Here is a 57,671-nt window from a genome sequence, read left to right on the forward strand (position 1 = left end):
CGACTTATAGTCGAAAACTAACCTATGGATTTCCAATCCATAGTGGTTCAGTTTTAGTTTGTTTTGTCTGATTTATTCACTACTGAAGTGTTGAATTAGGGGCCGGTTTAGCAACCCATTTTAGTAGATGGCCTCTTCTACGCCGGGCCACTGGCTCTGATCCCATGAGAGCCGGAAAATACGCAGTTTGGACCGCCCTTCGTCGTTAGCATCGTATCCATGGAATACAAGATAATCTTCACCGTCGAAACTGACGACCGCATTATGTCCCACACCATGCCAGTTTTCATCCCCTTCCATCAGGATTGTCCCCCCACCAAAAAGGAGATCTTTTCCCTCTTTGTCATAATAGGGCCCATCGATCTTGTCTGACCTTCCATATATCATCTTGTAAGTGCTTTCCACTCCCTTACAACAATAATCTATGGATGCAAACAGGTAGTAGTGGTTGTCTTTCCTGAAAACGAAAGGGGCCTCTATGGCATTACCACCGGCATCCACAGGATTATCATCGATCGCAGGCGGATTTTCCCTTTGCCTCTCTTTTTTGCGTGAGGCAATGGTAACCGGCTCTTCACCCGGATAACAGGATTTGAGGTCATCGGTAAGCCTGACCATCTGCAGTCCATCCCAGAACGAACCGAAAAACAGGTAAGGAACTCCGTTTTCATCAAAAATAAGATTGGGATCGATTGCATTCCAATTATCGACATCGGGCGTAGAGCAGATAACGGCTCCGTGATCTACCCACTCAAAATCGGGATCATCGGGATGAAGCGTTTTGTTGGTCACCACGCCCATGCAGGATGTATTTTTCCCAAAGGCTGATACCGAATAGTAGAGATAATACAATCCGTTATGGTAGCTGATATCCGGTGCCCAGGTATGTCCCCGGTAAGTAGGTACAGCATCGACAGCCCACTGAGGTGCTTCTGCAAATACCGCTTTCTCCCGTTTCCATGTTTTCATGTCGGTCGATGACCAGACAGCGATACCCCTACCTGTAGTGAAGAGGTAGTAGGTATCGTCTTGTTTGGCCATTACCGGGTCATGTACTCCGATCCTTTCCGGTAATTGGTCTGCAGCTTTACCCTGCGGTAAAAAAACAAAGAGGAAAAATACAAATGGAAGAAAGAAGGTATTTCTCTCCATAGATTGGAAATTAATTATTTTTACTGCAGCGCTTTATTCAATAAATAGTAAACTTCATTGACTTTAAGTTCGAACTTGAAGTTGTTGATAGTTGTATCTTTATCGATAGTAACCAGCTCGATACCGGCTATTTCGGCATAATCTTCCAGCATTTCGGTGGTCACTGAAAAAGAGAAACTGGTGTGATGCGTTCCTCCGGCCAATATCCATGCACCGGCTCCGACCTCCAGGTTAGGCATTGGCTTCCATAATGCGCAGGCAACCGGCAATTTGGGTAAAGCTTGCGGTTTTACCACTTCCACCTCATTGACAATCATGCGGAATCGGTTACCCATATCCACGATAGTGGCAGCCACCCCTTTACCTTCATGTGCCTGGAATACCAGACGGGCACAGGTACGGGCATCACCTATCCCAAGGAAATGCACTTCAATGCGTGGTTTGGTTCCTGTAATATCGGGATTGATCTCGAGCATGTGTGATTGCAGGATGGTACTGTTCTCCCCATCGAAATTCAGGGTATAATCTTCGAGGAACGATTGTCCACCGGGTAAACCCTGGCCCATTACCCACATGGTACGTACAAGGGCAGCAGTTTTCCAGTCGCCTTCAGCCCCAAATCCATAACCTTCGGCCATCAGTCGTTGGGAAGCGAATCCCATCAACTGTTTCATGCCTTCCAACTCGTTAAAGCTGGTTGTAAAAGCCTTGGCACCCTTATCCTGAAGGAAACGGCGCAAGCCTATTTCCTGTGCCGCGGCATCGCGTACAAACTGATGTTTTTCGGCACCTTTCCTGCAATCTTCGGCAAAGTCGTATAGTTGTTCGTATTCGGAAACTAGAGCATCGATTTCGGCTTCCGTAACTGCTTCCACATACGGAACCAAGGTCGCGATAGGTGCATTGTCGACATGGTATCCCAGACGTATCTCCGCTTCCACCTTGTCTCCGTCCGTTACAGCCACATTGTTCATATTATCTCCAAAGCGGATGATCAACATCCCCTGAGCGTCAGCCCAACCGGCACAAACCCGCATCCATGACGCGATTTTCCGCAGTGTTTCTTCATCTTTCCAATAGCCGACCACGACTTTGCGGGGCATTCGCAAACGGCTTGTAATATGTCCAAATTCACGGTCGCCGTGTGCTGACTGGTTCAGGTTCATGAAATCCATGTCGATCTCATTCCAGGGTATCTCCTTGTTAAACTGGGTATGCAGATGCATTAACGGTTTCCTGAAGTTTTGTAAACCCCTGATCCACATCTTGGCAGGAGAAAAAGTGTGCATCCAGGTGATCACCCCGATACATGTTGGGTCCGTATTGGCTTCCTTGAACACTTTCTCCACTTCGGGTGATGAGTTGGCAGTCCCTTTATAAACCACCTTTGCGGGGAGTAGTCCCGCGTCATTCAGCCCTTTGACCATTTTTTCCGAATGGGCATTTACGGTTACCACCGCGTCGCCCCCGTACAGGAGTTGCGCTCCTGTGACAAACCATACTTCCTGATCTTTGAATTGCATAATATTGAACGTTTATGAGTTATGAATTAAAAATTAAAAGTTAAGAATTAAAAATTAAGAGTTATGAAATCTTGAATTTTGAATCTGAAATATTATTTCTGTCCGTAATATGCTCCGGGTCCGTGTTTCCTGAAGAAATGCTTTTGAATCAGCAATTCGTTCATGGTGAGGGTGGGGTTGACCTGATAGGCGATAAAGGCCATTTTTGCCACCTGTTCCATTACGACGGCATTATGAACTGCCTCGTGCGGATCCTTTCCCCAGGAGAAAGGCCCGTGATTTTTCACCAGTACGCCGGGGATATGGGCCGGGTTGAGTTCACTGAAACGCTCGATAATAACGGCACCGGTCTCTTTTTCATACTCGCCTTTCACCTCGGGCTCAGTCATATCGCGGGTACAGGGTATATCCCCGCTGAAGTAATCGGCATGGGTGGTACCTATGTTGGGGATGTCACATCCGGCCTGTGCCCACGCAGTGGCATAGGTTGAATGGGTATGCACAATTCCACCTATGGAAGGGAATGCTTTGTATAATTCCACATGGGTGGGTGTGTCGGATGAAGGTTTCAGTTTCCCTTCCACTATGTTGCCCTCCAAATCCACGACTACCATATCTTCGGCTTTCATGTCGTCGTACGACACCCCGGAGGGTTTGATAACCACCCATCCTTTTTCCCGGTCGATACCGCTTACATTTCCCCAGGTAAAGATCACCAGACCGTGTTTTACCAGATCCAGGTTAGCCTGGAATACCTGCTGCTTCAGTTCTTGTATGCTCATTGCTGTTTTTTAATTTACTTTACTTAAATTTTGTATGTAAATTTGAAATGTATATGACTGAATCAGAGACCTTTAGATGTTTTATGGGGTACCCATAACTCGCAATGAGCGTTAAAAGAGTAGCTGTTTGAGCGAAGCGAGTTCTACTCTTTTAGAGAATGCGAGTTGAAATGGGTCACAAAACATTGTCAGACGAATGATTTAGTCACAAGTTACATAATTTATTGAAGTTCGATCAATACCACCGATTTAGGCGGCAATACCACCGAAAGACCGCTATTGGAGAGCGAAGCGCCTTTGAAGTCACTCACCGTTACTTTAGACGGTTGCTCAAAAGAATTGTAATCGTTTATCTTTGCGGAGGTAAGCATTTTACCACTTACCTTCTTTGCCGATGCACCAACCAACTGTGTTGAGATACGTTGTTCATTGTTAGGATCGGCATTTACCAGCGTGATATGAATTTTACCCCCGGCATTTTTAGAAGCGGAAACGCTTACCGCGTCTATCTCTTTGTCTCCCTGACGGTATTTGTTCCCGGTAAAGGATATGGGCAGGCGCGTGGCATCCTGATGCACCTTAAAGAGATGGAACACCCAATAGGTAGGAGTAAGTATCATCTTTTCCTCGTCCGTAAGTATCACAGCCTGCAACACGTTCACAGTCTGTGCCAGATTCGCCATCTGTACCCGCTCACTGTGGTTGTTGAAAATGTTCAGGTTGATACCCGCTACGATGGCATCGCGCAAGGTGTTCTGCTGATAGAGAAAACCAGGGTTAGTACCGGGCTCCACATTATACCATGTGCCCCATTCATCAATAATCATTCCTACTCTCTTTTGCGGGTCGTAACGGTCCATGATGGCCGAATGTTTGGTGATCAGCTCGTCCATGAACAGTGTTTTTTCGATAGTAGTGAAATATTCCTCTTCATCGAAATTGGTTGCTGAACCTTTATCACCCCAATTCCTGGGCACAGTATAATAGTGCAGAGATAAACCCTGCATATGGCGGGCGGCGTTCTTCATCACAGTCTCCGTCCAGTTATAATCACCCCCGTTAGCACCGCAGGCAATCCGGTAAAGACGGTTGTCGCCGTAATTGCGGCAATAGGTGGCGTAATGGCGATACAGGTCGGAATAGTAGTCGGGAGTCATATTGCCACCACAGCCCCAGCTTTCGTTCCCGACACCCCAGAATTTCACTTTCCAGGGTTCTTCACGACCGTTCTTGCGCCGCAAATTAGCCATTGGGCTTTCACCGTCGAAAGTGATGTATTCGATCCATTTTGACATCTCCTCTACTGTGCCGCTGCCTACATTTCCGCTGATATAGGGTTCTGCGTCGAGTTGTTCGCACAGGTCGAGAAACTCGTGGGTACCGAAACTGTTATCTTCCACAACGCCTCCCCAGTGGGTGTTAATCATCTTGGGTCGCTCCTCGCGAGGTCCGATGCCATCCATCCAGTGGTACTCGTCGGCAAAACATCCTCCCGGCCAACGCAAGTTAGGGATGCTGATGTCTTTCAACGCCTGCACCACGTCGTCACGGATACCACGGGTGTTTGGAATAGAGGAATCTTCGCCTACCCAGTATCCCCCGTAGATACAGCGTCCCAGATGTTCGGAAAAGTGGCCGTAGATATGCCGGTTGATGGTGTTCTGTTCACGGTCGGCCTCGATGATCAATCGGTTCTGGGCCGAGATTGATATACTACCGATAAGCAGTAGTAGTGCCACTTGGAATGTTCTTTTTGATTTCATGAGTCTCTGCTTTTTTATTGTTTATGTTCATCTGATTTTATGTAAGATATAAGTCATAAAGGTCTCGTTTACAGAACACGGCAACAGTCATTTTTCAGATAACAGACAAATAAGCGTAAAGTTAATACTTATTATTTTATTACCTATATTGTCAATCTGATTAGTAATTATTATATCGCATAATTCTTAATCCTAAGTGAGATCGTATATAGATATCACAAAAATAAAAAGCCAGTGATCTCCTAAGGTGGACAAATGACCATTTAAAGAGGAAATTCAGCTTAAAACAGGAAATAACAGTTTTTTTACGGTTTATCTTCATCATTATCGATTAATCTACTTGGAGTTATGTTGAAATGTCTGGAAAAGCAACGGGTAAAATATTTCGGATCGTTGAATCCCACATCATAAGCTATATCTGAAATGTTTTTATTCTTTGTTTTCTTATTATGGAGGATCTGGCTGTAAGCTATATTGAGTCTGTAAACCCTTATGAATTCCCCTGATGATCTGCCACTTAGTGCATTCAGTTTGTTATTGAGAAGAGATTTACTCATTCCCATTGCTTTTACAAAATCTCCTGCCGAGAAATCCGGATTCTGATAATTATCCTTCATCACCTCTAATACGCGATCCATAAACTTTTTATCATGCGACTCCTCATCCATCTCTAAAATATCAGTACTCATCTTTTCGGAGAACAATTGCTGATAGCGTTGCCGTGCCTTCAGGATATTCCTGATACGGGTTATCAGCATCTCCTCATCGAATGGTTTTATAATATAGGAATCCACACCCACACGGTAGCTATCGAGCTGGGCTGTTTCAGATGATTTGGCTGTAAGCATCAGGAAGGGGATATGTGAGGTGGACATCTTCTCTTTCACCCTTTTCGACAGTTCTATGCCATCCATCTCCGGCATCATCAGATCGCTGATGATAAAATCGACATGATGGCTGTCGAGTATTGTAAGCGCTTCAACGCCATGGGTGGCTTTGAGTGTATTATAGCTGGAGGAAAGGATAGAACAGATGTAATTTCTCATATCGTGATTGTCTTCGACCACTAAAAACGTCAATCTCCCTTTCTGTTTGTTTTCCCGTTTTTCTGTCGATTGCCCTGTTTCGGAATCACTGCGTTTATCGACCATTTGATGGTCTGTCCCGCCCGATTGCGGGTTTGATCTGTATAGCGGGAGAAGGATCCGGAATGTACATCCCGCTTTTTTATTATTTTTAACCCATATAGATCCCCCTAAGAGTTGGATAAGCTGTTTGCACAGATATAACCCGATCCCTGTACTACTTTGCCCATATACCGGAAATATGGTGCGATGACGGGATTGATAAAAGCGCTTGAAAATTTTTCCCAGATCTTCTTCCGGGATACCTGCTCCTGAATCCTTTACAGCAATGTATAATTTTTCTTCGTCCGTTTTCCTGTCATGGACCGGCCTTACATAGACCGTTATGTTACCTCCATTGGGTGTATATTTGATGGCATTCGACAACAGGTTTATCAATATTTTATGCAGGGACTCACTGTCGAAAAAAAACAGCGGGTCGGACAGTGAAAACCGTCTCAACAGAGATATATCCCGATCTTGTACCTGTGGTTCAAAAGAGGAGAGTATTGACTCTACGGAATGCAGAAAATTATCTTTAGCAAATGTTATCTCAATCTTTTTCGATTCCACTTTTTGAAAATCCATTAACTGATTCACAAGATTCAACAGGTATCTGGAATTTCTTTCCACGTAATTCAATTGTTCAATCACATGCGGATCGGAACTCAATCGTATGGCACGTTGGACAGGCCCTATGATCAACGTGATCGGAGTCCGGAATTCATGGGAAATATTGGTGAAAAATTCCAGTTTGTCCACATGCATCCTATGTACCTTCCGTGACATCTTTATCAATTGATTTTTTTGTTGGGTGATCTTTTCATTTTGCTGACTCAGGATCAGGTTTTGTTGAGATAATTCTTTCTTCTGCTCCACCAGTGTTTCTTTTTGCATTTCCAGTTCTTTGGTACGTTCATCCACGATTTGCTCAAGTACTTTCTGTTGTTCTTCGTAAGATCTTATATGGCGGAAGTACCATAGGAGGAAAGCAGAAATAAACAAAATCAGGACAACCAGTGCAAACCATGTTGTTTTGTAAAAATAAGGTTTGATATAAATTTGCAATGCGGTGATCTCTCCCAGGTCGATTTGATTTTTCGGTACATACTTTACCTGGAAAGTATAATTTCCCGGAGGCAGATTCATGTATCTTGCGGAGTGCATATTTTGTGGCAATTCAATCCATTTCTCTTCATATCCGGCCAGCCGGTATACGTATACGAAATTGGGCCTGGTGGTAAAATTCAGGGCAGAAAAATCAATTGAAAAGGATTTATACTTCTCATGCAAAGTAATTTTATTTATGCAGGAAATATCTTTTTCAATGATCTTTCCCGGGTAGATCTTTTCATTTTCCAGATAAAAATCAGTTAAGGTCACCCTGTAATTTACCGGTTCAGGATTCATCAGTGCCGGGTTGAGTGCTATCAGTCCGCTTAAAGTCCCGAAATATAGTGTGCCGTTTTTGGCTTTATGATAAGCATTCCAGTAGAATTGATTATTTTCGATCCCGTCATTCCTGAAAAAATTGATGAAACTCTCCTCTTCCCTGTTAAAACAAGAGAGTCCATGGCTGGTACTGATCCATAAATTCCCGAAATCGTCTTCCAATATACCTTTAACACTATTGTTCGCCAATCCGTCTGCGATATTGTATGATTGAAACGAATAAGTCCCGTCATGGTTCTCTATCCTTTTATAAAAACCGAAACCGTCGCTTCCAAGCCAAAGCACATTGTCTGAATCGAGGCAGAAGCATGTAATTTTCTCTACCAGGAAAGATTGCGGATCATCTAATTTATATCTGTAATGGTGAAAACCGAATTGGTCGTGGTTTCCACTGTTCAAGTCAACAGCATATACACCTTCCTGACTTCCCACCCACAAAACCCCTTTATCATCCTTTGCCATCCCGATAATACCCTGGATATTGGCAAAAGTATCAATGGGAGCCGGAATAATCAGATTGTCATTATCCAGATCATAGAAATATAATCCCTGATTAGAGCCAATCCACATGACATTGTTGATATCATCATAAAAAAGACCGCCGATCAGGTCGATCAGGAGTTCGGGGTATTTACCGGAGTTGATATAGATGGATGAGGGTTTAAACGGATTATCTTTATCAATAACTGAAATACCATATCCCCAGGTACCTACCCATAGCCGGTTCTTATTGTCAATACTTAAAGCACTTACGGAATTATGGCTAAGACGGGTAGAAGAAGAATCCGTGAAATGAGAGAATGTTTCCTCTCCCTCCTTTTTCAGATTCAATCCCCCTTCAACAGTACCGACCCACAGGTTCTGTTTTTCGTCTTCTAATATCACATTGACCGGATTTTGTGAGATGCTTCCCCTTTCATTATTCCTATGGGAATAGCTTTTTATGTCCAATGTGTTAGAATTGATCTTATTGACACCTCCTGTCTCGGTGCCGCACCATACGCTGCTCCCGTCATAATAGATCCGACTGATAAAATTACTGTTGAGTCCGTTTATGCTGCCGGAACTTTCGGAGAACACCTGCTCAAAACCGTCTGTCATAGGGCTATAGATGTTTATTCCCTTTAATGTTCCGATTATTACCTGATTAGTTTCGGTTAATGCCAGATCAGAAATATAATTATGCGATAAGGAGGTGGGATCCGAAGGATTATTCTCATACACCTTTACAGCGTCTTCATTCCTGTAGTATCTGTACAAACCGTGTACGGTTCCGATCCAGACTTCATTCTTGTCAGGAAGAAATTTCGTCAGGATACTATTGCTTCTGAATTTCAGGTTTTTTGATATGGGAACCGCTCTCAAATTATGATTATTATGGGTGTATAGTTTATATATGTTATCGTTATATCCCGCCCAGATATTACCGTCTCCGTCCACATCGTTCATCGCTATATAGCGTACCGATTGCAGATTTTCAGGAAGCCTGAATATATCAGCTATCCCTCCCTTTTGATTGAGATGTATTTTATAGATATATCCTGATAACAGCCAGATATTTCCTTTATTGTCTTTTATGATATTCTTTACCGGATTTTTCAAAAATGCTGTCATTTCAGGATCAATCTCTTCGAACAAATTCACCAACTCTGAATTCTCAAGATCCAGAATATCCAATCCGCCGTCAGATGCGATCCACAACCTGTTGAAATTATCTTCGTATACCCTGTGTACAGAATTCCCCTTCAGTGTAACCGGAGAAGTTTCCATCTGGTAATTCGTAAAAGAAAAACCATCATAGCGTGACAATCCGCCGCCGGTAGAGAACCAGATAAAACCTCTGTTATCTTTGTAGATATCATCTATATAATTATGCAATAGCCCATCTTCCATAGTGAGATAAGAGATATTACAATTGTCTCCGGACAATTGTAAATGCTGTGCATGGAAGGAGAGAGGGAGCAACAGGCATACAGATAATAACTGGCGCTTCATGGATCGGGGATACTTCTTTAATTTTTCAATATCATTCCACTCCCGGATTGTATTTCCAATGTGATTTCACCGTCCTTCCTGATATTTACCTGTTTTAATTGTGGAGAACGGTCTTCTCTGTCAGAGTATATATCCACTTTCGTGTCAGAGAACATCGGAAGTTTCACCTTCAGTTTCTTTGTTTCTTTTTCGGCATTGATGGCTGCCACATACCACTGCTCGGCGTAACGACGGGCCAGTATTACATACTTCCCGGGATAACCGTCGATAAACACTGTCTCATCCCAGAGGGTGGGCACCTCTTTCATAAAATCGATAACGAACGGGGGATATTCGACCAGGTTGTTGGGGGTAATGCCGAAATTCTGCACGGGCGTTTGAAAGAGTATGGCTGTGGCCAACTGGAAAGTTTCTGTGGTCCTTCGTTCGGTTCCTCCGTCGTTATTACGGTTGTGACGCTTGTTCAGTAAAACCGGCCCGAAATCCATGGACGCCACACTGTTCCGGATAAACGGATGCAAGGTTGCGTTATAGGCTTCGGTATCATTGGCATGTTGGGTGAAGATCAGATTTTCGGAAGCTAGCACTGCTTCACTTCCTGCGAAGTTTGGATACATCCGTTCCCATCCCCGCGGTAATGTACACCCGTGGAAGATCACCGCCAGACCGTAATCGTTGGCATCCGACAGGATATCTTCGTATAACTTCATGGTTTCCTGCTTGTCGCCGCCAAAGAAATCCACCTTTATCCCTTTCACACCGATACTTTTTAGCCAGGCCATCTCTTTCTTGCGGGCTACGGAAGTGTTCATCCTGTTTTTCGGTCCTTGTGGAGCATCGCTCCAGAATCCGTTAGAGTTATACCACAGGCAAATACCTACATTTTTAGAAGCAGCATACTGCGCCAGTTCTTCTATCTTTTCACGACCTATGCGGGTATCCCACCAGTTATCTATCAGTACCAGTTCATACCCCAATTCAGAAGAGAGATCGATGAATGTCTTCTGGTCTTCGTAGTTGATACTTCCGTCCTGCCAAAGCAACCAACTCCATGTAGAACGTCCAAACCCGTATTCTTTTGAAGGCTCATACAATGGTTCCACTACGTCGAACGCAATAGTGGTTTCAACGATCGGTTTCAAATTGTCACCCACCGTAATTGTACGCCAGGGTGTTTCACCCGGCAATGAAATCGCCGGTTTGGCACTGCCGATACCGTTATTTTCCCCCTCTTCGGGAAAGGCGATGGTGTAAAGCCCCTCTTTTGTTCCTTCACTCAGTTTTGATCCGCAGTACAGACTGCCGACACCGGTTTCTGAGATTAACGCCCAACCGTTATCCCCCACATGGAACAATCCCGGAAAAGTATATCCTACACCATATTTGGAAGGCGTGCCGACCGGTTCATCGGGTATATACTCCTCTTCGTAACTCGGTTTGGTGCGCATCCAACCGGTCATGGGTGTTGCCTGAGGTGTGAGAAATGTAGTGGTCTGTTGCGGAAATTTGAATCCTGTCAATTCTTTTTCAATGATGCAGCGGGCTGTCTCACCGTTCTGTGCTAATGCGTATTTGAACGCGATATCGTTGTTGCTGACCCGAAAAGTAACGGTAATCTTTTCTTCCTGCGGTGTCTGATAGGTACAGACCACCTCGTTTGCCAGATATTCCACACGGCTTTTCTTAATCTTAGGCTCACTGTATGTTTTATTAACAACCTGTTCTCTTTTTTCTACAAATGCCAGATCCTTACTAAAATCACTTACATTGGTGATCATTCCTAATGGAGAATCTTCCAGAATAACTTTCCCTTTATAGTTTACGTTGTAATTCAAAGTTCCTTCTTTCAGAAAAACCGAAACCTGCAGATTCTTATCCGGACTCACTATAATGAAATCATTGGCAGAGATGTACTGAAACAGGCAAGTCGTTAATAATACAGTCAATAATTCCTTCATGATGATAAATTACTATTATTTTCTCTCGCTTAATGAAATAGATTTATTGTGACAAAGTTAATAATAAGTGTAATAATGTACACTTATTATTATATGTTTAAAAACATAAAATCAAAAATATTCATTTTTGCCTCATACTAAGATTATTATATCAGGATGATCTTTTCATGATAATCGTATGCAACGGTATTACATATATTCAGATACAGGAGATTGGTGAAATATATTGTACCTTTGCGCAAAACATAAAAAAGAGATATTTTTAATGGCGCCGTTTTATATAGAACAAGAGAAGTTTTTACTATCAGTCGATTGTATAATACTTGGCTTTAAAAAAGGGAAATTGTATTTATTGATCTCGAAACGAAAATTCGAGCCGTTGAAAAACCAGGATACCCTGATGGGAGGATTCCTGCGTTCTGACGAAAATCTCGAGGATACTGTTTCGCGCGTACTATATGAATATACCGGCATTAAGGATGTTTATATGGAACAGGTGGGCACATATGGAAGTATCCATCGTGACGAAGGTGAGCGTGTGATTTCTGTCGCTTATTATGCCCTTATAAACCTTGAATTATTCGATGAGGAACTGTGTAAAAAACATAACGCCCGCTGGGAGGAGCTGGATAAAGTAGGTAAATTGATCTTCGACCATAATCAAATGCTGAGCGATACTATTGAAATACTGAGAAGAAAAGCAGCTACAAAGCCATTAGGTTTTAACCTGCTTCCCGAAAAATTCACCTTGCCGCAATTGCAATCTTTGTATGAAGCCATTTATCAGACTAAACTGGATAAACGCAATTTTCGTAAAAGGATTCTGGATATGGATATACTTGAGAAACAGCAGGACAAGGATAAATCAAACTCGAAACGGGGAGCATTCTATTATAAATTCAACAAGGAGAAATACGACCAGTTACTCCAGAAAGGATACTATTTCTCTTTGTGAAATAAGCATGAGAATTGTTCATACTCCGGAAACAGTTTTAATCATAAAAATTTATTTGAGTCTAAGTTCCTGAATGATTACCGGACCCAGCAAACCTGAGGGAACGACATCCCAATGGTCGAACAGGGTGGGTTTATATGTTATGCTTACAAAATTGATCTCGTGGAAAATACGCCAATCCACGTCCCGGCGGTCATAATCGGCGATTCGGTTTGCCGGAAGATTCGTCACCCCGATCTCTATGGTGTTTTCCCCGTCATGCAAGAACGAACCGATCATTGCCTCGAACGGTACGGCAAATAATGTACCTGCGTCTTTCCCGTTCACTCTTAGCCGGGCACTTTCCCGCACATCACCCAGAGAAATACGATATTCATGTCCGGGTTCTTTGGTGAAATTGAATGTCAAACGATAGTTTCCTGTACCCATATTCTTTTTCAGGAGGTCATTATTAATATTCGTCCATGAAATGAGCGTATCGAGATGAAACTGTTCGGTCACTGGCGGTTCACTCTCTTCGAAACTTAACTCCCAGCCATTGTTGAGCTCAATCTGTTTTCCCGTGGGTTGATAGTATGGCCATTCCCCGGTGGCGGTGTTCTTCCCGGAAAATGTTTTCAGGATAATGGATTCCCCGGGTTTGAGCTGCATGTACATCTGTGTTCTGCCATTATTTTGTCGTATGGTGGCCTGTCCCTTTCTCCCGGTCATCGGATCAAAGAATATAGCGCTTCCTGCCTTTACTCCCAGTGTTATCCATTCGTCGACGGTGTTATTGTTTAACATGGAGAAAAAGTAGATATGTCCGTTTTCATGCGAGCGCCGGATCAGTTGTCCGCCTTGTTCCGATACAAAAGTTTCTTCGTTTTCTTTCCATTTTGCAACCATTTCCCGGTAATCGGTTCCGGTAATAACGGTTCCTTTACCCAATGGACGGACAGACATGTTCTCGAAGGCCCTAACCTGTGGAAATTGGGACAGCGAGGTATTGAACCGCTCTCTCCTTTCCTTCAGCTGCGACAGTCCCGGGACATCGGAAGGATAATGTTCTGCGAAGATCACGGTTGCCCCTTGTTCTGTCAGTTTTTTTATCTGTTCCATTGTTTCAGCAGGGATATATTTTACAGCCGGCAATATCAGGGCTTTGTATGTTGTTCCTCCTTCTGTCTTCAGCAATCCGTTTTCAACGGAGGTTGTCCCGATGAAATGGTCGGAGATATAATCAAGATCGTAACCACATTCCATGATCTCTTCCACTGCATCGCAAAAATCAGGCAGTCTCTCCCGCATACCGTGAATGGCGAATGTGGTGAAATAGTGATCGCGTTGCGCTTCCCAGATATCATAGATAGGGAGATACAGCAGAAAATCGTTATCAGGCTTTCCGATTTGGAGGAATGATTGTATCCGTGCTATATAATTGAAAAAAGCGGGAGCATCTTTCCAGATGGTATTGGTGGGCGACATATCCACCGATGCATAGAATTTCCAACCCGGCCATGCGGCATCCTTAGGGGAATAGGTGGAGCCGTGGAAATAGACACGGTTTACCCCTGAGGTAAACATCTGATCGATCTCCGGTTTACATTGGGAGAGGGAAGTCCTGAAATGTTCGGTCAGCCAGGTGAATGTTTCGGAAGAGGTATAGGGCTTTCCTGCCACATGGGCTGCAGACGAAGCATATTTGAGGATAGTCGGGTCACTATCGTTCTCTTTACGGATGGAATCTTTCCTCAAATAGGGGATATCGAAATTGGTGATACCGAACGATTCGCATTCGGGTATATCTACAGATGCATAAAGATCCAGCAGGTTTGCCGGTGATCCGTGTGCCTGATTCCTTGTTTTTACTCCATGTGCGTGGGCCCATTCCGTCCATGTCAGCGTGAAATTCTCTTTCAGCAATTCTCCGATGGTTTCCCTGTAATCAGTAATGACTCGTGCGGAGATATCCGTCGCTCCGTTCGCCAGAAGTTCAGGGAAATAATCCTGCAGTTCGTATCCTCTCCTTTTTTCAAATTCGTCCAACAGTTCCGGTGTCCAGTCTGCGCCGTACACTTCATACGAATCGTTGAAGAAGGTATTGGGGAAAGGGGTATTGTTTTCGGCAAAAGCAGTATCGAATTTTCCGAGATAACGCATAACCGCCCTTTTATCGAAGTGGTTGATGACATAACCCTCTCCTCCCGGAGCAGCTCTCTTTACCTGTTGCCGTGTCTTTCCTAAAAACAGGGCAATCAGTTTATAATCTTTTCCCTGCGGAGCAAGCCAGTCAAGCTTCCCTTCCGCCGATACTTTATCCGTGATATCCACTTTCTCCCCATCCGGCGAGTATGCAATAAGTTTATCTAACCGGGCAAACGCTTTTTGCCTTTTGTCCCGCACCATGACCGGTTCATTGAGTGGTTGCCCTCCTTTGAGCCGGTATTCTTCAAATATAGCCATAGTTGCGGCATCTTCCAGGCTCACCTCGGGACCACCAAAAGGCCATCCTGTACCGTTATTCATATCTACACCCATTCCCAAACGGGTAGCTTCGGAGATAGTAAAATCGAGTATACTCATCCATTCAGGTGAGAGGTAGTCCAGATAATAGGCTTCACGGCCTTTTATACCGTAGATAGGGGTAATTTCCACACCTCCGATACCGGCTTTACTTAACGCTTCCAGATTGTATGCAAGGGTTACAGAGTCCACATCGTTTCCCATCCACCACCAACGTGTCCAGGGTTTACACTCGTTGGTTATCTCAGGCCAATCAGTGTCATATGCGGATCCTACAGAGGAAGAGCACCCCATCAATAAAAGCGGGAGTAATATCCCTATGACTACTGCTTTTTGTATCATTATCCTAACAATTTTGGAATGCCTGATCTCAAAGTTTTCTATTCCCCTCAGAGCTCTTCAGATTCATTGCGTATTATTAAACCATATCCAGCACACCGTTTGAATAATGCCATTCGGTGAGCGGACTTTTGAAACGTACATCTTTCCCCTTGGGTATCTCCACTGTACTATGATATACGGTACCGTCATCCACTCCCACAAATTGGGTTACGGGTTGCGCCAGGATATTGTCGGCTACAGCCCTTATTGCTTCTTCATCCGCTTTTGTCTGTGCATATGACGGTAGTACGATTGTAGAGGACAAGGCAAAGCATAAGGCTATATAAGAAATTGTCTTCATACGATTATTTTATTTTGAGAACCTGTTTTTCAGCTTGACAAGTACACTCTCTGACACTCTGAACGCCGTTCCATGCCTTATTCCGTCAGGAAAGGAGATAGAAACGGATACATCTTCCCAATGCTGCATATCTTTTGAACGTACAGCTCCATATTTTCCTTGCGTATATTTATCGAAGTAGACATACACATAATCCCCTACCAGAAGAGGTGCAGGCCCTTCCGCCCAATAATCACCGGTAATGGGTTCAGATACTTCAGTGGGAAAACCATACGGTTTTGTATGAGAAGTCACCCGGATGTTTTTTTCGGCAGGAGCCGAATTCTCATTTTTTACAAACAGATAGTACAGATCATCCTTTTCCAATATGGCTCCGTCTATCACACTAAAGCCAGGTTCAAAAAAGAGTCTGGTTTCACTGAATGTTTTGAAATCTTTGGTAGTTATATAGTACTGCCGGTGGTTAAGGCCTTTCTCACTTTCGGAGGTTGGTAGTTCGGGAAAGGCTCCGGGGATGGTGGATGCCCAGAAGATATAGAATGTTTTTTCTTTCCTATCGTAAAAAAGCTCAGGTGCCCAACTGTTCCTTGTCCCTTCAAATTTTCCCATCACCGGGATATTTTGTTGTTCAGACCAATGTATAAGATCCTGGGATGAGGCATAACCAATTCCCTGATCCCACCATCCAGTGGTCCACACCATGTGGAAAGTCCCCGATTCATCCTGGACGATACTTGGATCACGCATCAGTTTATCTTTTCCTATTTCGGGTTTCAGTAAAACAGAGTCGTCAAATAAAGCTTCCCATTTAAGCCCATCCTCACTGTAAGCCAAATGCAATCCGTCTCCATTCCCTTTAAAATAAGAGAACAAATAGACCTCTCTTTCGTTTTTCGAAATTTGATTGTTGTTACAAGCGCATAGGCACAATGTTACAAGCACTAATCCGATTAAATTTTTCATATTTACAATTGAAAGGTTTATAGTATTCAGTGAAGACAATAGATTTCGGTTTATGGCTGTCACAAACCATTTTGCGTATGCTAGCTCCTGTTCTCCATCCTCTAAAACAAAGATACATAAAAATATTCGGTAAAAATAGCCGATTTTTATTCATTCTGCAATACTAATAGTATCCTTGCCGTGTTTTGATGTTAAAAAAGCAACTCCTCGAAGAGTGATTAAAAGAGAAAGAATTTCAATTTTCAAACAAAGTAAGGTTGTATTTTGTTCTCTAGTTCGAACAAATGGTAGCAGTAAGATAAATCCCAGCAAAATGTATAGATTGACAGGAATTCTCTTTTTCCTTTTGGCAGTATGCAATGTATCTGCACAAAAAGGCACGATTACCGGACGGGTATATCATGGTACTACCAATGAACCTATTGAGTATGCGACAATACTGATACAGGGGAATGACCGTGGGACAGTATCCGATAGTACGGGAGTCTTCTCCCTTCAGGAGGTAAATCCCGGATTCTTCAGGCTTATCGTGAGCTCAGTCGGTTTCAAAAGTGTAGTTTCCCCTGAAATTCAGGTACAGGGAAACCAAACGGCGTTCATCGATATAGCGCTGGCTGAAGACGAAATTGCATTAAAAGAAGTGGTCGTACGCCCCAATTTTGAGACGCGCCGTATTGAAAGTCCAGTCTCCTCTTTTTTTGTGAATGTGCAGCAGATAGAAAAAAGTGCCGGGGTTAACCGTGATGTGTCTAAGGTATTACAAACACTGCCCGGAGTCGGAGCCATGGATCCTAACAGGAACGATCTTATTGTACGCGGCGGGGGACCTTCCGAGAATGTCTTTTATCTCGACGGAATTGAAATCCCGGTAATCAACCACTTTGCCACACAAGGATCATCAGGGGGAGCTATCGGAGTGATAAATCCCGATTTTGTACGTGAAATAGATTTTTATACCGGGGCCTTTCCTGCTAACCGTACCAACGCTTTGAGCTCAGTGATGGAGATACGACAAAAAGAGGGTAGCAAGGATCGTATTCATACAAAGCTATCGGTTGGTGCTTCTGATGCAGCATTGACAATCGATGGTCCTGCCGGGGACAATGCCACCTTCATCGTGTCGGCACGGCAGTCTTACCTGCAATTACTATTCAAGGCACTTAAATTGCCATTCTTGCCTACCTATAATGATTTTCAGGTAAAATATAAATATGACATCAACAGGAAAAACGAAATTACGTTTATCGGAATCGGAGCGATTGATCATATGACATTGAACAAAGAGCTTCAAACAACCGGCACCGAAAGCCAAAAGTATATTCTCAACTACCTGCCAATCTATGAACAATGGAATTACACGGTAGGTGCGGTCTATAAACGTTTTAGTGATAACCATCTCGACACATGGGTACTCAGCAGGAATATGCTTCGCAATAAGAATTACAAGTTTGAAGACAACAATGAATCAAAACAAAAGACATCAGACTACCTCTCGGACGAAGCTGAAAATAAACTTCGTTTTGAACGTGATTTCCGATCCCTGCCGGTACAACTTAAAGTAGGAGGAGGATTACGCTACTCTCGCTATGTAAATGACACTTACAGACGTTTATACAGAAACGGTAGCGTAACTGATCTTCGGTATAACACAGAACTAAACCTTTTTGGTTATCAAGTGTTTGCGCAGGTGTCTGACGAGTATATGGACAACCGCCTGAAACTCTCCTTTGGACTTAATGCGGTAGGAAATAATTTCAATGAGAATATGCGGAATCCGTTGAATCAACTTTCTCCGAGATTGTCTGCCTCCTATTCCTTGTCGGTACGCTGGAGTATCAATGCAAATCTCGGACGCTATACTGCCCAACCGGCCTATACGACAATGGGATTCAAAGATGGAGAAGGTAAATTTGTAAACCGCAATGAAAATTTAAAATATATAGTCTCCGATCAACTGGTGGTGGGTTTCGAACATCGTCCGCATGAAAATATGCGATTGACAATGGAAGGATTCTATAAGCATTATGACAAATACCCGCTCTCGCTTGTAGACGGTTTGAGCATCGCCAGCAAAGGCACCGATTACGGACAGGTAGGCGACGAGGAGATTATTTCCGCGGGCAAGGGAAGAGCTTACGGTATAGAGATCATGTATAAAATCACAGAATGGGAAAATCTCAATCTTACCTCTACCTATACATGGTTCAGGAGTGAATTTACCGATAATAACCTGGTTTATCGTCCCTCTTCATGGGATACCAGGCACCTGCTCAATCTTATCGCGGGATATTGTATCGCAAATAATTGGAACATTGCGGCCAGATGGAGATATGCGGGAGGAGCCCCCTATTCCCCTATTGATGAATCGCTCTCATCGGATAGGGAAGCGTGGGAGGTGACAAACCAGGCTTATATTGACTACTCCCGCTTCAATACGCTAAGGCTGAGCGATTCGCATCAACTCGATGTCCGGGTTGACAAGGAGTTCTATTTTAATAGATGGCTGCTCAACCTCTATGTTGACATTCAGAATGTTTACAACTTCAAAAGTCAGAGACCTCCGATATATACAAATAGGAATCAAAACGGAGACATAATTTCCGATCCGGGAGGGGACTTTTCCAAACAGGGACTGAGAGTGCTCGAGAACAGTAGCGGTACAATTCTTCCAACAATCGGACTGATTATTAAGATGTGATCAGGGAGAGATAATAGTTATCATGTTTATTTCATCCTGAGACAACGACCTGTTATAAATCCGGATGTTCTGTATAACGCCTTTAAATCCGCCGGAGACCACTTCTGAAAGGGATAATTCCTTTATTTCGGCATGTTGATCAATAAGCCCGTCGATATAAGTTCTTAAGACACCATCTTCGTAGGTGATGGCCAATTGAAATGATTCCGGTTTCACAGGAGCGTACCAATGTCCTCCTGTTCCCCTGTTTTGCATTTTCCATGCGTCGGAATTAGCCAATATATTGCTGCTGATTATTTCACTATTTCCCATTTTTATATAGGGTTTTGACTGTTTACCCTCTTTAAGGCCATATGCGAAAGCATCGGTTTTTAAAATCTCGCCGTAATATGCATCATGATCGACAGCAACCGTAGCAATAATGGTAAACTTATCCGATTTAGGTATGTCGATAACTTTTAAATCGCCCGGAGAAACAATGCTTTCCGGATGTTGATACAGAAGACCTTTATCAGGATTGATTTCACCTGAAGGAATATCCATATTGGTACGTATGGCGGTGGGATAACCTGGCCGCGCGGAACTTACAATCCAGTCATAATAATCGCCATACATCCACACCATTTGCGGATTCTTTCCTTCATTGGTTATGACAAAGGGACGGATATTGTTTTTGGGAGAATCGTATGTCAACTGCTCCGTGAATGCCAGCGTCCCTTCGGATGTAACGGTGAACTTCTTGAGTTCATATACAAGCCCGTACTTCCCTTTCACCGGTACTGAGCCGTAGATAATTGACGGATCGGCTTTATCGATAGCCATACCGCCGCTGTAACATTTCTCTAAATCGGGAGTCTGGTGAAAATGGCCTCCCGCATGCGACAGAAATGTTTTACGCCACTCTGTGCCTGTCCACCTTACATGGTAATATTCATGAGAATTCTTATCCTCACTTATCCTCACCACGGCGATCACCGGTTTCTCTTCATCCGTTACTGAAATTTCCCACAACCAGTTGCGGTAAGGAGAGTCTTCAGCAACCGCATCGGGATAGCTTTTTCTGTAATCTGCAGTAGCTTCCACATTGTGTAAAATTCCACTTCCTACCTCCGCTAATTTTTGGCCTTTGATATCTTTCAGTTCATAGGTGTTGATATCGATATAATTGAAGTAGATATAATTGACGCTTTGATTGTCAGGATGGGTTGTAGTGTAGGCCAGATATATTTTGTCTTTTCCATTCGACATGTATTTTGCATAAGGCCTTACTCCTCTTCCGCCTTCCTGTGATTGCAGGATCTGATAAGGGCCCCAGTCAAAGCGAACTTTATCCTCCTTGTCGGGCATAGTGAGTCTGGCAATGGTGGGATGCCATCCTATTCCACGCCAGCAGAGATAGATATGGTCAGGATCATCGGATAGGATGAAAGGAGAGGGGTAGGTGGTGTTATCAGCTGTTTCCAAGCGTATTTCCTTGCCCAATGTAGAGATATCACCCGGTTTCCGGGAGACGCGATAGTAAAAACAAGACTCATCGGTATGACGTGAGTAGAAAATCATGACCCGTTCGTCGGGCAGCACAATGAATGTGGGATTATTATGATCATCGGGTTGGAACCACGAGCGGATCAAAACCTCACTGGTTTTGTTGGTAAGATGATCGATTTGCGTAGCCTTGATATTGCCATGTACATCAATATAACCGATATAGGTGCTTCTAATCGTACCACTTTGGTTTTCATAATAAACAGCACGTGGATCGGCAAACCAGCACCAGGCCCCTTTTTCGGTTATGGTATTCACGGGAATACCCGGTGATTGACCGTTATTTTCATCCACCCGTGTACTATTACGGGTAAAGGCATTCGTCGATACTATCAAATATACGATCCCCCAAATAATTATCCTGTTCATACGATCAATTTTAAACAAAAGAGCCAAGAATCAAGGCACAAGATACAGAATAATTTTATCATGTGCTTATATGCCATACCCTTTTTCGGTAAGAAGATACCGGCTATTCAGCGTTCAACGTAATTCCCGCCGGTTCCAGCCAGGGTGAGGTAAAGTCTATCTTTATTTCGCCCTGCTCACCGGTTGCCTGCACATAAGCCAGTATACGTCCGTGGAACACGCGATGCCTGTTATCGGTATAATCGCTCATATCGGAATTATTGCTCGCCTCCAGACCGAGGAGTTTGGCAGGACCGCTTATCCGGCAGGTAACCTCGTCGTCCGACAGCATCACCGGAACGCCATCCTCATCCACTACCTGTACCACGATATGGGACAATCCTTTCTCTTTTTTTATCTGTTTGCCAGTCTGGACGATCCGTAAGGCATGGGGACGCTTCGATGATTGTATGCTATAACCGGAAACAGGGTTGTTATCCTTATCCATACCTACTACTTCCAATTTTCCGGCTTTGTAGGGAATATCCCAGAATATAATACCGGTATTGTCGTCATACTCTTTTGTCTCGCCGACCTCTGTCCCGTTCAGCAACAATTTGGCTTTGGCAGCATTGGTATAGCATACCACCCGGATCAATTGCCCTTCACTGTAGTTCCAGACAGACCATGCATCCATCGACGGAGCCCTCTCCCTCCCATGATTTCCACCTGGTGTGGGATAAGTTCCCAGATAGGCCATCGGTTTGTCAGACCATAACGACTGACGGAAATATCCTCTCGGCTTGATGAATCCTCCAAAGTCGAGAAGACCTGAATAGAATCCTCTTGAAGGCCATCTGCCCGACTCCCCGAGATAATCGATCCCGGTCCAGAGGAACTGGCCGAAAATATGCTCCCTGTCGCGTGTAGCTTTCCATGCAGCCATATCGTGCCGGTTTTCACTTCCGTAAATCACCCGGTCGGGATACTTTTGATGGTCGCTGTCATATTTGTCTTCGGTATAGTTATATCCTGCTATATCTAATGCTGCCGGGTATTCAGTCTCGTTCGACATGGCCACTCCGGCTAATCCCGCGGTCACGGGACGTGCCCGGTCATATTCTTTTACCACTTTCGCCAGACGCTTTGCAATATCACCCAACTCCATTGCATCGGGTGCATCGGGATTATATCCGCCATAAGAGGCCTGTGTAAATCCTGCTTTCTCTCCTCCGAGAACCGGATGCGAATAGGGATCATTGGGATAGTCTACCTCGTTGCCGATGCTCCATGCAAAAACAGAGATATGATTCCGGTCGCGCCGCACCAGATCGGCCAGATCTATCTCCCCCCATTCCTTGAATATGTCATAAGAACCCTGAAAGCCGGGAGTGCCCACATTCCAGCCTTCTATCCATTTGCGTTTAGGAAATACCCACTCGTCATACATCTCATTAAGTACCAATATCCCCATTTCATCACAGAGTTCGTACAGATCGGTGGCCTGCGGATTGTGGCTCGTACGGATCGCATTCACGCCTATCTCCTTCAGGGTCTGTAAACGTCTTTTCCACACCTCACGGGGAACGGCTGCACCCAGTACGCCTGCATCGTGGTGTATGCATACCCCTTTCACTTTCATCCACTCCCCGTTCAAAGCGAATCCTTTATTGGGATCGAAGGTGTAGGTACGGAATCCTGTGCGGGTTGTGGTCTGGTCAGTTTCAATCCCTCCTTTCAGCACGGTAGTCTTCAACTCATACAAATCAGGATCGGATAATGACCAGAGCGCAGGTTTGTTTACTTTTAATGAAGTGGTCAGTTTATTTCCATTACCAGGCTTTGCTATGAGCTTCTTCGAGTCTTTTGTCACTAGCTTTCCTTCTGCAGAGTATAATTCATTCACGACTGTCAAAGAGGCATTGCTCTCTTCTTCATTATTTATTTCGACCTCCACATTCAGTTGATAGCCGTTTTTTGTTTCTTCAGGATAGGCGTATACACCCCACTGGGCAATATGTACAGGGTTAGCATATACCATCCATACATCGCGGTAAATCCCCGAACCGGTGTACCATCGCGAGTCGGCATACTGGCTGTGATCTACACGTACGGCAATCACATTCTCTTGTCCGTATTGAATATAGGGTGTCGCATCATACATGAACGAGATATACCCGTTAGGGCGCTTGCCAAGCGATTGTCCGTTCAGAAATACTTCGCTGCGGTTATAAACTCCTTCGAAATAGAGATATACTTTCTGCCCCTGTTTGTCGGCTGGAATATCGATTGTTTTACGGTACCATCCAATGCCTCCCGGAAGGTATCCCGTGCAACTGGCAAGCGTAGGACTTAACTGGCCTTTTACGCTCCAGTCATGGGGTAATGATATCTGTTGCCACCTTGTGTCGTCCAGCGTGACCGATTGTCCGTCCTGCATATCGTTCAGGACAAATTTCCAGTTGCCATTGATCTTTTCAGGCGACCCGAAAGATACCTGTGCCCGGAGAGACGGGGCAATGCACATAACCAGTAAAATAACGATTGACAGAGTTTTTTTTCGCATGCGATTATTTTTTGAAATTGTATATTTTTTATCGATAAATGTTCCCATAGACTTATCATGCTCAAAGGTATATCCTTTTATTGAGTCTTTTGATACACGCGTACATAATCTATCTCATAATTCAGGGGGAATGCCGGATCATCGGGTGTCCCGCCGTGTTGTCCGCCTATAGCCAGGTTTAATAACAGATAATGGGGCTGTTTGAACGGATTTCTGAACTCTCCCAATGAACCATTGACGGTTTCCGACAGAAGTGTTTCGTTCAGCAACTCATCATCCAGATAGAGCCGAATGGCTTCTTCGTCCCAATCCATTCTCCAGATATGAAATTTATCCGCCCAATGCGGATCTCTGTCGGTAAAATGCGTGAACGGGATTGCCGAGGTGTTCCATTTGGCATTCCATCGTTCTTCAGTACCCCAGGCTACGTTTGCAAGGATATGCGGAACACCATCTATGCGGTAATACTCCATGATATCAATCTCACCGTTGGATGGCCATTCCATCTCTGTTCCCAGCGTCCAGATGGCTGGCCAGGACCCACTTGCAGTGGGTATCTTCGCCCGTATTTCGAAACGGCCGTACTGAAACTCTTTCCTTCCTTCTGTTTTTATTGAGGAGGAAGTATATTCGATATATTCCCTGCTCCGGCGCCAGTCATTACTGCCTCGTTCATATAGCGGGTTCTCTCTTTTTTCCCTGCGTGCCGAGATCACCAAAAGGCCATCACGGCATTCTGCATTTTCTTCCTGATACCACTGCAACTCATGGTTACGGGCAAAGCCTTCCTCAAAAGACCACACTTCCCTGTCGGGAGCGCCCGGGTTATCAAATTCATCATTCCACACAAGTTTATAACCTTCTACCTCTTTGGGAACAGAAGTATCTGCATTTATCTTATCAAAGATGCCCAGATCCCATTTATCAAACCATTTCAGCACCGGTAATCCGTTCTCGAAAAGAATAGGGAGCCATATATACCTGCCGTCGATAGGGTTCTGAGGTCTCCAGCGGTCTGCCATAAATATAAAGGCATTCTCTTTTCCCTGTACGGGAAGAATGAAGGTGCTTTGTGAATGGAATGTAAGCTGCGCATCTTCTCCCTTGCAGGGATTTGGATGTAATGTCCATTGCCCCATAATATGGTCGGCTGTCAGCAAACGGGCAGCATTAGGATCCCACCCTGTACAACCGGAAGTGATCATGAAATAGCATCCGTCTTTCTTGAAGATAGCCGGCGCTTCGTTGTGCCCTCCCGGTTCTACGCGGATATATTTTCCGGTATAATCCAGATAATCGTCGGTTAATTCTGCTATGTGTAATGTAAGGTTGTCTTCAGACGAATAGATATGGTAGGCTTTGTTATCGTCGTCCACAAACAGGGTCATATCGCGGGACATTTGTCCGCCCTCGAAATCACGGCGAACGAACAGGCCGCCTTTTATGGCTGCCATCCATTCGGGTGTCCACCACTCTTTAAAATCGGTTGATTTCACCGGTGAGTTCCGTTCCGTTTCCATCATATTCATCGGCCATTTCCCTGCATTTACCCGACCGTTTTTCACCAGCTTGTAAGGACCCGTCACATGATCGCTGACCGCTACTGCTGCATGAGCAGCATCATAGCCTTTGCCCTTGAGTTCAAGATGGAAATACATCACGAATTTTCCGGTTTTGGCATTATAGATCACTTTAGGGCGCTCGATGGTACTGCCTCTTACTATCGGGCTTTCCGGATCTTCACTCACTGGCAGGGCTATTCCCTCATTTTTCCATGTATACAAATCGGATGACGAGTAACAGGTTATCCCCACCAATGCAGCGTTGGACCGTTCGCCTTTATGTTCGCCGAACCAGTAGTATTTACCTTCGTGATAGAGAATACCCCCTCCGTGGGCATTGATGATGTCTCCATCGGTATCGAACCATTTCTCTCCCGGGATAATCCATCTCTCCGGTACCTTATTTTCCAGTTGTGAGAATTTGTTCTGCTGTCCGCAACTATAAATAAAAATGCAGGATAGGATAAATAGATGGGCAAGATATTTTTTCATTCAATTATTTCATTTAAATATTTAACAATATCAGTCGAAAAACCATATTGGTTTCTCGACTGATAATACTATGGTTTGAGTTAATCAGATTCCGGATCATAAATATCGATCTGTACATCGTATAACATGAATTCTGCTAAGTTAAAGTAATTTCTATCACCGTATGTTTTTGTTACTAAGAAACGGACATATATAAACGAAGTAGAATTCCTGATCACAGGAGAATTATAGATTGCCTGCGAAGCAGATGGTAAACCCGATGTGAATTCGGCTATCTCAGTCCAGTCAGTGCCGTCGTTGCTTATCAATACTTTCAGATGTTCGGGGCCAACCTGTGCTCCGTTTCTGTTCTGATACGAGAACGAAAAATTGGTAAGCGGCTCATATAAGTCAATTTGTATATACTGTGGAAGTGGTATCTGTGGGGAAGACCATCGTGTATGGAAAAACGTATTTGGATTTCCATCGTTAAGATTGCTGATGGGACCCTCACTTGGTTCCTGATTATCGGTACTGAACTGGTTGTTGTCCAATTTCAACTTACTGGAAGTTATAGTTTCAATTGTTGGAGCTATACCGGATTTTGCACTTAACGATGTAATATCACCTCCCTCATTATTGCTGTTAAAAGTCTGGAAAGTGAATTGATAATTTCCAAATTTAGCCCTTGTATTATCGATAATAAGTTCATTGGTGTACACAGACGCAACTTTCGTTTTTTCTGTTTGTGTCAAATGATCAAAATAGGTTATCTTCAGAAAATAGAAGTTCGAATCGGCCGGAATATCCCAGTTTAATTTAATCTGTCCCGGCAATTCGTCTGATGTTATATTTGAAACAGATGACGGCTTTCCCGTTATCTTCTGGTCGGAGTCGACAAAAGAGTTGTAATCTCCACTACAGCCTGTTATGGAAGATAGACATAGTATTGCTCCTAAACAATAACTGATATATGATTTTATCTTCATATTAATTTGAATTTTGAAATGTTTGTTTTATACACTAATGTATTACCAACCTTCGTTTTGGTACAGATTAGAATTAATTCTACGTTCACTATCCGGAATCGGGAAGAAATACATTTTATCATCCCAACTCCTTTGTTTAGTTACACGGTTGTAATCGTATGTTCCGTTGGGATTTCTTGTTATTTCCATACGTGTGATAGACCTTAAGGCTTCACCATCTTTCCAACGTCTTACATCCCAAAAACGATGCCCCTCGAAGGCTAATTCTACCATTCGTTCGTTTTTATATTTTTTCAGGAAAGCTTCATTCGCCATTCCTGTAGCAAAAGGAGGCATTCCAACACCAGGTCGGTTTCTTACTACATTTACCGCATCTACGGCTGATAGGGTAAAAGTATCATCTGTAGCATCCGGAGATCCGAGATAATTGAATAATGCTTCTGCATAGTTCAGATAAAATTCTCCTAACCGGAAAATAATCCAGGAGTGCCTTTTCGAATTCGTATTTCCGACGCGGAGATCAACCGACGGATCAAGATATTTACGGAGATAGTATCCTGTAGTAGTAGCTCCGGCCAAAGGAGAAGCATTTCTGCCTCCTACAAATGTTTCAATAGGATTTTCATTGTAAATAGGCCATTTCTCGTCTCCATTTTTAACAATGGTCATAGCAAAACGGGGATCTCGTCCGGTATATGGGTCACTGTCGCTATATCCACTGCCGGGTTCGTTCCATAACAATCCGGTTTCTTTCATTTCATAAGCGTCTACAAGGGTTTGCGTAGGACAATTTCCGGAACCACCGCCTTCAACACCTATTGGATAGTTATATGCTTCCAAATAATTCAAATCTCCGATTCGCCTCATAAAAATACCTTCTCCTGCCACATAGCTTTCTGTGCCCCATAGATCCGTATAAGCCCCGAGTGAAATACCATGTACTGCACAGCTATCAATAACCGCTTTACTGGCTAAAGCCGCATCTCTCCATAAACTATTATCATTATTCGTATTAAACAGTGGGCTTGCCCTATAAAGTAAAGCTTTTGCTTTTAAGGCAACCACGGCAATGCGCCCTACACGACCGGTTTCATTGTTGGCCCTGTCAGCCAGATTGGTATATCTGACAGGCAAATGATTTACAATAGCATCACATTCATCAATAATAAAATCAAATATCTGCCCGGCGGGAGTACGTGTAACACTGTTTGCTTCGGCTGATGTCAAAACAGTTGTCACTAAAGGAACATCTCCATATTGCCTTACCAGATTGAAATAAAAATATGCCCGTAAAAAACGAACTTCATATTGATAGCGCTGAAAGCGGACAAACTGTTCCTCATAGTCCTGATCATATTTGTTGCCATCGAATGTTTGTCCCTCTGATGCTTCCAGATAGAAATTTGCCGCACGTATGCCGGCATAGCTGTCATACCAAACACCTGCTTTGGGGTTAATGGGGCTCCATGACCCATTATAAAAATCGTGGATGGATGAGTTTGACCATGCATAATCCGCTTCATCGGATGCGGATGCCAACATTGCGCCACCATAGTTTCCGTAATCATAATCCAGTCTTCCATAAATATCCGTCACAAAATTGGCCGTTCTGGAAAAACTGGAAAACACTTCTTCCTTGCTATTAGTTGTCGTTTCCGTGTAGTTCATCTCGTCCTCACAGGAAAAGAACAAAAATAAAGCGGTTGCAATTATATAATATATAAATTTCGATTTCATGTTCTTATCTTATTAATATGTTATCATTAAAAACCTATGGCAAGCCCAACATGTACTGATCTTGTCAGGGGGAAAGCAATTCCGGTAGATTCGGGATCAGCAATTTTTATTTTATCAAAAGTCAATAAATCTACACCTCTGACATAAAGACGGGCATTGTTTATGTTTATTCCTGATATAACTTGTTCGGGGAATTTATAATAAACCTCGCAGTTGCGTAGTTTCAGATAAGAGGCATCAGCCAACCAGACCGTATTATTCCGGTAATTGTTTTCGTTAGCCAATGTTGTCAATCTCGGATATTTTGCTGTGCCTGCTGTTTCCGGTGTCCACCTGTTTTCATAATAATGAGTGGAAATAGTGGTATTATCTATCAGAGGTTTGTAAACACTGGGTGTCATCAGCATCGTACTGTAATTACCTACGCCCTGGAAACTGGCACTGATTCCTATTCCTTTCCATTCTGCACCTAAATCAAAAGAAAAATACATTTCGGGGATAGCACTGTTATAGCCGATGGGTACAATATCGTAATCATTGATAACACCGTCTCCATTTTGATCCTTGTACTTGATGTCTCCGGGACGTACGGTAGAGAATTCCTGTGCGGGGCTATTGAGAATATCATTCTCATCGATAAAGAAACCTATGGCTTCCAAACCGAACAACTGACCTACCGGTTTACCTGTACTTCTCAGGTATTCATAAGGTTTTTCCTCTTCCAACTGTTCTATGATCTTACTTTTCGCCAATGTGAATTTTCCACCCAGATTATAAGAGAAATCCCTTACTTTCTTATTGATGGATGCACCTAATTCAAAGCCATGACTGTTCACTACCCCTTCATTGGCAAAGGATGGATAATTACCCAATACGGCTGAAACCGTGTAATATCCCGAAACAAATATATTATCTCTTCTCTCGAAAAATATATCTCCCGAAAGGTTGATATCTTTAAAGATGGATGCATCTATCCCGAAATTATATTTTAGCGCCCTTTCGTTTTTAATATTTTCCGTAGGAAGATAATACTCCCGTGTTCCATCATACCAGGCAGCATTGTTCCCTAACGGATAACCATTCCCTCCACCGAAGTTTTGAGACCAGTAATCGTTTGCAGGTATGAAGTCAGCATTGATTAATCCGGCTGATGCCCTTAATTTCAGAAAATCAATGAAATCGATATTTTGCATAAATTCTTCGCGCGAAACTACCCATGCTGCGGAAAGGGTTGGAGAGAAAGCATATTTATGATTGGGAGCCAATCTGTTGGAGCCGGAATAGACCAATGCCATATCCGTAATATACTTCTCTTTATAGATATAATTGATATATCCTGCGAAGTTTTGCCGAAAATTGGTGTTATAACGATCCTTCTGTACCTTCTTTTCAGTTGAATATATGAAGGAAGTGAAAAGGTCGTGTTCACCAAATGATTTTTTATAATCTATGTTCCCGACAAAATTAAAATGCCGGGTCTGGTAATCAAGCGAACTGCTATAATTTAATTTTCCAATATTTCCTCCCTGAACACGAGACGTATCCACAGGTATCCCGGAAGATAAATCAACGGCATCGCTTGCCCATTGGTAATCTTTGATAGAACCTTCCCAATAAGCGGCGAAATTATCATATCCTACCCTGACAGAGGCGCTTAATCCTTCCGTCAATACTGATAAATCCTGCGTAAGTTTGGCGTCTGCATATAAAGCTCTGTTGTGTCCTTTTGAAAAACCTCTCGATTGAATTAACGCTACGGGGTTCATGTTGGTACCCCATATAGAATTTCCACCCCAAAAACCATCGTGGGTCTGTACCGGATATGCAGCAGAAGGTACCGTATATAATTTTGTCATCAGATTATCAGAACCTAATCCCGGCCGGTTAAATTCACTTAATACCCCTTGCAGATTAACCTGCATTTTTGTCGTATTGGTCAGATCCATATCCAGATTGGTTCTGAGATTTAGTTTTGAAAACTTCATCTGGGTAGAGTAATCACTTACAGCATTATTTTCATTGATAAATCCGCTATTAGACTGTAGAGTGGCTACGGTGAAATATCGCATAAACGTACCTCCACCTCTGAAGCTTATATTATACATATTCGAGGCGCCATTATTGCGGAAGACCTCATCCAACCAATTCACATCTGCATAGAGATACGGATATGTGCCATCCCTGAAAGCATTCAACTCGTTTTGATTATAGCGGTCAGGTAGTCCGTCGTTAGCCAATGCTTCATTCAATGCACTGGCATACGTATAGGCATTCGCAAACTCAGGTAGGCGAGATTGTGATGTAAAAGCGTGATCATAGCTCACTTTTACCTCTCTGCTATCTATCTTCCCCCTTTTTGTTTTTACGGAAAGAATTCCATTTACACCTTTGTATCCATATAGAGCAACGGCAGCGGCATCGCGAAGCACAGAAACAGACTCGACTTCCTCGAGTGTCAGTGTGTTAATGGGTCTTTCAAATCCATCAACCAACACCAGAATGTTATTGTCCGATAAAGTCTGCAACCCACGGATACTGAACCAGGCAGGTGTACCCCAGATAACATCAGAATTCTGTAATGAGGTTAATCCCAACACATTACCAAACAATGAATTGGCCAGATTCATCGCTGAACGTTTATCGATATCTTCAATATCGGTACGTGAAACGGCGGCAGTAGAAAGTGCCAGTTCCCGTTCAAATCCAAATCCGATGTCAACCAAACTTGCACTAAGATCCATCGTTACGGTTAATTCCTGTGAAAAATCGGTTACTGTTACTTCTTTTCTGTATCCTTCTGAAGCTTCAATCAATAACTGATCACCTTCTATTGTTTTTACCTCGAAATTCCCATTGTAATCGGTAGATGCAATAAGCTGATTATTAATTGCATTATAGATCGCAACGCCGGAAACAGGATTTCCCTTACTATCAACAACCCTGCCTTTGAGTGTTGAAGTATCTTGTCCTACGGCGACAAATGAAACTGCTATTGAAACCAAAAGCATTAATATTTTATTTCTCATCTTTACTTCGTTTTGTAATTTATAAGCTGGTTACCATCCGGGATTTTGTGTTAATCCGTAATCTTTATTCACCTCCAAGGTGGGGAAAGCAGACAAATACCATTTGGAATTGAAATTTGTCCACCAGGATCGCCTTGAATTTTCAAGTTGAAATTTCTCATATCTAAATTCTGTGGGGCGGGGACCTCTTTCATTGGCGGGTTTGTCCGACCATGACACCTCTACCACATTCCCGTTTTCGTCCAAACGATAAATTCTTAATCCATGCAATACTTTTGTGAAATCCTGTGCTCTCTTATGCCTTATAAGATCAAAAAACCTGACATCCTCAAACCCAAGTTCACACGCACGCTCATTCAAAATGGCTTCAAGTAGCAAGGATTGATTACTGTAATCAATGCCGGGATTCGATTCTCTCAAACCATTCAACCCAACTCTACCACGCACTTTGTCAATTTCATTGATAGCCTCATCTGTCCGACCGGCCATCATCAATGCTTCTGCATAAATCAGATGGATTTCAGCAATCCTCAGGTAGGGCCATAATGTAGGACGATTCCGTGCTGAAGAAAAATCCAAGATAAACTTATATAATCCAAAACCTGTTGCAAACTGTCCCTGCTCAGTTTTCGGACCTTGTTGCGCCTCGCGTCCACCGATCCAAAGTTCAACCTGACGCCCCTGGTAGGACGCATTATTGACCAATATTGTTTCAAACAAACGGGGATCCCTGTCGGAAAAAATCACATCAACATGATCCGGGTTATTCCAGTCAAAAGGAGTTCCATCGGATAACGGAAACATATCAACGTATTCCAATGTAGGAGTGAATGCACCGTTCATCACCGACTGGGGGAAGTAATAATTCCACTGGTAATCATCCCCATAGGTATATCGCACTCTTGTCGATATCAATAGCTCCGGATTATCACCTCCACTTCCTCTTGTATAATAAGCTTTTCTGAAAGCCTCTCTATAGGCTGAGGGGGTAGCCGCTGAAGGTTGAACCAAACCATAACGTCCCTGGGCATTCACTTCTCTGAAAAAATCTTCACAAGCTTCCAGCGTTTGTTCCCATAACTCCGGTTGGTATCCTCCGTACCATACACTATGGTTGGTAACGGCATCCTGAGGTGATTCCCTGGAATAAGGCTCTGAATCGTTAAACAGGGGGCTAGCGGCAAACAGCAATATTTTGCATTTTAGCCCCATCGCGGCCGCTTTCGTGAAACGCCCGTCCCAGTTAGATATTTCACCCTCATCAAGTGCCCAGGGAAGTACATTAGAAGCGTCATCCAGAAGGGTAGTCATGAACTCTACCGTTTGTTCAACAGTTGCCCTGGGGGTTTGATAGTACGATTCATCAAGAGAGAAATCGTATGCTTTATCAATGATCGGCAATCCGCCGAAATGCCGGAACATATCGAAATAACGGGAAGCCACAATAACTTTTGCCTCCGCCTTTAATCTCTCCTTTTCAGATTGTTGCATATCAGGCACCCGGTCTACATTTTCAATAAACAACCAGGCTTTTCTTATGGCTTCCCATGTATTTTCCTTGGAGAAACCAAACTTGGTATCATTACTAGTGTCCTCCCTGTTCGCGTTATAAGTTCCGTTATAATAGGACCTGTTGACTCCATCCCAACTTAAATGGCTATGCCATGAATCGGACAAAGTTTCAAACATACCCATATTCATCTTATTATCCACGTCATTCCAGTAAACCGGTAGAGCGTAGTATAACTTGCCATAGGTATCCCACAAAAAATAACGTGCATTTTCAGCCTTGGCAAAAACAGAGTCAAGGGTTACATCCACTCCGGGAGCTTTCTCTAAGAAACTATCTCCGAATTTCAAATCATCAACGCAGGATGAACAGAATATGGCCATTCCTATAGTCAAGGATATAAGTGTTGATTGAATATTTATTTTCATCTGTTTGTTTTATTTAAAGCAATTAATCTCATCCTTAATTTAGAATCCTAATTTTAATCCTACTGTGAATACTCTGGTTAATGGATAATTAGGTCTGTCACTGGTTCTCGATTCAGGGTCCGTAATCTTAAGGACATCGAAGGTTAATAAATTATACCCATTGGCATAGACCCGTAAAGAGTTTAACCTCATTTTTGTCATAAAGGGCGCATTGAAATTGTAACCAACCTCAAGGCTCTTTAACCGGAGGTATCTGGCATCCACGAGATACAAATCGGAATCAACAATATTGTTTGCCTTGCTGGTTATACTTGCCCTGGGAAGTTTCGCTGTAGAGGCGGTTTCCTCAGTCCATCTGTCTTGATATTGATATAACAGCAATCCTTTGTTATTTGTATCTCCCAACGGTTCTCTCAATGTCTCCTGCAACATGCGGGAAGTATTCCACGCACCTGTCCATTGCATACTCAAATCAAAACCTTTCCATTCAAATCCCATATTGGCCCCCACTACATATTCGGGGACATTGGTATAACCCATGGCTATCTTATCGTCGTCATTGATCACACCATCTTCATTTATGTCTACATACACTGCATCCCCGTTCTTTAACACTACGGAATGATCAGCAATATCCCTTCCAAATTGGGCTTTATACCGTTCATTGGCGGTTTCGTCATAGAAACCCCAGAATTTCCTGCCAAAAGGCTGATTAATAGGCTTTCCTGTTCTCCACAGATAATCTTCATTGGGTCTGACTTCCATTTGCTCTACAATTTTGTTTCTGGCAAATGATAAATTGGGACTGATCCAATACCTGAAATCGTTTCCGATCTTATCATCCCATCTGAGTGTAATTTCATAACCACGACTGTTGACTATCCCGTTATTTAGTACCGGGAGTGTCATGCCTATATAACTGGGAAGTGAAGATGGAACTACAAGGATATCTCTACGGTGTTCTTTGAATATGTCGAATGTTGTCATTAAACGGTCATTCAAAAAGTAAAGGTCTACTCCCAGATTTTGCTTATATGCTTTCTCCCATGTTACATCGGGATTAGATTTTGCTCCTTCATAAGCACCCCCTCTGTTACCACTCACATTTGTTCCGAAATTGTATCCCGATCCGTTAAGGTAAAACGGATCAGCAATATACATGAATCTTCGGTCCTGTGTGTTATCATTTCCTACTACTCCATAAGAAGCCCTTAATTTAAGATAGGAGACATAATTTTTTATTTCCTCCATAAATGGTTCTTCTGTCATCACCCATCCTATAGACCCTGCGGGAAAGAAGCCATATCGCTTTCCGGGAGCAAAATTCTCAGAACCATTATATCCCATATTGAATTCGATCATGTATTTGGAGAGGTAATCATAAGTAAGGCGCCCTACCATTCCCACATATCCTTTGGGAAGATCGGTAAATGTCCCCGGGTAATAGTATTTCGATTGGTTATATAACAGTAATGCACCAAGGTTATGAGCGGAATTTATAGTGGTATTATAGTTTAAACTTGTTTCGAAATACCAGTTACGTCCCTTGTCAAATGATTCTCCATAACCTAAAGTTCCGTCTTCTCCGTATTTACGGTAACCCATTGATCCATCATCATTTTTTACGGCCACATAATAAGCCTTCGACGAACTTCTCGATTTTGTTTGGGCGTAACTACTATTATAAGATCCTTTCACATTGAAAGACAGTCCTTTTGTTATGAAATCCAATTTTTGCTTTAACTGAACGTCTACGTTCAATGTATTGCCTACCTTGTTGTTATATCCTCTACCATAATATGGATTTAATCCATCCGCTCCGGGATTTGGGATAACATCAGGATTGGTCTTGATCCATCTTCCATCTACGATACCGGCTCCGGAAAAGGGTGTAGCCCAATATAAATGACGAAACAACTGATTTTGATCCTCGGCTGAGATAGGAGTATTTTTATCCTCCACACGACCTCCTATATTTAATGACAATTCTGTTGATTTTGACAAGTTAAAATCAAGGTTTGCCCTATAATTGTATCGTTTAAAATCAAAATTGAAATCATAGCCGGCGTCAAATGTCTTGAATAATCCACCCTGGGTATACATCCCTGCTGAAACAAAATAGCGAAAAAATTTATTCCCCCCTGATATATTCATATTGTGTTGCGATTGCTGGGCATAGTCTTTAAGAATATAATCAAGCCAGTCCATATTGGGATACAATAAGGGATCCGACTGTGTTTGAAATGCAGTGAGCATCTCGGGAGAAAATTTCACATTATTCGGATTTACCCCGTCTCTGATTTGAGCTTCATTATAGAAACTTGCATATTGATAGCTGTCCGCAAACTCAAGCAATCGGGTCGGAACAGTAATACCGGTAGAAGTCGTTACCGAAATATTTGCCTTCCCTTCTCTTCCTCTTTTCGTTGTTACCAAAATTACCCCATTGGCGCCACGAACCCCAAAAACCGCTGTAGCAGAAGCATCTTTAAGGATAGTGATGCTTTCAATCTCATTCGGGTCTATCTGTGTAAAATCTCTCTCAACACCATCGACCTGTACCAAAGGAGTAGAACTATTTAAAGTGGTAATACCCCGGACATAAATTTCCGCGGCATCAGCACCCGGTTCTCCGGAATATTGAACGGTACTGACCCCTGTCAATTTTCCGGCTAACGCATTACCAATAGATCCTGTAGGCGTCTTGATCAGATCATTCCCACTGACGGATGTAATAGCACCGGTTACTGTTACTTTCTTTTGCGCACCGTATGCAACCACCACTACCTCATCCAATGTTTGAGTGTCTTCTTCCAGAATGATTGTCAATGGCCGAGCAGTTACCACTACCTCCTGTGTTGTATAGCCAATATAGCTAATCTGAAGAGTGGCACCTTCCGATACATTTAAGGTGAAATTTCCATCGATATCGGTAACCGTACCATTGGTGGTGCCTTTCTCCAGTATACTCGCACCGATGATAGACTCACCGTTCACATCAGACACATTTCCGGTGACACGGTTCTGGGCATACGTCATAATACAGCATAGATTGATGACGATACCTACAATAAATACTTTCAATTTGTGCATAATTTATAAATGTTTTTTAGAACATAGAGTATTAAATATATAATTAGAGAATTAAAATGTTAATTTCTATAAACCCCTCTCTCGTATATACCGCTAAAAAATGTTTTATAATAGATTTTTTATTGTTTTTTCCCGGCAAAAAACATTCTCTTATTCTATATTTGAATAATTATATGGCAAAAGTATTGACATTTATTAATAATGACAGATGGTAAATCAATCATTCTAAAGGGATAAAATAATCATTCCGACAATGACAAATTTATCCACCATAACACGATAATCTACTATAGAATAACAACATGCATCATTCCCTATAGTGTTTTTAAAAATTTAACCGGAACCATACTCTTGAATATATATGAGAAAATTTTCTAAATTTGTATAGGATATACAATGATTCTCCTTATTAGTTATGTTAAAAAAAACAATTGTTTTATACTGTCTATTATTTATTCATTTTAATGCACAGGCGCAATCACAGGCTTTAAAACATTTCGGTGTAGAATATGGATTATCTAATAACTATATTGTCGATATAACACAAGATGGCCAGGGGTTCATCTGGATAGCGACAGAATCGGGATTAAACCGTTTCGACGGAAAAAATTTTACAGTATATACGAAAAATAATTCCGATATCGTAAGTAATGAACTGAATACATTGCTATATGATGAGGAGCAAAATAGTATCTGGATCGGTTCTCAAAGAGATGGGATCAGCATTTTCGACTGCAGTTCCCAAACATTTACAGATTATACGATACAAGAAGGACTGATAACCAATGATGTAACACATCTTTCTCATGCAGCAGATGGAGGAATATGGATAACTCATTATCATTTGGGTATAGAATATTATGATAAAAATACCAAGCAATTAACCCGTTTTATAAGCCCGGAGATAGAAGGATTGAAACTCCTAAACTGGTGTTCTTTCGACGATGGCAGAGGTAATCTGTATGTGGGACATGCCTTTGACGGGTTAAGTATTATCGATATAAAGAATAAAACGGCACGCAATATCCGCCACGAACCGGGAAATCCCAAAAGTCTTCCCGGAAATACTGTCCGTGCTATTTATATGGATCATTTGGGAAATATCTGGGTAGGTACAAATAACGGACTTGCTTTGTTTAATCCCCAGACTGAAGAATTTATCACGTTCAGGCATGATTCCTCCAATCCAAACTCCCTGGGAGAGAACTATATTTATGATATCAGGGAAATGAAAGATGGCTCTTTGTGGATCAGTACCGATATGGCCGGCATCAGTATTCTCGACCTGAGCAGCATTACCTTGCTTGACCCTAAAATGGTCATGTTCAGAAATATATCCATCACAAAAAACCATTACGGTTTATCTTCGTCCAACGTCAGAGTGTTATTTCAGGATTCTTTCGATAATATCTGGATTGGGCACTACAGCCGTGGAATAGATTTTATCGGTAACAGACCTCCTGTTTTTCAAACTCTCCTACATTCTATGGATAAATACAGAGACACGAATGAGAAGCAGATATGGGATATATGTATAGATAAAAACCGGCAATTATGGGTCGGCACCGAAAATGAAATTATCCTCCTTCAGGATAATGAAATAAGAAGAACCATCAATATTCACCCCTATCTGTCAAACGCAAGTTCAAATGTATATATCAACAAGATAAGAAGTGACAGCTATGGAATTCTCTGGTTCGGAACAACTATGGGAGATATATTCAGGTTCAATCCGGAGAATTATCAGATAAAAACTACTTCTTTCGGCAAAAGGGGAGAGTATGCACATGAATTTTACGAGGATAGCGATGGGAAAATGTGGATCGGAGCAGAAAACGGATTATATTCTTACCGGAATGGAAATATTGAGAAAGAAATCCACATCGATGACCAACTGGAGGATAAGACAATATATAGTATTCTACGTGACAGAGAGGGGAAATTATGGATCGGGACATTCGGAAAAGGAATATTTATCTTCGACGATAACAATAATTTAGTGGATAACATAGTCAGAGATAAAGGATTTATCTCCAATGCCATCAACCACCTTTATATGGATTCCGAAGGTGGGGTGTGGGTTGCTACACGGAATGGATTGGCTTATTTTAAGAATACGGAAGATACCGACCAATATGAGGTATATGATGAGAAACAGGGACTTGAGAACTCATATATCCGTGCCGTTCAACAGGATAATCAGGGAAATATCTGGATTAGTACCAATGCCGGTATTTCGCTATGGAACGGAGAAAAGTTTAATAATTACAACCATCAGGACGGTACTCCTATCGGGGACTTTACCAATGGTGCTGCAAGTCTCAGGGAAGACGGTATCCTTTTCTTTGGTTCACTCAATGGTGTCTGCTATTTTAATCCTGAAGAATTAACGAAAGAAAAACGAAAAGTTGTTCCTGTGCAAATTATAGAATGTCTGGCATTGAATAAACAGATAGAAAATTACAGCAGGGAAATTCTGGTTCCTACAACACAGCATAGAATAGAGTTGGCATATGATAAAAACTCTTTCAGGATCTCATTTTCAAGTCCTGACTATTCACAAAACCAGCAAGTCGAGTATGCCTATATGATGGAAGGACTTGACAATACCTGGTATAATACGCAGGATGAAAACCAGGTTGCATTCCGGAACATAGCCCCGGGAGAGTATACGTTTAAAGTAAAAAGCCGTCTGAAAAATCAGGAATGGGATGAAGTAAATATTGCCTCGCTGGACTTTATCATCCATCCTCCCTTATGGCTTACCTGGTATGCCAAGCTTTTATATGTAATAATAGCCTGTATAATCATCTTCTTCTCACTCCGTTCCTATAAAAAAAGTGTCGACCTGAAAACATCCTTTGAACTGGAAAAGAAAAACAGCCAGAACAAACAGGAACTAAACGACGAACGACTGCGTTTTTATACGAATATTACCCATGAACTCCGGACTCCGTTGACACTTATTCTCGGACCACTGGAGGATCTGGTGCAGGATTCCGGATTAGCACCAGTACATAGCAAGAAAATAGGTATTATTCACGCCAGCGCCATCCGCCTTTTAAATCTGATCAACCAGATTCTCGAATTCAGGAAAACCGAGACGCAGAACAGGAAACTATCCGTGTCGAAGGGGAATCTGGCAAATCTGGTTGCAGAAACAGGATTACGCTATAAGGAATTATCCCGGAATGATAAGGTTATAATCCATGTTGATATAGGCGAGAAAAATACAATCCTCTATTTTGATGCTGACGTTATCACTACCATATTGAATAACCTCTTGTCAAATGCAATAAAATATACAGCAGAAGGTGAAATTCGCCTTTCTCTGCGTTCGGTCAAGGAGAAAGACAATCACTATACCGAAATAGTGGTTTCCGATACTGGTTATGGAATAGAGGCCGACGCTTTATCACATATATTCGAACGTTATTACCAGGCAAAAGGTAGACATCAATCGTCCGGTACGGGAATAGGACTTGCCCTCGTTAAATCATTGGCCGATCTTCACGAAGGGACTTTGCATGTGGAAAGTACTGTCGGTAAAGGAACCCTGTTCAGGTTACGTTTATTAACCGGAAACACTTACCCTTCGGCTATACATACGGAAGAAAAATCGGCTACTGATACTATTGAAGAAGAACAGGACATCCAAAAGGAAGACAATACTGACAGCCGTCCTGTAATTTTGATAGTTGAAGATGATGACGATATCCGGGGATATATTGTTTCTTCTCTGGAAAATGATTATCATGTGCTATCCGCAACAAACGGAAAAGAGGGATTGGAACTGGCGAGAAAACATATACCCAACATTATTGTCAGTGATATTATGATGCCTGAAATGGATGGTATGGAACTCTGCCATACAATAAAAGAAGATATGCGTACCAGCCATATTTCGGTTATTTTACTTACCGCCAGAGATTCTCTCTCTGATCAGGAAAAAGGGTATGACAGTGGAGCCGATTCCTATCTGACAAAACCGTTTAGCGCCAGGCTATTGCGGAGCCGTATAGACAATTTACTGGAATCGCGCCGGAAACTGGCAGAGCAGATAAGCACATTCGCCAAAGGAACAGTAAGACATGAAAATAATTTAGCGGAAGAACCTTTGAAAATCAGCAAACTGGATGAAGAGTTCTTACATAAACTCACTGAGATTGTAGAGAATAATATTGAAATGGAAGACCTCGATATAGCCTTTATTAAAGAAAAGATGAACATGAGCTATTCTACTTTCTACAGAAAAGTCAAAGGACTCACTGGAATATCTCCCAATGAGTTTATCCGGAAGATCAGGCTCAAAAATAGTCTCCGGCTCCTACTGGCCGGTTCATATCAGGTATCGGAAGTGGCATATATGTCCGGATTCAATGATGTGGTCTATTTCCGGAAATGTTTTAAGGACGAATACGGTATGGCTCCTTCAGAATATGCAAAATCAATGAAACGAGCATTATAACCATTATCACACAAATGAATGATTAAAAGCGAGTTCCATATGATACCTTTGAAAATAGAAGTTTTAATCATATGAAATAAATCTGTTTTGATTGATTTATCTCTCTTTTTTGATTAATTTCTCTTTTCATTCTAAGAGCCAATATATCTATTTTTGTTAAAATTATAAAGCACATAAAAATAATCGTATGAGAAAGACATCTTCCTTTTTATTCATTTCAATTCTGGGTTGCATGAACTTATTCGCGCAAAACGTTCCCGATTGGGAAAATCCGGAAGTTTTCGCAGTCAATAAAGAAAACACCCGGACTACATCGTTGCCTTATCCCTCCGAAGAGTTGGCCGTAGGAGATAACTACGATTCATCACCCTACTATCAGTCTCTGAACGGTAAATGGAAATTCCATTGGGTTCCAAGGGTATCGGAAGTTCCCGCCGGCTTTTATGAAGAGAACTACGATATAAGCGGTTGGGGTGAAATGCCTGTACCGGGAAACTGGGAATTTAACGGATACGGAATACCCATGTACGTGAATACCGGTTTTGGATTCAGGGCAAAACCGCCGCATATCGACAGGGAAGACTCTCCTACCGGAGCATATCGCCATGAATTCAGTATTCCCGACAGTTGGGACGGCAGACGTATTTTTATCCATTTCGAAGGCGGAACAAACTCTATGTATGTATGGGTAAACGGACAAAAGGTGGGATATACCCAAAACTCCAAAAGTCCGGCTGAATTCGATATCACAGATTACGTGAGAAAAGGTAAAAACACATTGGCTTGCCAGGTACATAAATTCAGCGACGGTTCATACCTCGAAGACCAGGATATGTGGAGGCTTGGGGGAATAAACCGCAACGTTTACCTTTACAGCACGGCGCAAACCCGTATTTTTGACTTCTTTGCCCATCCCGACCTGGATAAAAATTATAAAAGCGGCATTTTCAGTGTGGATATTACATTGAAGAACTATACCGATAACCTCCAAAATAACTCGGTAGAAATTTCGTTATTAGACAAATCGGGCAAAAAAATATTTTCCCGTAATCAAAAATCGGGTATTCCTGCGAATGGAACCGCTGATATTACTGTTTCAGGGAATGTCTCCAATCCGTTGAAATGGACGGCTGAAACCCCAAACCTCTATACAATGCTTATCACATTGAAAGACGGTAACGGTAGGATTGTCGAATCCACATCGCACAAAATAGGATTCCGTAAAATTGAAATAACAGACGGACAACTGTTTGTAAACGGAAAGAAAGTTTTCTTCAAAGGGGTGAATCTCCACGAATTCAATACCCATACTGGTCAGGTGGTAACACGTAAGGAAATGATGCGTAACCTGCAACTGATGAAGGAACTCAATATAAACGCCGTCCGTACATCGCATTATCCGCAACAACCCTTGTGGTATAAATTGTGTGATGAATATGGCATCTACCTTGTCGATGAAGCCAATCTGGAATCGCACGGACTCGGTTACGGTCCCGACAATGTTTCGAACTTCCCCGAATGGCATGGACAACATATGGACCGCATTATCCGGCTTGTGGAACGTGACAAAAATCATGCGTCGGTCATCTTCTGGTCATTGGGTAATGAAGCCAGCAACGGAAAAGCCTTTTTCGATATGTACGACTGGGTCAAAGCACGTGACAACAGCCGTCCCGTGCAATATGAACAAGCCTATCAGAGGGACAGGAACACAGATGTTATCTGCCACATGTACCCATCATGGGAAAACATGAAACGCGATGCAGCCAAAGACCTCGGAAAACCTTATATCATGTGCGAATATGCCCATGCCATGGGTAACAGTATGGGGAATTTTCAGGAATACTGGGATCTGATGCGCTCCAGTAAGAATATGCAGGGCGGATTCATCTGGGAATGGTACAACCATGGATATCCTACCCATGATGAGCAGGGACGTTTCTACTGGGCATATGGTGGCGACCTGAAAGCCTATAACAAAATGAACAATGATAACTTCTGCATGGACGGTATCATTAGTCCCGACCAGAATTATATACCACATACCTATATCGTTAAGAAGGTATATCAGGATATCCTGTTTGAAGCAAAGGATCTGAATAAAGGAATTATTACCGTAATTAATGATTTCAAATTCACAGACCTAGCCTCCGAAAAATACAGTTTCAAATGGGTACTCCTGAAAAATGGAGAAGAATTCAAAGAAGGCGCGTTTACCACATCTGTTCCGGCGGATAGCCGAAAAGACGTTCATTTGAATTTACCCGCTCTGGCTGAAGAAGCAGGCGTAGAGTATTTTCTCCAGGTATATGCTTACAGCAATCAGGCCACCGAATTAATTCCTTCCGGATTTGAAGTAGCTAAAGAGGAATTTGCACTTAACCCCAACAATTATTTCGTTGCCGGAAATGTAAACGGACAAATTGCCGTTGAAAAGCAAGACGATAAGATCATAGTCAAAGCAGGTAATCTGTCTTATGAATTTTCATCAAAGGACGGACGTGGTTTGTTAAGTATGAAAAATAAAGGACAGGATGTGTTCAGGGAACTGCCCCGTCTTAATTTCTGGAGAGCGCTTACCGACAACGAATTCGGAGAATGGATGCAGTATAGTACCCGTATCTGGGAATCGGCCGGACACAACACCATATACAAATATAAAGGCTCCGGAGAAACCGCTGAGGGATTCAAAGCAGAGTATGAGGTCAAACTGAGAGGAATAGAAGCCAAAGTGGAGATCACCTACACGGTAAATAAAGACGGTAGCCTTACTACCTCGGCACATTACAAGGCGTTGTCGGATGACCTGCCTGAGATGCTGCGATTCGGTATGTTAATGACCCTACCTAAGGATTATAACGGTTTCACATGGTACGGCCGTGGCCCTCATGAAAATTATGTAGACCGTAAACATGATACATTTATGGGGATATGGAACGGCAAGGTAGAAGAACAGGCTTTCGCCTATTACCGTCCTCAGGAAACAGGAAATAAAACCGACGTACGTTGGCTCACCCTGAAAAATGAAAACGGTAAAGGTATCAGGGTTGATGGAGCACAACCATTATCAGTAAGTGCTACCAATAACCGTCCTGAAGACCTTGATCCGGGCATGACCAAGAAACAACAGCACTGGTCGGATGTATTACCCCGTCACGAAGTTGTACTGTGCGTAGACCTGTTCCAGCGAGGTGTAGGTGGGTTGCAGTCGTGGGGAGCAAAACCGTTAGACCAATACCGGTTCATGGATAAGGAATATTCCTACAGCTACACTATTAGCGTAAACGATCTGTAAGGTGTTGAGATAACCTTATTAGTATCTTATAGCATGGTCTTTGGGAAAGGAATTCCCGTGCCATGCTTTTTTTGTTGTCCAGTCTTCCGCGGCAGAGGTCCAGAATGAATGATCCGCAGGTAATCCCAGTGGTAGAAACACTTCCGAGGTGAGATACATGCTACCGTTGTTGGTATACCAGTCGGCAAGATTGGGTTGGTGGCCGGCAAATCCTAGTTGCAGGAATCCTCCTTCATTGAAATTGCCTTCGTTCATGAACATCCGTTTCATGACAGCAGTGAGTGCACTTCTGACCTGCCCTTCGGCCAGTTCTTCCGGTAGAAGTTCCTTCCATGAGAGCATGGATAGAGGTTGGAATACACCCAGGCGGTAGGTCATGGAACGTCCGAACAACGGAAAGGTTCCTTCGGGAGAAATAAAGCGCTCCAATATAATTCCGAAGCGTTGCATCCGTTTTTTCGCGATATCCAGATCCTTCCGAACTGATTCCGGGTTTTTGTCCCTCAACGGTATTTTTCTGTCTACAAGTGCCTGAAGAACCTGCACATACATCGGTTGTATCACATAGCTGTTATAGTAGTCGAAAGCGAAATGCTCTCCGTCGGAATACCATCCGTCGCCCACGTACCATTCATCGATCTTCCTGATAGCACTGTGTATGCGGTAAATATCGTATTGCGCTCCTGCTTCCATCAGGAAAGTTTCGACCATTGCCGAGAACAAGAGCCAGTTGGTGTAAGGGGGATCGATACGGCGGAGTTGCTGGAATTCCTTGATATACCGCTCTTTGGTTACCTCGTCAAGAGGTTTCCATAACTGTTCGGGGGCACGCAGAAAACTACTGGCGATATAAGCGGCATCCACCAACGGCTGCCCTTCATTTCTCCATAACAGGTAGTCGGGGCTTTCAGGATCGACCGCATGCGCGTAACTCTTCAATGCCCATTCCCGGAGTTGTTTCCTTTGTATCCCTTCAGCCGTATTATCATCCGGCAGGCTAAGCCAGGGCGCTATACCCGACATCAGCCTTCCGAAACATTCCATATAGGTAACGTCTTTATCTCGTCCATCCCATGTGGGACTGACTTCCACCTGCATATTCTTTTTCAATTCGCCTTTACTCATATTTTCAAGTACAGGCGCGGCGATCCTGTATGCTAACGCGGTCCAGTATGCACGATCACTCTCTGCCGATGCAACGGGTGAATCATTCACAGTTTCCGCGGAATAAAGTGATATAATTATTAACAGAGAGGATACTATAAATAATAATGCTCGTTTCATATGATTCTTACTTCAAATGTTTCACCATCTCAGAGGCAGCCAGCAGGAAAGCACCTACACCGAAATCGGCAGTGGTTTCCGCGTTTACAGTATGTTGATCGGCCCGTTCACCGATAGGTTGTACATAGCCTACTTTACCGTTATCCTGCAACGCGATATCGGCCAGGTAATTCCATGCTTTCTCCACCACAGGGTCATATTCATTTCTATCAAAGAAACCATTGTTTATTCCCCATAAATAGCCATAAAGGAAGAATGCAGTTCCACTGGTCTCGTATCCGGCAGCATGGTCGGCATCGAGCAGGCTTCTAGTCCAGAATCCCTCTTCCTGCTGGCAACCGGCAAGCGCTTTCGCCATATCCCGGTATACACTTATATATTCATCTCTATGGGGATTGTCTTCGGGCAGATCCTGTAATACTTTGGCCAGTCCGGCGAATACCCATCCGTTACCACGCGCCCAGAAGTCTTTCTTCCCATTGTTCGTCTTGTGAGCAGGATATATATATTTGGCATCCCGGTAAAACAGAGTGTTCTCCTCATCGTACATCAGCTCTTTTGCAAAGGAGAAATATTCATGAAGTTTACTCAGATACAGTTCGTTTCCAGTTATATTGTATAGTTTTGTCATCACCGGCATCACCATATAGAGCCCATCAGCCCACCACCAGTAATCATTCTGCGGTGTGCTCATCTGGTACTCCATCACCTCTTTTGCTCGTGCAATCTTTCTTTCGTCTTTTGTCTCATCCAGATTATACAGGTCGACATATACCTGGAAACAGATCTGCCAATCTCCGAAAAGCACAAAATCGTCAGACTCCCCATATGAATACCTCCAGTTCTCCTTATTGTCTGATTTGGCACCTTTCCACTCATTGTGTTCTGCCCAGGCTTCGGAATATGCCTTGTATGCCTCGTTTCCGGTCACTTCATACGCAGCCATATTACCGGTATGATAGGCAGCTCTGTGCCAGAATGCATTGCCGTGTTCCGGATGATTGGCCTGCCAGTAATTATTTATTTTGTGGATAATATCAATCACTTCTTTTACATCTGTTCTTTCAGGTGTTTTATTATTATCCTGACCCGGACCGCACCCCATGAAACAGGCGATTATTACCGTGAAAAATACCATTACAGACAAATCGTAAAACTTGTAGTTCATAATTCAGAGAGTTTGTTTGTTAAAATAAAGTGCAAATATCTCATTTATCTCCTAAGATCGGGTTCTTTTATCACTCAAAAATGTTCAATTATCATTTAAAGTGACGTTTTTATTGTAGATTTTCCGGTTTCTAACGATAATATTATATTGGCTCACTCATCCCATGACAGCAGTGAACAATTTCACACTCTTCCTACCGGAAAAAGAAAGAGAGTGCTCAAAAGAATTGTTCTGAACACTCTCACATATCCAATTAGTACTTATTTCAATTAATGTAATTAATTGTATCCCGGATTTTGTTCCAATGCTGCACCATTATTTAACTGAATTTCCGTCAGAGGAATAGGAAGCAGTGCATGGAAGTCCTGAAAACCTGTGATTATTTTATTATCCGGTGCATTAGGTGCTTTGTCTCCATTCAATGCGATACGCTCTTTCAGTGTATTGGTGCGCATCAAAGTCATTCGGCGGTTCTCCTCTGCGATCAGTTCCCGGACGCGTTCATCAAGAATAAAATTGATATCTATCTGGGCAGCCGTAACCTTTCCGGCATCAGCATTACCGGAGGAGGTGCGATACGCTTTAAAGGCACGATTCCGCAGCACGTTGATATCATCTGCAGCACCCTGATTGTTTCCCTGACGGAAACGTGCTTCCGCACGCAGTAAGTAGGTTTCCCCCAAGCGCATTAACGGCCAATCTTTTACCAACGCATATCCGAAATCATCGCTGGGATCATATCCTCCCCATTTTGTCGGGTGCGGATAGTTTACAGCCAGAGAATCGTCTTTTGCCGGAATAACGGGATCACCGGTGCGAACGGTCACATTTCGTACTCCCTGATTTAATTCTACGCGAAATCCATTTGCATCTACACCAAAAGATTCCTCATAGCCGGGGCGATTGTAATAAAGTTGGCGACGGATATTGTGATTGGAATTTCTGACATCGCCATTTTCGAATAAGCCGTATTTTACAAAGTTACTCAGACGGAGACGTCCATTACCCCGTCCTCCGATGGAGTCGGCATTTACCATACCTGCATATTTATGGAAGCCAGGAACCCAATTACGACGTTGCTGCGGATTATCAATCGTTCCGCCATTCACATCCCGATTATATTCCATCTGGAAAATCCAGATTCCTTCGGTATTTCCCTGGGAGCGACGTTGATTGCCCCAACGAAACATATCGGAATAATAGTCTCCACCTTCTGTAAGGAACTTTCCGTAACGTTCTTCAATCAGTTTATAGTTGCCTTCGGTGATGATAGGAGTCACTGCATCTTCGGCTTTTTTGAAATAGGAAGCGTCACGCATCCCCATGCGCAGAAAAGCTTCTCCTGCCATTTGACGTGCGATGTCTTTACTGATCCGACTTTCAGTCCGAGTCTGTCCTATTGCCGGTAAATTGGCAATCGCATAGGTCAGGTCGCTTTCTATCAACTCATCGATCTTTGCTATTTCTTCCCGTACATAATCTGTTTTAGGTACAGTCGTGGATTCAGTCACCAGAGGAACCTTCCCCCAGAGGGTTACCAGCATATTATAGGCATATGCACGGAAAAACATTGCTTCACCCTTCTCCGCCGCATTTCCCTCTTCACCTAATGCGGCGATAATCTGGTTAGAACTGTTGATAATTTCATACAATCTTTCCCATAGAAAATTAACGGCACCATTTTCGGCATTTAACTCCTGATAACGATAAAAAGGAACTTCTACACCCTCGGTGTCACCGGGTGAACCGATATCAGTCCCTACCTGCCAACATCCAACAAATCCCTGTCTGCCGGACCATCCCCAGGTAGCAGCGAACTGACGGTGCAAACCTATCAATTTAGCATTTGTATCACCTACTTCCGGGCCGTAACTGGAAAACATTTTTTCATCCAGAAAACTATCACTGCACGAAGACGTTCCCCAAACCAGGGAAAATGCAGCACATACGATTAAAAATATATGTTTAAACTTCATTGTTTTTATTTTTTAAAATGTGATATTTAAACCGAATACAAAACTTTTTGTAGCAGGGTAATTGCTGCTGTCATATACCGTTTCGCCCCGTGTACTATCCCATGAGCTGCCGCCGCGACTGATCTGGCGCGCTTCCGGATCCCATCCGATCCAATCGGTGAAAGTAAAGAGGTTCCGTCCGCTCACGTACAGCATCAATGCTTCCAGGCCTGCTTTACGGATCGTATTCTGAGGAATATTATAACTCAACGTTACATCTTTAATTCGGGTGAAGCTGGCATCACTCGGGAAACCGTAACCATGTTTATTGGAGTTCTTGCGCAGTGAACGCCACTCGTTGCTTTTGTTTTCCGGCGTCCAATAACCTATCTCGGTAGCTGTATTACGACGTCCCATCTCATCACCGGCAATACCAATCAGTGTATTGTTCCTTTTTACACCTTGTACTGTCTGAACAAATACGCTTAGAGAGAAGTCCCTGTAAGTAAATGTATTTGTCAGACCGCCGATCCATTTAGGAGTCGTTTGTCCTTGTACTGTACGGTCATAGTCATTGATCTGTCCGTCGGGCACACCGTCGGGGCCACTGATATCCGCTAATTTTATATCTCCGGCCTCGGCGATAGGATCCCAATTCTCATGTAGTCCGGCAGCAATTTCATCTTCCTGCCAAATCCCAACTTTTGTATAGTCGTAAATAACTCCGATGGGATGGCCGATAAACCACCGGTTCCCCAAATCATCCTTTTTGTCTCCATAAAGATCCCTGATCTCATTTTTATTCCAGGAGAATACCAGTGAAGAATTCCACGAGAAGTCCCGGGTTGTAATATTCCTTGAATTAATGGTCACTTCAACTCCTGTATTTGCTGTTTCCCCCATATTGGTATAAACCGAGTTGTATCCGGATATCTTGGGCAGGTTCCGTCTGAGTAACAGATCATTCGTAGTAGAAAAATAGATATCCACGTTACCGTCGATACGATTATTCCATAGGCCGAAATCCAGACCGGCATTGAAGGTACGTGTTGTTTCCCAGGTCAGTTCGTTATTACCCATGTTTTCATTGGGCCACAGAGCGGCGCTGCTACTTCCGTTCATCGTCAGCATACCGCTTTCCAGCTTCACACGCGATTGATATACTCCAATAGCCTCGTTTCCCGCTTTACCGTAAGAAAGTCTTAATTTCAGAGTATTCAAATAATCATTAGCCGACTGCATGAAATTCTCGCGTGCGATATTCCATCCCAGGGCCACAGAAGGAAATACACCGTATTTGTTATCGGCCCCGAATACGGATGAACCGTCGCGGCGCACGGTAAAAGTAAACAGATACCGGCTATCATATGAATAATTAAGACGTCCCATTTGCGAGATGGTAGAATAAAGGTCGGTGTAAGAGCCTACTTTATGTGTTTCCGCACTTCCTAAGTTATGCCATTCCAGATCATCGGTCATAAATTTCTCTGCTTCGGATGTAGCATTCTGGTATTTCTTACGAGAAGCGGCATATAATCCGGTGAGATCGAGATGATGTAAGCCAAAATCACGAGCATACGAGATAATGTTCTCTATCGTATAGCTTTGCGTTTCTTCATTAAAGATTCTGGCATAACCATTGTTCCTGTTTACTGATTTACCTTCGTACACATTCGTCCGTTTGGGCATATAGGCATACCCCCCGTTGAATTTATATTTCAATCCCTGCAATGAATTCGCTATTTTCCCGAAATCCATTTCGGCATATCCGTTAATATTCATATTGAACTGCCGGCGCTCGGGATTTGTGGTCGTCCACATCAGCGGATTGGTAAACAGCGTTTCACTGTACATGGGATGAATAGTATAACTTCCGTCTTCATTGTACATCCTGGCATAGGGACTCATTGCTTCTGCCATAAGAAAATTGGCACGCCCTCCATCACGATTGTGAGAAACAAGATATGTGTTGGTTCCTACCGTCAGATAATCGGTTACATTCATATCGATATTGGTACGTACAGAATACCGTTTATAGTTAAACCCTTTCACAATACCTTTTTGATCGGTATAATCGGCCGATACGTAATATTTTACATTTTCCGCTCCACCGGATATATTTATATTATGATTCTGAATGATACCGGTCTGTGTAACGGCATCGATCCAGTCGTTCGTCACACCGTTCTTGTAGTTCTCCGATTCATATTCATTCTTTACAAACCCGTCAAAGAGTGTTTCCCCGGGATTCTGTGCTACATAGTCCTTATATCGCTGAAGGATTTGCGGGCCGTCACCAAATTGTAATCTGTTGGTAAAATCTTCGATCCCGAGATAGCCGTTATAGCGGATAACCGGTTTTCCTGTAGATCCTCTCTTAGTAGTGATAAGGATAACCCCGTTTGCACCGTTTGTCCCATAAATAGCTGTAGCGGAGGCGTCTTTCAGGATTTCCATGGATGCAATGTCGTTCGGATTGATATCGTTCAGAGTTCCTCCCGATTTACTGATAGGTACACCATCCACTACGACATAAGGGCCGGAAGATGCATTGATAGAGTTTCTACCCCGTACGTATGCATCCGGAGCATCACCCGGTATAGATGAGGTCTGTGTAATGGTGACTCCCGCAGCTGCTCCCTGTACTGCCTGCAGCACATTTGTAACGGGAAGTTTCTCTAATCGGTCTTTGGATACAGATGTTACAGAACCTGTGATATCTGACTTCTTCTGTACCCCATAACCTACTACCACTACCTCTTCGAGGGTTTGAGTATCTTCTTCAAGGATAATGGTGAGTGACCGGCCGGTTACAGGTACTTCCTGTGTTATATAACCGATATAGCTGATCTGAAGGATGGCTCCCTGGGATACGTTCAGGGTAAAATTACCATCGATATCAGTTATGGTACCATTGGTAGTGCCTTTCTCCAGTATACTCGCACCAATAACTGCTTCGCCATTCACGTCGGAAACATTACCGGTTACGCTGGTTTGTGCAAACGCCGTCATGCTGCATAAGCATAAGGCGATACATGTAATAAATGTTTTTAGTTTGTACATAGATTAATAATTTAGTAATGATATTACATTAGAGTTTATATGAATAAGGTTTTCAGATGCCTGATCATCGGCATTTTACTCTTAAATCAATATAATGTCTAGTAGGTTTTTGAACTTTTTAGGCTTTCAAGGTTGATCTTTACAATAAAATCAATGTCTCTCTATAAAATCAAATTTCACTAAAAGATCTCAGGCTTTTTATTCATAGGCAAAATTCATTTAATTATATTAAAATATTATTTAAGACTCACAGTGGGCAAAGGTAGACCGGCGGGGTATAAATCAACTCTAATTATCACTCAAAAAGGTGGAAAAATATGAAGGCAACTCTATTTTAACATAGCGTTTTATCGCTAATGCTTTAATAATTAACTGAGTTTAGTGATAGATTCCTTTTTCTGATAAGCCATCTTTTCACATAAATTTTTTCTGAACCATGTTGAGTTTTCTTATTTTTGTAGAATATAAGATGCGCCTCAGGCAAGTTCAATAAATTAGATTATTCCTGCGCTCGGCAGAACAAGTAAACTCGTTCTGCACTCTCTTAACGGAATAATTCAAACAAGTTTGGCTTACCATTCGGCTTTCATTATATTTGTAGAATATAAGATGCGCCTCGGGTAAGCTTAAGCGAGCTTAGCTTACCTCTTGGCTTTCATTATATTTGTGAAAAATCTGATTTTAATGAAGAAGTTGTCACCAGATATTCTACCCAATCATTTAACATTACTTTACGCCGTTTTCATTTTGCTGTTCGGCTGTACAGATTTTATGTATTCTCAACAGGGCAGTGTGGGGTTGGATTTTAATATCCTGAGTACGACGGATGGTTTTCCCACCAATGAAATACAGAAAGTATATCAGGATCGGGAGGGATTTATGTGGTTTGCCACAAGAAACGGACTATGTAAATACGACGGATACCAGATAACGGTTTATAATTCCAACCAATTAAAATCCCCTGTGTTGACAAGCAATAATATTCATTGTCTTGCGGATGATGATCTGGGAAATCTCTGGGTAGGAACGTACAGCGGGATGAACCGATTCGATAAGAGGTCGGGGACATTTGAACCTGTCGAGATCCGGAACACAACCAATAAGGTGGTTTCCTGTATTCTCGTGACAAAAAATAATGAGGTCTGGATCGGATTGGATGACGGACTGTTCAGATATGATTCGCGTGAGAACGCCTTTACGCATCATAGTCTGCAAAAAGTTGGCGATATATCCATAACTGCTTCACTCAAATCCATCATTCAGGATAGCTCCGGTGAGATATGGATCGGTACATGGGATAACGGATTATACCGGTATTCTCCCTCTAAGAATATCTTTTACGTTTACCCGCAACTGAACCCGCGTAACTCGGCGCATGTGATCTATGAAGACAGCAGGAAGAATATCTGGATAGGAACATGGGGTGAAGGCCTTCATCTGCTTGAAAACCCCCGTGATACGGGGAACTTCCGGTTGAAGACATACCGGCATGATAACAACGATCCGGAAAGTCTGTCGGATAACCTTGTCTATGATATCTGTGAGGATATCCATACCAATACCCTGTGGATAGGTACCCGTAGCGGTCTTAGTATGCTGGAATATGATAACCCTTCCGGATTTATCAATTGGAGTACAACTCATAAGACCAATAAGCTTCCCTCCAACGAGGTCAATTCCATTATCCGGGATAACAAGGAAAATATCTGGATCGGCACTATCGGCGGTGGTGTCTTGTTTACAAATACGGAAAAGTCGAAGTTCAATTTTTTTGGTGTAGATCTTCCGGAGATACCTACCGGGGCGATACGGGCAGTTTTTTTAGATAATGACGATAATATGTGGATGGGTGTAGGCACATACGGAGTTGTCCTGCATGATAAAAAATCGGGAAAGACTATCTCGCAACTGGCCTTGCCTGAATTCAACGGAATGGGTCAAATTACAACGTATGATATCAAGCAGCGTAATACCGGCGAAATACTTTTCGGTACGTATGGAGGCGGGTTATGGGTATATGAAAAAGGAAAACCTGTCAAAACGTATACTGAAGAGAATTGCAGTTTCATCAGTGATAATCGTATACGGAGCATTTACATCGACCGACAGCAGAATTGCTGGCTTGGAACGCAATATGGGCTGGGTGTCTGGCTCAGCGATAATACAGGAGTCACTTTCGATGAGATCATTATCGATGGTAAGCGCCTGGAGCCGTCAAGTATGATCGATATAGCGGAAGACGATACCGGCAGAATATGGGTTGCAACGATCGGTAATGGTATAATATCGGTGGAAGGTGATCCCCGGCGTAAAGAAGGACTCACTTTCAGGAACTATACTGCTGAAAATGGAAAGATATCCGCTCACACCATCAATGTGCTGTATTATGATACCTTCGGACGTTTATGGGCGGGAGCCGAAAACGGAAGATTGTACCTGTACGACAAAGTGTCGGACTCGTTTATCGACAAATCGCCCCAATTCTCTATTCTGGGAACCCTGATTAGTTCCATCAGGGAAGACCGGCAGGGAAATCTGTGGATCGGTACAAGCAACGGACTTGCCAGGCTCTCGTTCAATGAAACAGCCGAACTGACAAGCTATCGGGTTTATACTACAGCCGATGGGTTATGCGATAACTTTTTCATATCGAAATCATCCTGTAATCATAACGGAGAGTTGTTTTTTGGGGGGTATAAAGGATTGGTAAGGTTCAATCCCGATAATATAGAGGTAGAGATCAATCCGACACCGTTTTATATAACCGATATAAGGGTATTGAACACCTCTTTCTATAACCTGGATAAGGAAATAACCGGCAAAATATCTGAAAAAGTCCCTTCTTTCTCTGATCGGATCACGATTCCGCATAAGTATAACAATTTCAGTATCCATTTTGCGACCCTCAATTACAAAAATCCCGAACTGAACAGATATGCCTATAAACTGGCCGGGTTTGATCCGGACTGGACATATGCCGATTCGAAACAAAATGTGGCTTATTACAATAATCTTTCGCCGGGACAGTATGTTTTTCAATTGAGGGCGACTACGCAGAATGGCGTGTGGAACGATGAGATTAAAGAGATGCGAATCAATGTGCTGCCCCCGTTCTGGCTTTCATGGTGGGCTTTTGTCATCTATTTTTGTACTTTCGTGCTGATCGGTTATGCGATCTACCGGAATATCCTGAATCGCATACATCTTCGTAATCAATTACGGTATAAAGAGATAGAACAGGAAAAAGCAGAAGAACTCAACCATGCCAAACTACAGTTTTTCACGAATATCACGCATGAATTCCTGACACCGCTCACCATTATTTCGGCTACAGTGGACGAATTGCAACAAATATCACCCCGGAATGACGACCTGTATGCGACTATGGGGCAGAATATCAACCGGTTGTCCCGGTTGTTGCAACAAATCCTGGAATTCAGGAAAGCCGAGTCAGGGAATTTGCGATTGCGCGTTGCATACGGTAATATCTCCGAATTTATAAGGAACGCTATCGAGTCGTTTTATCCGCTGATCAGGAAAAAGAAACTTCATTTTTCCTACGTGAGTGATCCGGAAAATATCCAGGGATTGTTTGATATTGACAAATTGGACAAGATTCTCTACAATCTGGTCTCAAATGCTGCCAAATATGTTTCGGAAGGGGGCTCCATACGGGTAACGCTATCATACCGGGATGAAGAAAAAGACCATATCCTGGTATCGGTAAAAGATGATGGAGCGGGAATCTCGAAAGAAGACCAGCAAACATTATTCAAACGGTTCTACGAGGGAAATTACCGTCGCCACAAAACTACTGGTACCGGCATCGGATTATCACTGGTAAAAGACCTTGTCAACCTCTATCACGGGACGATACAGGTGGAAAGCGAGATCGGTAAAGGAACTGAATTCACGGTCATTCTTCCCATCGATGTCTCCTGTTTCGAGGATTCAGAAATCGATACGAATAAATTTGAAACCGTCCGGGAGCCGACAATCGTTGAAGCCCCTGCGATAGCAGAAGAAAACGTACCTACGACGAAAAAACAAAAAACATCATCCATATTGGTTGTGGAAGACAATGCGGAGATATTGCAGCTTATTCATCGGTTGTTAAACAGGGATTATCATGTATTGACTGCTACAAACGGAAAAGAGGCGATGCTTATTCTCGAACATGAAAAAATAGATATTATTGTTTCGGATATTATGATGCCGGAAATGGATGGCGTGGAACTGTGCAGATCGCTGAAGAACAATATTGAATATAGTCATATTCCTATTATCTTACTGACGGCCAAAACCGATGAGAAAGACCGCGCCGATGCCTATGAGTCGGGAGCCGATGCATTTATCAGTAAGCCTTTTAACCTGAACGTACTGCATGCGCGTATCAAAAATCTCTTAAAAAGCCGGGAACGCATAGCACGGGATTTTAAAAACCAGCTGGTATTTGAATTGAAAGACCTGGAATTCACCAATCTCGACGAAGAATTCATACGAAAAGCGATCGATTGCGTAAACCGGCATTTAGATAATACGGAATTTGACCAGCAACAGTTCTCGGAAGAGATGAACGTAAGCAAGTCCACGCTGTATAATAAGCTGAAAACCCTTACAGGATTGAATACTTCGGCATTTATCACGAATATCAGGCTAAAAGCGGCCTGCCGGATCATGGATCAAAACCGGAATATCCGGATATCGGATCTGGCTTATGCTGTGGGTTTCAACGATCCTAAGTATTTCAGTTCCTGCTTCAAGAAGGAATTCAATATGCGTCCGAGTGAATATATAGAACGATTTTCGGGTACATTGGGAGAATAATCAAACAGGGGCGGCCAAACGGTCGCCCCTGATGTTGAAGTAGTGTGTGGTTATTGTTACTCTTCCTTTTCCTGTGCCTCATACGCTTTCAACAGTTTTTCCTGTACATCGGAAGGAACCAGTTCATAGCTCGAGAATTTCATGGAAAAAGAAGCCCTTCCACCGGAGATGGAACTCAGCGATGTGGAGTAGGAACTCATTTCTTTCAGGGGCACTTTCGCCTTCAGTTTTTCGAATCCTTTTTCACTTTCCATACCCATGATCATGGCACGGCGTCCCTGCAGGTCACTCATCACATCGCCCATATATTCACCCGGTACGGATACCGTTACATCATAGACAGGTTCGAGGATCTTGGGCCCTGCATTTTTGAAGGCGGTACTGAACGCATTGCGTCCTGCGAGCATAAAAGAGATTTCATTGGAATCCACAGGGTGCATCTTGCCGTCGTACACAATCACGCGTACGTCGCGGGCATACGATCCGGTAAGGGGCCCCTGTTCCATACGGGCCATGATCCCTTTCAAGATAGCAGGCAGGAAGCGGGCGTCAATGGCTCCACCCACGATACTGTTCACAAATACCAGTTTGCCGCCCCAATCCAGGTTGATCTCCTGTGTATCGCGGTTCTGTACTTTGTATTCCTGCCCGTTAAAACGATAAACTTCCGGCACAGCCATCCCTTCGGTATAAGGCTCTACAATAAGATGCACCTCACCGAACTGGCCGGCACCTCCCGACTGTTTTTTGTGGCGGTAATCGGCACGCGCCGACTTCGTAATGG

At 42.9% G+C, this 57,671-nt stretch carries 27 protein-coding genes (1 of these 27 running past the window's edge); 5 read left to right on the forward strand and 22 right to left on the reverse strand.

Features of this window, described 5'->3' with window-relative positions; translation table 11 throughout:
• Positions 1-120: 120 nt before the first annotated feature.
• The 6 genes from U2P89_RS11055 to U2P89_RS11080 all read right to left on the reverse strand — a co-directional run bounded on the left by U2P89_RS11055 (position 121) and on the right by U2P89_RS11080 (position 11,749).
• Positions 121-1,152 (reverse strand): arabinan endo-1,5-alpha-L-arabinosidase, encoded by a 1,032-nt coding sequence (locus U2P89_RS11055; RefSeq protein WP_322191422.1) that lies wholly within the window; start codon positions 1,150-1,152, stop codon positions 121-123.
• Between the two features lie 20 nt (positions 1,153-1,172).
• Positions 1,173-2,675 (reverse strand): L-arabinose isomerase, encoded by a 1,503-nt coding sequence (gene araA, locus U2P89_RS11060; RefSeq protein WP_322191423.1) that lies wholly within the window; start codon positions 2,673-2,675, stop codon positions 1,173-1,175.
• A 92-nt stretch (positions 2,676-2,767) separates the two neighbouring features.
• Positions 2,768-3,457, reverse strand: coding sequence for an L-ribulose-5-phosphate 4-epimerase (gene araD / locus U2P89_RS11065; RefSeq protein WP_322191424.1), 690 nt, complete (start codon positions 3,455-3,457; stop codon positions 2,768-2,770).
• 221 nt (positions 3,458-3,678) lie between these two features.
• A complete protein-coding gene (locus U2P89_RS11070) occupies positions 3,679-5,220 on the reverse strand; it encodes an alpha-N-arabinofuranosidase (protein ID WP_322191425.1) in 1,542 nt (513 codons plus the stop codon).
• A gap of 305 nt (positions 5,221-5,525) precedes the next feature.
• A complete protein-coding gene (locus tag U2P89_RS11075; protein ID WP_322191426.1) occupies positions 5,526-9,791 on the reverse strand; it encodes a two-component regulator propeller domain-containing protein in 4,266 nt (1,421 codons plus the stop codon).
• Positions 9,792-9,808: 17 nt separating this feature from the next.
• Positions 9,809-11,749: a glycoside hydrolase family 97 protein gene (locus tag U2P89_RS11080; RefSeq protein ID WP_322191427.1), complete on the reverse strand. Its 1,941-nt coding sequence runs from the start codon at positions 11,747-11,749 to the stop codon at positions 9,809-9,811.
• A 265-nt stretch (positions 11,750-12,014) separates the two neighbouring features.
• Between U2P89_RS11080 and U2P89_RS11085 the strand changes: the two genes are divergently transcribed.
• Entirely contained in the window at positions 12,015-12,704 is a 690-nt protein-coding gene (locus U2P89_RS11085) for an NUDIX hydrolase (RefSeq protein ID WP_313381047.1), read from the forward strand.
• A gap of 51 nt (positions 12,705-12,755) precedes the next feature.
• Here U2P89_RS11085 and U2P89_RS11090 read toward each other — a convergent pair whose 3' ends face one another.
• The 3 genes from U2P89_RS11090 to U2P89_RS11100 all read right to left on the reverse strand — a co-directional run bounded on the left by U2P89_RS11090 (position 12,756) and on the right by U2P89_RS11100 (position 16,854).
• Positions 12,756-15,551, reverse strand: a complete 2,796-nt coding sequence (locus tag U2P89_RS11090) for a glycosyl hydrolase (protein ID WP_322191428.1) — start codon at positions 15,549-15,551, stop codon at positions 12,756-12,758.
• Positions 15,552-15,627: 76 nt separating this feature from the next.
• Positions 15,628-15,891, reverse strand: coding sequence for a hypothetical protein (locus tag U2P89_RS11095; RefSeq protein WP_019537830.1), 264 nt, complete (start codon positions 15,889-15,891; stop codon positions 15,628-15,630).
• A gap of 9 nt (positions 15,892-15,900) precedes the next feature.
• Positions 15,901-16,854 (reverse strand): glycoside hydrolase family 43 protein, encoded by a 954-nt coding sequence (locus U2P89_RS11100; RefSeq protein ID WP_322191429.1) that lies wholly within the window; start codon positions 16,852-16,854, stop codon positions 15,901-15,903.
• A 313-nt stretch (positions 16,855-17,167) separates the two neighbouring features.
• Between U2P89_RS11100 and U2P89_RS11105 the strand changes: the two genes are divergently transcribed.
• Positions 17,168-19,552, forward strand: a complete 2,385-nt coding sequence (locus U2P89_RS11105) for a TonB-dependent receptor (RefSeq protein ID WP_322191430.1) — start codon at positions 17,168-17,170, stop codon at positions 19,550-19,552.
• Here U2P89_RS11105 and U2P89_RS11110 read toward each other — a convergent pair whose 3' ends face one another.
• The 8 genes from U2P89_RS11110 to U2P89_RS11145 all read right to left on the reverse strand — a co-directional run bounded on the left by U2P89_RS11110 (position 19,553) and on the right by U2P89_RS11145 (position 36,827).
• Entirely contained in the window at positions 19,553-21,466 is a 1,914-nt protein-coding gene (locus tag U2P89_RS11110) for a BNR-4 repeat-containing protein (protein ID WP_322191431.1), read from the reverse strand.
• Between the two features lie 103 nt (positions 21,467-21,569).
• Entirely contained in the window at positions 21,570-24,011 is a 2,442-nt protein-coding gene (locus U2P89_RS11115; protein WP_322191432.1) for a sugar-binding domain-containing protein, read from the reverse strand.
• Positions 24,012-24,088: 77 nt separating this feature from the next.
• A complete protein-coding gene (locus tag U2P89_RS11120; RefSeq protein WP_322191433.1) occupies positions 24,089-26,065 on the reverse strand; it encodes a family 43 glycosylhydrolase in 1,977 nt (658 codons plus the stop codon).
• 80 nt (positions 26,066-26,145) lie between these two features.
• Positions 26,146-27,033, reverse strand: coding sequence for a discoidin domain-containing protein (locus U2P89_RS11125; RefSeq protein ID WP_076929286.1), 888 nt, complete (start codon positions 27,031-27,033; stop codon positions 26,146-26,148).
• 42 nt (positions 27,034-27,075) lie between these two features.
• Positions 27,076-28,770 (reverse strand): RagB/SusD family nutrient uptake outer membrane protein, encoded by a 1,695-nt coding sequence (locus U2P89_RS11130; protein WP_076929288.1) that lies wholly within the window; start codon positions 28,768-28,770, stop codon positions 27,076-27,078.
• 26 nt (positions 28,771-28,796) lie between these two features.
• Positions 28,797-31,796: a SusC/RagA family TonB-linked outer membrane protein gene (locus U2P89_RS11135; RefSeq protein ID WP_322191434.1), complete on the reverse strand. Its 3,000-nt coding sequence runs from the start codon at positions 31,794-31,796 to the stop codon at positions 28,797-28,799.
• A gap of 30 nt (positions 31,797-31,826) precedes the next feature.
• Complete coding sequence (locus U2P89_RS11140) at positions 31,827-33,734, reverse strand: RagB/SusD family nutrient uptake outer membrane protein (RefSeq protein WP_322191435.1); 1,908 nt, start codon at positions 33,732-33,734, stop codon at positions 31,827-31,829.
• 39 nt (positions 33,735-33,773) lie between these two features.
• Positions 33,774-36,827: a TonB-dependent receptor gene (locus U2P89_RS11145; RefSeq protein WP_322191436.1), complete on the reverse strand. Its 3,054-nt coding sequence runs from the start codon at positions 36,825-36,827 to the stop codon at positions 33,774-33,776.
• A 415-nt stretch (positions 36,828-37,242) separates the two neighbouring features.
• Between U2P89_RS11145 and U2P89_RS11150 the strand changes: the two genes are divergently transcribed.
• Complete coding sequence (locus U2P89_RS11150) at positions 37,243-41,295, forward strand: hybrid sensor histidine kinase/response regulator transcription factor (RefSeq protein ID WP_322191437.1); 4,053 nt, start codon at positions 37,243-37,245, stop codon at positions 41,293-41,295.
• 187 nt (positions 41,296-41,482) lie between these two features.
• Complete coding sequence (locus tag U2P89_RS11155; protein ID WP_322191438.1) at positions 41,483-44,590, forward strand: glycoside hydrolase family 2 TIM barrel-domain containing protein; 3,108 nt, start codon at positions 41,483-41,485, stop codon at positions 44,588-44,590.
• Positions 44,591-44,608: 18 nt separating this feature from the next.
• On the opposite strand, the gene U2P89_RS11160 is transcribed toward U2P89_RS11155, so the two are convergent.
• The 4 genes from U2P89_RS11160 to U2P89_RS11175 all read right to left on the reverse strand — a co-directional run bounded on the left by U2P89_RS11160 (position 44,609) and on the right by U2P89_RS11175 (position 52,009).
• Complete coding sequence (locus U2P89_RS11160; protein ID WP_091907009.1) at positions 44,609-45,874, reverse strand: DUF2264 domain-containing protein; 1,266 nt, start codon at positions 45,872-45,874, stop codon at positions 44,609-44,611.
• A 7-nt stretch (positions 45,875-45,881) separates the two neighbouring features.
• Positions 45,882-46,979: a glycoside hydrolase family 88 protein gene (locus tag U2P89_RS11165; RefSeq protein WP_322191445.1), complete on the reverse strand. Its 1,098-nt coding sequence runs from the start codon at positions 46,977-46,979 to the stop codon at positions 45,882-45,884.
• 341 nt (positions 46,980-47,320) lie between these two features.
• Positions 47,321-49,018, reverse strand: a complete 1,698-nt coding sequence (locus U2P89_RS11170; protein WP_322191439.1) for a RagB/SusD family nutrient uptake outer membrane protein — start codon at positions 49,016-49,018, stop codon at positions 47,321-47,323.
• Between the two features lie 12 nt (positions 49,019-49,030).
• Positions 49,031-52,009, reverse strand: coding sequence for a TonB-dependent receptor (locus tag U2P89_RS11175; RefSeq protein WP_322191446.1), 2,979 nt, complete (start codon positions 52,007-52,009; stop codon positions 49,031-49,033).
• A 735-nt stretch (positions 52,010-52,744) separates the two neighbouring features.
• On the opposite strand from U2P89_RS11175, the gene U2P89_RS11180 reads away from it, so the two are divergent.
• Positions 52,745-56,887 carry a two-component regulator propeller domain-containing protein gene (locus tag U2P89_RS11180; protein ID WP_322191440.1) on the forward strand — a complete coding sequence of 1,381 codons (4,143 nt, stop codon included), beginning with the start codon at positions 52,745-52,747 and terminating at the stop codon, positions 56,885-56,887.
• A 56-nt stretch (positions 56,888-56,943) separates the two neighbouring features.
• On the opposite strand, the gene U2P89_RS11185 is transcribed toward U2P89_RS11180, so the two are convergent.
• Positions 56,944-57,671, reverse strand: partial view of an elongation factor G gene (locus U2P89_RS11185; protein ID WP_313381066.1) — the end only. Its footprint extends 1,429 nt past the window's final position; 728 of the gene's 2,157 nt are visible here — the last part of the coding sequence; its start codon lies off the right edge, out of view; it ends in the stop codon at positions 56,944-56,946.

It is taken from the genome of Proteiniphilum sp., assembly GCF_034331125.1.
Taxonomy (GTDB): domain Bacteria; phylum Bacteroidota; class Bacteroidia; order Bacteroidales; family Dysgonomonadaceae; genus Proteiniphilum; species Proteiniphilum saccharofermentans.

Excerpts from the sequence above, each read along its gene's own strand:
- U2P89_RS11055 (WP_322191422.1), bottom strand. The coding sequence starts at position 1,152 with ATGGAGAGAAATACCTTCTTTCTTCCATTTGTATTTTTCCTCTTTGTT.
- araA (WP_322191423.1), bottom strand. The coding sequence starts at position 2,675 with ATGCAATTCAAAGATCAGGAAGTATGGTTTGTCACAGGAGCGCAACTC.
- araD (WP_322191424.1), bottom strand. The coding sequence starts at position 3,457 with ATGAGCATACAAGAACTGAAGCAGCAGGTATTCCAGGCTAACCTGGAT.
- U2P89_RS11070 (WP_322191425.1), bottom strand. The coding sequence starts at position 5,220 with ATGAAATCAAAAAGAACATTCCAAGTGGCACTACTACTGCTTATCGGT.
- U2P89_RS11075 (WP_322191426.1), bottom strand. The coding sequence starts at position 9,791 with ATGAAGCGCCAGTTATTATCTGTATGCCTGTTGCTCCCTCTCTCCTTC.
- U2P89_RS11080 (WP_322191427.1), bottom strand. The coding sequence starts at position 11,749 with ATGAAGGAATTATTGACTGTATTATTAACGACTTGCCTGTTTCAGTAC.
- U2P89_RS11085 (WP_313381047.1), top strand. The coding sequence starts at position 12,015 with ATGGCGCCGTTTTATATAGAACAAGAGAAGTTTTTACTATCAGTCGAT.
- U2P89_RS11090 (WP_322191428.1), bottom strand. The coding sequence starts at position 15,551 with ATGATACAAAAAGCAGTAGTCATAGGGATATTACTCCCGCTTTTATTG.
- U2P89_RS11095 (WP_019537830.1), bottom strand. The coding sequence starts at position 15,891 with ATGAAGACAATTTCTTATATAGCCTTATGCTTTGCCTTGTCCTCTACA.
- U2P89_RS11100 (WP_322191429.1), bottom strand. The coding sequence starts at position 16,854 with ATGAAAAATTTAATCGGATTAGTGCTTGTAACATTGTGCCTATGCGCT.
- U2P89_RS11105 (WP_322191430.1), top strand. The coding sequence starts at position 17,168 with ATGTATAGATTGACAGGAATTCTCTTTTTCCTTTTGGCAGTATGCAAT.
- U2P89_RS11110 (WP_322191431.1), bottom strand. The coding sequence starts at position 21,466 with ATGAACAGGATAATTATTTGGGGGATCGTATATTTGATAGTATCGACG.
- U2P89_RS11115 (WP_322191432.1), bottom strand. The coding sequence starts at position 24,011 with ATGCGAAAAAAAACTCTGTCAATCGTTATTTTACTGGTTATGTGCATT.
- U2P89_RS11120 (WP_322191433.1), bottom strand. The coding sequence starts at position 26,065 with ATGAAAAAATATCTTGCCCATCTATTTATCCTATCCTGCATTTTTATT.
- U2P89_RS11125 (WP_076929286.1), bottom strand. The coding sequence starts at position 27,033 with ATGAAGATAAAATCATATATCAGTTATTGTTTAGGAGCAATACTATGT.
- U2P89_RS11130 (WP_076929288.1), bottom strand. The coding sequence starts at position 28,770 with ATGAAATCGAAATTTATATATTATATAATTGCAACCGCTTTATTTTTG.
- U2P89_RS11135 (WP_322191434.1), bottom strand. The coding sequence starts at position 31,796 with ATGAGAAATAAAATATTAATGCTTTTGGTTTCAATAGCAGTTTCATTT.
- U2P89_RS11140 (WP_322191435.1), bottom strand. The coding sequence starts at position 33,734 with ATGAAAATAAATATTCAATCAACACTTATATCCTTGACTATAGGAATG.
- U2P89_RS11145 (WP_322191436.1), bottom strand. The coding sequence starts at position 36,827 with ATGCACAAATTGAAAGTATTTATTGTAGGTATCGTCATCAATCTATGC.
- U2P89_RS11150 (WP_322191437.1), top strand. The coding sequence starts at position 37,243 with ATGTTAAAAAAAACAATTGTTTTATACTGTCTATTATTTATTCATTTT.
- U2P89_RS11155 (WP_322191438.1), top strand. The coding sequence starts at position 41,483 with ATGAGAAAGACATCTTCCTTTTTATTCATTTCAATTCTGGGTTGCATG.
- U2P89_RS11160 (WP_091907009.1), bottom strand. The coding sequence starts at position 45,874 with ATGAAACGAGCATTATTATTTATAGTATCCTCTCTGTTAATAATTATA.
- U2P89_RS11165 (WP_322191445.1), bottom strand. The coding sequence starts at position 46,979 with ATGGGGTGCGGTCCGGGTCAGGATAATAATAAAACACCTGAAAGAACA.
- U2P89_RS11170 (WP_322191439.1), bottom strand. The coding sequence starts at position 49,018 with ATGAAGTTTAAACATATATTTTTAATCGTATGTGCTGCATTTTCCCTG.
- U2P89_RS11175 (WP_322191446.1), bottom strand. The coding sequence starts at position 52,009 with ATGACGGCGTTTGCACAAACCAGCGTAACCGGTAATGTTTCCGACGTG.
- U2P89_RS11180 (WP_322191440.1), top strand. The coding sequence starts at position 52,745 with ATGAAGAAGTTGTCACCAGATATTCTACCCAATCATTTAACATTACTT.